This window comes from Lentzea sp. JNUCC 0626, assembly GCF_043632865.1.
GTDB lineage: Bacteria > Actinomycetota > Actinomycetes > Mycobacteriales > Pseudonocardiaceae > Lentzea.
In genome coordinates, this window is record NZ_CP171635.1 from 10532138 (window position 1) to 10588211 (window position 56074).

Below are 56074 nucleotides of genomic sequence, written 5' to 3' on the forward strand. Positions count from 1 at the left end.
GGACAAGCTGATCACCGACGCCACGCAGCACGCGAACCCGCTGGAGTCGGCCAACGCCGTCCAGCTGCCCCAGATCAAGGCCCCCGTCGGCGGCGACCTGCCGATCCCGGCCCTGCCGGGTGGCGCCGAGGAGCGCACCCTCCCGAACCCGGTCGCGGCCGAGCTCGGCACCCTCCCGTCGCTGCCGCACGCCCAGGACCTGACTGGCAACGCGCACGTCGGCGACCTGCAGGCTCCCGCGCTGTCCGACCTGCCGGCCAACAGCGTCGTGCCGAACCCGCACGTTCTCTCGGGCACCCTCCCGACGATCAACGGCTGAGTTCTCGCACGTCGAAAATGGGCCCGTGCGCGCTCACGGGCCCATTTCGTGCACCAGCAGCGCGACGTAGAGCGAGAGCACGGACTCCGGGTCCTCCAGCGAGACGCCGAGGACCTGTTCGATCCGTCCGAGCTGCTGGTAGTACGCGGTGCGGGAGAGGTGCGCGGCCGCCGCGGCCGCCGACTTGTTGCCGCCGTTCTCGCACAGGCACCGCAGCAGTTCGACCAGCCGGGACCCCTGCGCCGAATCGCGGCGCAGCAGCGGCCCCAGCTCGCGGTCCGCGAACGCCCGCACCCGTTCGTCCTCGCGCAGCAGGTGCAGCAGGCCGCGCAACCGCACGTCGTCGAGCCGGTGGTACAGCTGGGATCCCGGCGCCCGCAACGCCGCCCCGGCCACGTGCGCGGCCTCCCCGAGCGAGCGCCGAACGTCCGTTGTGGACGTCACGGTCGTGCCCACCGCGATCACCACGTCCGACGCCGCCGTGCGGTGGATCTCGCGGGCGACCTTGCGCAGGACCCCTTCCACCCCAACGGTCATCGGCACCGACAGCAGCGCGCGCACCGAGGTGTCGTCCACGACGCCGACCAGTGCCGCGACCGTGACGCGACGCGCGGCCAGTGCCGTCGCCTCGGCAAGATCACGCAGGACTTCCTGGGTGGCAAGCGTTTGCCCGTGCAGCACGGACACCGGGCGCACCGCGACGCCGATGAGCTGGCGTCGTTCGAGGGGCACACCGAGGGCCGCCGCCCGCGCGCCGAGGTCCGGTGACTGCGGCGACTGGCCGAGCAGCTGGGCGAGCAACGTCCGGTGCGTCTGGCGTTCCAACGACTCGCGGTCGCGGGCCACGAGCCGGTGCACGGCCAACGCCGAGGCGGCGCGTTCGGCGACCACGACGTGCCGGTGCGGCGGCGGCTCCGGCGAGACCATCACGAGCCGTCCCCAGTCGGCGCCGCGCGCCCCGACGATCGTGATCAGCCAGCCGGACGCGGTGTCGTAGGCGGTCCGTTCGGTGACGGTGACGGCCCGCGAGCGCGCGGCCCAGTCGTCCAGCAGCGTCACGGGGTCGTGCCCGGCGGCGTCGTAGGCGAGCACGTCGTGGCCGAGCGTCTCCAGCACGACCGCGAGCCCGGACGTCCGCGCGACCTCCCGCAGCACCTCGGAGGGTTCCGCGCCCGCGACCGTGAGCGCCGTGAACGTCTCGTGCACCTGCTCGGCGGCCCTCAGTTCGGCGAGCTGGGCGTCCACGATCAACCCGACGACGGCCTCGGTGACGGCGACGTACTTGGTCTCCTCGGTGAGCGTGACCAGCGGTAACCCGTGCCGTTCGGCCTCGGTGACCAGCGCGGCGGGCACGTCGTCGCGCCACCGGCGCCCGAGTTCGACGATCAATCCCGCGCAGCCGACCGCGGCCAGTTCCTCGACGTACCGCGCCAGCCCCGACTCGGGCAGCATCACGCCGGTCGTGAGCACGAGTTCGCCGCCGCGCAGCAGTGGCGCGATGTCTGCGATCTCCGCCACATGGACCCACCGGACCCGCCGGGCCAGGCCTGCCGATCCGGCGACCAGACGGGGCTTTCCCTGCCGGATCACCGGCAGAGCGACGACTTCGGCGACCGTCGGGTACATGGACACAACGTAATGCCAACCAGCCGATCCGGGTACACGTTGTGCATGGCGGCCCAGGTCGTCCGCCAGCAGACTTCGGACTCAGGCGGTTGACCCCCTGGAGGACGAGATGGCCCACAAGGAGTTGCTGGCCCGGCACCGCGCGGTGATGCCGAACTGGCTGGCCCTCTACTACGACGAGCCCATCGAGATCGCGAGCGCTTCCGGGCGCCGGGTGACCGATCGCGAGGGCACGACCTACCTGGACTTCTTCGCGGGCATCCTGACCAACGCCATCGGCTACGACGTCGCCGAGATCAGCGACGCGATCCGGTCGCAGCTCGACACCGGCGTCCTGCACAGCTCGACGCTGTACCTGATCCGCTCGCAGGTCGAACTGGCCGAGAAGATCGCGGAACTCTCCGGCATCCCGGACGCCAAGGTGTTCTTCACGAACTCCGGCACCGAGGCCAACGAGACCGCGCTCATGCTCGCCACCCAGGCCCGGCGCAGCGAACAGGTGCTGGCGCTGCGCAACAGCTACCACGGCCGTGCGTTCGCCACGATCGCCATCACGGGCAACCGCGGCTGGTCGGCCTCGGCCCTGTCCCCGATCAAGGTCAGCTGGGTGCACGGCGGCTACCGCTACCGCTCGCCGTTCAAGTCGTTCTCCGACGCCGACTACGTCAAGGCGTGCGTCGACGACCTGCGCGAGATCATCGAGACCACCACGTCCGGCGACGTGGCGTGCATGATCGCCGAGCCGATCCAGGGCGTCGGCGGCTTCACCTCCCCGCCCGACGGCCTGTTCCGCGCGTTCAAGGACGTGCTGGACGAGTACGGCATTCTCTTCATCTCCGACGAGGTGCAGACCGGCTGGGGCCGCACCGGCGAACACTTCTGGGGCATCCAGGCGCACGACGTGGTGCCGGACGCGATGACGTTCGCCAAGGGCCTCGGCAACGGTCTCGCGATCGGCGGCGTGGTCGCGCGCGGCGACCTGATGGACACGATCAACGCCAACTCGATCTCGACGTTCGGCGGCAACCCGGTGTCCACGGCCGGTGCCCTGGCCACCGTCAACTACCTGCTGGACCACGACCTCCAGGCCAACGCGGCGAAGCTCGGCTCCCGGCTGTTGGGCGGCCTGCGCTCGTTGGCCGAGAAGTACCCGGTGATCGGCGACGTGCGCGGCAAGGGCCTGATGGTCGGCGTCGAGTTCGTCGGCCCCGAGGGCGAACCGAACGCGGCTGCCGCCTCCGTCGTGCTGGCGGAGTCGAAGGCGCTCGGGCTGCTCGTCGGCAAGGGCGGCCTCTACGGCAACGTGATCCGGCTGGCCCCGCCGATGACGTTGACCGAGGACGAACTCGAAGAGGCGCTGGGGATCCTGGCTCAGGCGGTGGAGAAGGCGTGATCAAGCACTGGATCAACGGCAAGCCCTGGGATTCGGCTTCCTCGCGGGTCGGTGACGTCTACGACCCGACCACCGGCAAGGTTGCCTCGCAGGTCGCCTTCGCCTCGGTGTCCGAAGTGGACGCTGCCGTGTCGTCTGCTGCGGAAGCGTTTGCGTCGTGGCGCAACGCCTCTCTGGCTCAGCGCTCGACGGTGATGTTCAAGTTCCGCGAGCTCTTCAACGCCCGCAAGGACGAGCTGGCCCGACTGGTGTCGTCCGAGCACGGCAAGGTCGTCTCCGACGCGGCCGGCGAGATCCAACGCGCCCTCGAATCGGTCGAGTACGCCTGCGGCATCCCTTCGTTGCTGAAGGGCGGCTTCAGCGAGAACGCCTCGACCCGAGTCGACGTCTACTCCATCCAGCAACCGGTCGGCGTCGTAGGCGTGATCTCGCCGTTCAACTTCCCGGCCATGGTCCCGCTCTGGTTCGTGCCCACCGCAATCGCCTGCGGCAACACCGTGGTGCTCAAACCGTCCGAAAAGGACCCTTCCGCCTCGCTGTTCATCGCTTCGCTGTTCGCCGAGGCGGGCCTGCCCGACGGCGTCCTGAACGTCGTGCACGGCGACAAGGTGGCCGTCGACAGGTTGCTCGAACATCCTGTGGTGAAGGCGATCTCGTTCGTCGGCTCCACCCCGATCGCCCGCTACGTCTACGAAACCGGCACCGCTGCCGGCAAGCGCGTCCAGGCTCTCGGCGGAGCCAAGAACCACATGGTCGTTCTGCCCGACGCCGACCTGGACCTGGCGGCCGACGCCGCGGTCTCCGCGGGCTTCGGCTCCGCCGGCGAACGCTGCATGGCGATCTCGGTGGTCGTGGCCGTCGGCGAGGTCGGCGACTCGCTCGTGGAGAGGATCAAGTCGCGCATCGCCGACGTGAAGGTGGGGTCGGGCGCTGCCTGCGAGATGGGCCCGCTGGTCACCGGCGTGCACCGGGACAAGGTGACGTCCTATTTGGACGCCGGCGTGCAGGCCGGTGCCGTGCTCGCGGTCGACGGCCGCGACCACCCGATCGACGGCGAGTCCGGCGGGTTCTGGCTCGGGCCGACGCTGTTCGACCACGTCGGCACGGACATGACGATCTACACCGACGAGATCTTCGGCCCGGTGTTGTCGGTCGTCCGGTGCTCCTCCTACGAGGAGGCCGTCGAGATGGTGAACTCGAACCGGTACGGCAACGGCACCGCGATCTTCACCAACGACGGCGGCGCGGCGCGCAGGTTCCAGAACGAGATCGAGGTGGGCATGGTCGGCGTGAACGTGCCGATCCCCGTGCCCGTCGCCTACTACTCGTTCGGCGGGTGGAAGGAATCGTTGTTCGGCGACGCACACGCGTACGGCCCGCACGGCGTGCACTTCTTCACGCGTTCGAAGGTGGTGACGTCGCGCTGGCTGGACCCGTCGCACGGCGGCGTCAATCTCGGGTTCCCGCAGAACACCTAGACCGGCCCTCGCGCACGCTGACGCAGGGGTCCCCCTAACCGGGAACCCCTGCGTTTCAACGTACTCGCGGGGTCCGACAAGATCGCCGACAAACAGCTGGACCGCGCCTTGCTCGACGCGGTCGCGGACCTGGCCGACGGTCCCGTCCTGGACGTCGGCTGCGGTCCCGGCCACGTCTGCGGGACAGGCGAGGACGCGCACGCAGTGGTGAGACAGCGACGTCGACCTGACGTTCCACTCCTCGGCCCGGACGAGGAGACGCGCAGGCTCGCGGCAGCCGGGCTCGTCGTGACGGCCCGGCTCGACCGCGCGCCAGATCCGCGGGCCGCCCTCGCTCTACCTGGTGCGGGCCGCCAGCGCTTCCGGCAGCGGGTCGTAACGGGAGAACTGGCGGCTGAACGTGCCCGTCCCCGAAGTCAACGACCGCAATTCGATCGCATACCGCAACAACTCCGACGAAGGCACCTCCGCCCGGATCACCGTGCGCCCGCCCTCACCGGCCTCGGTCCCGAGCACCCGCCCACGCCGACCGGACAGATCACCCAGCACGGTGCCCAAGTGCTCGTCGGGCAACCGGATCAACACCTCGTCCATCGGCTCCAGCAACTGGGTCCGGGCAGCGGAAGCGGCTTCCTTCAACGCCATCGCCCCGGCCGTCTGGAAGGCCGCGTCGGACGAGTCGACCGAGTGCGCCTTGCCGTCGACCAGCGTCACGCGGACGTCGACCACCGGTGTGCCGTCGTGGAGGCCTCGTTCGAGTTGCGCCCGCACGCCCTTCTCCACCGACGGGATGAACTGGTGCGGGACCGAGCCGCCGACGATCTTGTCGACGAACTCGAAGCCGGAGCCGCGGGGGAGCGGTTCGACCACGATGTCGCACACGGCGTACTGGCCGTGACCTCCGGATTGCTTGACGTGTCGGCCGTGGCCTTTCGCGGACCCGGCAAAGGTTTCGCGGAACGGCACGCGCACCGGTTCGGTGTCGATCTCCGCGCCGCCCGCTCGCAGCCGCGCGAGCACCACGTCGGCGTGGGCCTCGCCCATGCACCACAGGACCATCTGGTGGGTTTCGGGGTTGCGGTCGAGGCGCAGGGTCGGGTCGCTCGCGACCAGGCGGTTGAGGTTGCGCGCCAGGTTGTCCTCGTCGCTGCGGGTGCGCGGGACGACGGCGATGGGCAGCAACGGTTCCGGCATGTTCCACGGCGCCATCAGGAGTGGCTGCTCGGGCGCGGACACGGTGTCGCCGGTCTCGGCTGTGGTGAGCTTGGTCAACGCACACAGGTCGCCCGCCACGCAGTACGGGACCTCGCGCAACGACGAACCCAGCGGCGAGTAGATGTGGGCGACGCGTTCGTCGGCGTCGTGGTCCTCGTGGCCTCGGTCGGCCATGCCGTGGCCGGAGACGTGCACCGGGCGTTCGGGGCGCAGGGTGCCGGAGAAGACGCGGACCAGCGACACGCGGCCGACGTAGGAGTCCACGGCGGTGCGGACCACTTCGGCGACGAGTGGCCCGTCCGGGTCGGCGGCCATGCGGGGCTGCGGGATGCCGTCCACTGACGTCACGGACGGGACTTCGTGTTCCAGCGGTGACGGGAACGCGCGCGCGATGCCGTCCAACAGTTCGACTAAGCCCATGCCCGTTGCGGCGCACACGGGCATCACGGGGTGGAACGAGCCGCGCGCCACGGCCGTTTCCAGGTCGCTGATGAGCGTGTCCTGGTCGATCTCCTCGCCCTCGAGGTAGCGGTCCATGAGGGACTCGTCCTCGCTCTCGGCGATGATGCCCTCGATCAGCGCCGCCCGTTCCTCGGGGTGGTTCTCACCCGACGTCAGCAGCCCGACCAGCGCGTCGCCCTCCTGCATGTAGAGCGGCACGACGCCGGCGCCGAACGCGGCCTGGCACTCGATGACCTCGTTGGCGAAGTTCGCGCGGTGGTGGTCCGTGCGTGTGATGACGACGGCACGCGGCATGCCGACGAGAGCGCACTCCTCCCACAACGCGATGGTGGCGGCGTCGACGCCCTCGAAGGCGTTGACAACAAAAAGGGCCGCGTCCGCGGCCCGCAGTCCTGCCCTGAGCTCACCCACGAAGTCGATGTAGCCGGGGGTGTCGATCAGGTTGATCTTGATGTCCCCGTGCTGGATCGGGGCCACGGCGAGGCCTACCGACCGTTGTTGTCGCACGGCCGCTGGATCGTGGTCGCAGACCGTGGTGCCCTCGGTGACCGAACCGGCGCGGTTCAGGACCCCGGTGGCGGCGAGCAGGGCCTCGGTGAGCGTCGTCTTGCCCGCGCCGGACGGGCCCACGAGCACGACGTTGCGGACCTTGGCCGGGTCGCTTACAGCGACCGCGCCTGCCGATGTGCCGTTGTCGGAGTTCTTGCTTCCCATGGCGACCTCCGTCAAGTCGTAGTGTTCGATCTCACACCCGTTCACCGGTGGTTACAACCCTGGAGGCCCGTCCGGGTGCGTCCTGGATCGTGGGAGAGAGGAACCGCGTGGTGCGAGGTCGCGCCGGTGGTCCGGTCAACCGCTCGTGCCGAATTCGGCGAAGCCCAATTCGGCACGAGCGATTCGGCCGGACGACCGGCTTCCCGGCGACCGAGCCGCCGTCTCCGAAGGAGCGGCCATCGAACGCAGTGAGCAGGGTCACGACCTGCGGTTGATCGGAAAGTGGCCTTCCGTTTTGCGGCTCCAGTGGCTTGGGCGAGATGGCCACGTCGGACGTACGGTGAGTTCACCAAGACTTCCCCTCGTGAAAGGTTGCCCAGGTGAGCACTGATCAGGTCACGGGTACCGCCCGCGTCAAGCGCGGCATGGCCGAGATGCTCAAGGGTGGCGTGATCATGGACGTGGTCGACGCCACCCAGGCGAAGATCGCGGAGGACGCGGGCGCCGTCGCCGTCATGGCACTGGAGCGCGTCCCGGCCGACATCCGCGCCCAGGGCGGCGTCGCGCGCATGAGCGACCCCGACCTGATCGACGGGATCATCAACGCCGTCTCCATCCCGGTCATGGCGAAGGCCCGCATCGGCCACTTCGTCGAGGCCCAGGTCCTGGCGTCGCTCGGCGTCGACTACATCGACGAGTCCGAGGTCCTCACCCCGGCCGACTACGCGAACCACATCGACAAGTGGGCCTTCACGGTTCCCTTCGTCTGCGGCGCGACCAACCTCGGCGAGGCCCTGCGCCGCATCACCGAGGGCGCGGCCATGATCCGCTCCAAGGGCGAGGCCGGCACCGGTGACGTCTCCAACGCCACCACGCACATGCGCAAGATCCGTCAGGAGATCCGCCGCCTGCAGAACCTCCCCGAGGACGAGCTGTACGTGGCCGCCAAGGAACTCCAGGCGCCGTACGAGCTCGTCAAGGAGATCGCGCAGAACGGCAAGCTCCCCGTCGTGCTGTTCACCGCCGGTGGCATCGCGACCCCGGCCGACGCCGCGATGATGATGCAGCTCGGCGCCGAGGGCGTGTTCGTCGGTTCGGGCATCTTCAAGTCCGGCAACCCGGCCCAGCGCGCCGAGGCCATCGTGAAGGCCACCACCTTCCACGACGACCCCGACGTCATCGCCAAGGTCTCGCGCGGCCTGGGCGAGGCCATGGTCGGCATCAACGTCGAGGACGTGCCGGAGCCGCACCGCCTGGCCGAGCGCGGCTGGTAACTCCTGCGGTTTCGCGATCCCCCTGCCGTGATCCACTTCATGGCAGGGGGATTTCGCGTTGTGGCGCTGGTGTTGTCGCTGCTGGTGGCGGGGTGCGGGCGCGGGGACGACGAGATCGCGGCGCTGCGGCAGTCCATCGAGGCCGAGATGGCCGCGGCGCCGTTGCCAGTCGGGGCGTCGCTGTCCGCGGCCGAGTTCGACAAGGGCTGCGTGGGGTTCGGCGGACGTGCGCACCCTCGCGCTGACGGCCTCGCAGGTCGCACACCTCCGCGAGACGCTTGACCGCCCGTTCGTGCTGCGCGCGGGCGCGTGGTGCAGTGCACCGGCGCCGCCACCGAGGCCGACGTCCACGGCAAGAGCACGCCGAAGCCGTTCGGCGCCTCGGTCGTGCGGTTTGTCAGCCGATCGTGAGGCAGTAGGTCGTCTTGATCTCGGGGTACGCCAGGGCGAGTGCGGGGTTGGGGCCGCACGCCGCCTTGTCGACGGTGTTCGCGAGGACCTTCGCCTTCGCGACCCCGAGGCCGCTGCACGGGCTCTTCGGGATCTCGGCCTGGAGCGCGGCGCGCGAGAAGTCGTAGCACTCGCCGTCCACGAACACCGGCACGAGGCACACGTTCATGCCGTATCCCTTGGTGTACTTGACGTACGCCTCTTCCTGCTCGCCGCACTTCTCGTTGGTCGGCATCGTCTTGACGACCGCGTAGTTGTGCTTGTTCTCGGCGCAGTCGGTCTTCGTGTATTGGACGTCGAACGTGGTGCCCTGCAACAGCGCGCAGTCGCCGACGAGCGCGAACGGCGGTGGCTTGCTCGTGGTGGTGGTCGGTGCCGCGGTGGTGGCGCCGCCGGTGCTGAACTTCATGTCGTCCTTGCCCACGAACCACAACAGCCCGGCACCGATCGCCACGACGAGCACGAGCAGCCCGAGCCCGATCAGCAGCCCGGCGCGTGCGGAGTGCTGGGGCGCCACGTCCAGCAACGGGCGCGGCACGTCCGGCGCCGACCGCTCGTGCTGCGGCGCGGAACCCGAGTACGCGCCGAACGGGTCCGGGTCGATCGGGCCGTACATGTCGTCGCGCTCGTCGGGACGTCTCTGCTCCGGGCCTTGCGGTGCGGCCCAAGGGTTTTCGGGATTCACGGGCTCACTCCGCCTGGGTGAAGCAGTAGGTGGTCTTGATCTCGGGGTAGGCCAGGGCGAGCGCGGGATTCGGGCCGCACGCCGCCTTGTCGACGGTGTTGGGCAGCACCTTGGCCCTCACCACCAGGAAGCTGCACTCCGACGTGAGGAACTCGGCGTTGAGACTGGCGGTGTCGAAGTTGTAGCACTGGCCGTCGACGAACACCGGGATCATGCACAGGTGCGACGACTTGCGGCCGTCCCATCCCTCGTACTTCACGTACGCGTCCGGGTCTTCGCCGCACTTCTCGCTGCGGGTGCTGAGCACCTTGCTGACCGTGTAGTTGTGCATGCCCGCATCGCAGGCCAGCTTCTCGTAGTCCAGGTTGAACGACGGACCGGACAGCTTCACGCAGTCGCCGATCTGGGCCGGTGGGGGCAGCGGGGTGGGGTTCGTGGTCGGTACCGCGTACGTCATCGGGTCGGTGGTCCTGGTGGGCGTCGCGATGTAGACGTTCCGGCTCACGACGGCGTAGAAGACCGAGGCCAGCGTCAGCAGCAGCAAGGAACCCACGACGAGTCCCACGATCAGCGGCGCGTTGGAGGTCCTTTGTGGAGGGACGGGCGGAGCGCTGTACGGGGAGGACTGGTAGCGGGTGGGGTCGGACGGTCCTGCCCACGGGTTGTGCGGCACGCTCGGGGCGGGCGGGGGAGGGCCGGTGTGACCGACGGAGTAGCCGGGGCCGGTCGGGTACGACGGGAGGGCCGCGATCGACTCGCTGGGCAGCACGGCAGGACCGCTCGCTGCCTCCGGCGCGATCGGCTCGACCGGCGCGTGCACAGGCTGGATCGGCTCCACCGGTGCGTGCGCGGGCGTAGCTGCCTCCACCGGCGGAACCGAGGCTCTGCTGGGCTCCTCGGGCGAGGCGGGCGGGATGGGCGGAGTCGTCATGGAATGCCCCCAATTCGGCACGGACGCGAATGTGTCGTCTGGCCGACGCGAGCAGTCCCCCCAGACTTCCGCCCATCCTAAGGCCTGGTCAGGCCTTCGTGTGACCCATTATTCGCTCATGTGCGCACGGTCTCAGCCAACCCGGACAAAGCGGCCGGCAGCGGCTCGTGGTGCAGCACGCCGAGGCGTTGCGTGGCACGGGTGAGCGCGACGTAGAGTTCCGCCGCGCCGCGCGGGCCGTCGGCCAGGATTCGCTCCGGCGCAACGACGAGCACCGAGTCGTACTCGAGGCCCTTGGTCTCCGCGGCGGTCACGGTGCCGGGCACGCCGGGCGGCCCGATCACCACGCTGGTGCCTTCCAGCGCGGCCTCGTCGGCCACGAACTCCGCGATGGCGTCGGGCAGTTCGGCGGCGGTCAACTGGCGCGACCACGGTTGCACACCGTTGGCGCGCACCGAATCCGGCGCCTGGACGTCCGGCGCGAACTCGGCGAGCACGCGGGCGGCCACGGCCATGATCTCGGCCGGGGTGCGGTAGTTGACGGTCAGCGAACGGTATTCCCAGCGGCCCGGCACGTACGGTTCGAGCATCTGGGCCCACGACGTGGCACCGGCCGGGGCGCGGCGCTGGGCGAGGTCGCCCACCACCGTGAAGGAACGGCCCGGGCAGCGGCGCATCAGGACGCGCCAGTCCATTTCGGACAGTTCCTGGGCCTCGTCCACGACTACGTGGCGGTAGGTCCAGGCGCGGTCGGCCATGGCCCGTTCGACCAGGGTGCGCTGGTCGTGGTCCTCGAAGCGCTCGGCCAGGTCCTCGGCGAACAGCATGTCCGACGCGAAGAGGTGGTCCTCGTCGTCCATGTGGTCGGTGCGGCCGATCATGCCGTCGAGCACCTCGGAGGCGTACCGGGCCTCCGCCGCGCGCTCGGCCGAAGCCGCCGCGTCGGCGGCCTGTTCGGTGCCGTCCTTGCCCAGCAGGTCGTGGAGTTCGTCCAAGAGCGGCACGTCCGAGACCGTCCATGCCGAGCCGTCCGCGCGGTACAACGACGGCGAAGCGCCCGCCGCGGCGAGTTCCTCCTCCGACGAGTACAACGACGACAAGAGCTCGAACGGCGTCATGATCGGCCACAGGACGTCGAGCGCCGCGATGAAGTTGTCGTCGTCGCCGAGGTCCTTCACCAGACCGGCGCGCATGTCCTCCCACGCCTGCTTGTCGGACCGCGACATCCAACCCTTGCCGATGCGCCCGATCGCGCGTTCGGTCAGCACGTACGTGACGATCTCGCGGAACACCGCGCGCGCCTCGTTGTGCGGCAGTCCGCTGTCCCGCGCCTCCTGCCGCGCCCACTCGGCCACGTCGGCGCCGATCTCCACGATCACGTCCTTCATCGTGATCGGGATCGGGTCGGTGGGAACCCGCTGCAACGACGCCACCGCCGCCTTCAGCACGTCCACCATCGTGCGCGCGCCCTTGATCCGTGCGACGTCCGGAACGTCCTCGGCCGTGACGGCAAGACCGGGCAGAAGACCACCAACGGTCGTGAAGACCACATCGGACTCACCGAGAGACGGCAGCACACGCCCGATGTGGTTGAGGAATGCCGGGTTCGGGCCGACGACGAGGACGCCGTGCCGTTCCATGCGCTCTCGTTGCGTGTACATCAGATAGGCGACGCGGTGCAGCGCCACGACCGTCTTACCGGTGCCGGGCCCGCCTTCGATCACCAGCACGCCGGGGTGGTCGAGCCGGATGATGGCGTCCTGCTCGGACTGGATGGTCGCCACGATGTCGCGCATGCCCTCGCCGCGAGGCGCGTTCAACGCCTCCAGCAGGGCCACGTCGCCCCGATCCTCACCGAGCTGACCGAACACCTCGTCGGTGAACCCGGCGACGGCACGGCGGCGCGTCAGGAACTGGCGGCGCCGCCGCATGCCCTCGGGCGTGGCACCGGTCGCGGTGTAGAACGGCCGCGCCGCCGGGGCCCGCCAGTCGAGCAGCAACGGCTCGAAGTCGTCGAACTCGTCGAACAGGCCGATCCTGCCGACGTAGGAGATCGCCCCGTCGACGCCGTCCAGCCTGCCGAAGCAGAGGCCGTAGTCGGCGACGTTGAGGCGCTTCATCTCGCGGTGCCGGGCGCGCACCTCGTTGTCACGGTCCATCGCGGTCTCGCCGGTGCCACCCAGCGCTGACTGGTACGCGGACTTCACGCGCGCACGTTCGCCATCAAGCCGTGCGTAGAGACCGGCCACGTACTCGCGCTCGGACTGCAGTTCTTCTTCGTAACCCACGTGCTCCCCACAGCGCCCTTGATCTGGCATAGGTCGATGAGTGTGAACGATGCCCGGGGCCTTGTGGCAAGGCCCCCCATCTGCTATACGGTTAAAGGGGCGGGGCGGATCAAATCCAGCCCATCGCGCTGTGGGGTCAACGCGACGGCGCACTGCCACATTCCCTCGAACGAGCACACCACATCTTCGGCCGGACATGCGACAGCGCCGGGCAGATGGCGGGTGCCACCTCCCGGCGCTTGTGCCGCCCCCTACGGGTGCGCGATCTTCCAGACCTTGTAGTAGGCCGACGACACGGCCTTGTCGGCGGGCTGCAACGCGGCCCAGCTCGCGTCCCAGTCGCCCGCGCGCAGCTCGGCGATGCCCGTGTCGATGCCGGCGATCGCGGAGTCGACCTCGGCCTTCACCACGCGGTCGAACCCGGCGCACGCCGGGCCCTGCAGCTTCGTCCGAGCCGCCGCCAACTCGGTGTAAATGAACCCGTGGTTCTCGAACGGTCCCTGTTCCACGCCGAATTGCACGGCGTAGGCGGTCTGGCTCAGAGTGACGCTCGCGCTGCTCAGCTGGGAGGCGCAGGCGCCGGCGGAGGTAGCCGCGCCGGCGGGTGCGGCGAAGGCAAAGGCGCTGGTAGCGGCCGCGATGGCGATCGCAGCGCTCAAGGTTTTCTGCATGATCGCATTGAAGCGATGAATGCGTTATCAGTGCAACAGAAACGTATTTTCCGGTCGCGAAGTTGGACTGTTTCGTGCAATTGGGTACCGGAATTGCGGGTCTGTTGAACCTTTTGAAACTCGTTGGCGTAGTAGTTCCCCCGCTTGCGAGCATGTCGGCGTGAACATGCCGTTGAGATGGGACCTGGTGACACCGGACCAGCTCGGGACCATGCTCGACGACGTCGAGACGCCCGAGATCTGGTACCTCGACGAGCTCGCGGAGTGCGCGGGCAAGGTGCTGGCGCGCAGCGGCAACGGCGACCTGGTGTTCGTGGGCCGCTCACTCGACTCGATGTACGACCTGCTCGGTGGCGCTCTGCAAGGTGCGGACCGGGTGCTGCAACGACTCCCGGTGTCGTTCGTGCGGGGGCGCGAGGCCGCTCCCGACGAGGTTCGGCGCGTTCGCGAGATGGCCGCGGAGATCGGCATCACGCCCCGCTCGCTGGCCCGGCGTGAACGGCCCGTGACGTTCGTCGACGTCGTGTGGGCGGGCGGCACGTTCGAGAAGCTCTTCACGGTGCTCGACGACTGGATCGACGAGGAGCGCGAGACCTGGCCCGCGATCCGCCGCAAGCTGCGGTTCGTCGGCGTCACGAGCCGCACCGGCACCAGCCCGAACGCCCGCCGCTGGCACGAGGGCGCGGACTGGATCCACCGGCTCCCGTCGTCGTCGGTGCTGAGCGTCTCGCTGGAGCCGTTCGTCTGGAACTACCTCGGCAACACCCAGACGAAGCTGACCTGGTCGTACCAGCTGCACCGCTGGCGCGAGTACCTGCGCGAGGCGAAACGCGACGAACACACCCGCATCGCGTTGGCCGAAGCTGTGCACCTAGTGGCACTGGGCCGCACCAAAGAGGTCCAACGCAAGATCGCGCGGGCGATGGATGGCGAGCCGGCACTCAGCGAACCCTGGCTGCGCACACTGCGCAGCCGTCTCACCTAGACCGTGTGCTCCATGACCATGACGGCCGTGGTCCCGGGTTCGAGCGCCTTGCACACGTGCGGCACGTCCCCGGGATAAACGATGTAGTCGCCGGGCCCGAGTTCGATCGGGTCGTCGGCGAGCCCGGCCAGGCACCGCCCGGTGGCCACGATCATGTGCTCGATGCTCCCCGGCACGTGCGGCAACGACTCACGCGCGCCGCCCGGTTCCAACGCCACCCAGTACAGGTCGTGCTTGGTCCCCGGCCGGCAAGCCGCCAGCAACGTCGCCGAGTAGTGCGCGCGCTCGGAGTGGATGACAGGCCCCTCACCGGCGCGGATCACCTGCACCCGCGGCACGGCGGGCTCCACCAGCTGGCTGAACGGGACGCCCAACGCCACCCCGAGTGCCCACAGCGTCTCGACGCTGGGGTTGCCCGCGCCGGATTCCAGCTGGGAGAGCGTCGACTTGGCGATGCCCGCCTTCTTGGCGACCTCGCTGAGCGACATGCCGGTCCGGTCGCGCTCACGCCTGAGGTTGGCGGCGATGAGGTCGAGTGGTGCGTTCGACACAGAAGTACATCCGTTCGTCTTGACGAACACCAAGAACAAGTGTTCATCTTAATGGGTGGTGCGTTCGATCTGGCGAACTCTTGACGCGGCCCTCCTCCGTGACGTCGCCGCGGTAGCCCTGGGCGCCGCGGTGACCGGCGCGAGCTTCGGGGCCATCTCGGTGGGCACCGGCATGCCCTGGTGGATGCCGGTGCTGATGTCGTTGCTGATCTTCGCGGGCGGCTCGCAGTTCATGGCGGTCGGCATCGTCGCCGCAGGTGGCAGCCCTGCCGCGGCCGTGGTGGCGGGCCTGGTGCTGAACGCGCGGCACCTGCCGTTCGGCCTGGCCGTCGGCGACGTCCTGGGCAAGAGTCCGCTGGCGCGCGTCGTCGGCAGTCACCTGCTGATCGACGAGTCGACGGCGTTCGCGATGGCGCAGAAAGATCCCACGAGAGCGCGTGCCGCCTACTGGGCGTGTGGCGTGGCGTTGTTCTTCAGCTGGAACACCGGCGTGCTGCTGGGCGCTCTCGCAGGTCAGGCCATCGGCGACCCGATGACGTTCGGTCTGGACGCGGCCTTCCCCGCGGCCATGCTCGCGCTGACGCTGCCCGCCCTGAAGGACGCGGCCACTCGCAACGCGGCCTTGACCGGCGCGGCGATAGCGCTTATCGCGACGCCGTTCCTGCCCGCCGGTGTACCGGTCCTGCTGGCCCTCGCAGGCCTGCTCGTGTTCAAGAAGAAGGAGGAGCCGTGCCCGTCACCGCAGTCCTGATCCTGGCGGCGGGCACCTTCGCCATCCGCATCGCGGGCCCGCTGCTGCGCGACCGCGTCACGCTGCCGGACAAGGTGCGCGACTTGATCTCGGCGAGCGCGACCGTGCTGCTGTTCGCGCTGGTAGCGGTGTCGGCGCTGACGAACGGCAAGTCGTTCGGCGGGTGGGCGCTGGCCGCCGGGGTGGCCGTGGGCGGGCTCGCGGCGTGGCGAAAACTGCCGTTCGTGGCGGTCATCGTGCTGGCTGCGGGGACTACTGCGGCCTTACGCCTGATAGGTCTGGCATAACGCCAATGTTTCGGCGATAGAGGCGAGATGGCGGACGGGCCTCAGATAGACCCATGGGCGCGAAAGCTGGACTTGTCGGGCGGGACCGGGAGACGACGCGGCTGGCGGCAGCGCTGGCCGAAGCCGCCACCGACAACGGTCACCTGATAGCCGCCACCGGAGGCCTGGGTTCGGGCAAGACCGCACTGCTCACCACCGCGCGGGAGCTGGCCGCGCGGCAGGGGTTCACGGTCCTGGCCGCACGGGGCAGCTTCCTGGAGCGGGAACTCCCGTTCGGCCTGATCAGCCGTCTCTTCGTGTGCGTCCCGCCGGGTGACGCCCAGAACCAGCCGCGCATCGCCGCGGCGCTGGGTCAGTCCGACGCGCTGGCCGAGCCGGGCCCGATCACGCTGCCGGAACTGCACGTCCTGCACCGCACGCTCGCCAAGATGGCCGCGGAACGCCCGGTCGCCATCGTCGTGGACGACGCGCAGTGGGCCGACCTGCCGTCGCTGCAGTGGCTGAGCACGCTCCCGCACCGCATCGAACACCTGCCGATCTTCGTGCTGGCCGGAGTGGGTGCCGGCGAGGTGTGCACGGGCCCGCAGACCCTCGAGGAGTTGCTGGCCGCCGCCACCAGCGAGATCCGGCTGGACGAGCTGTCGCCCGCCGCCACCCGCACCCTCCTGGAGAACGAACTCGGCCCGCTGACAGACGAGTTCGTGAACGCCTGCCGCAAGCAGGCCGGTGGCAACCCGTTGTTGTTGCTGAACCTCGCACGCGCGTACATCGATCACGTCGAGGGCCTCACGACACCGGCCTTGCTGCCCACCCTGAACGTAAGGCTGCGCAGGCTCGCCACGCACGCACCCGACGCCGTGCACGTGTTGGCGGTCCTGGGCGGTGAGGTGACGTTGCCGCGTGTGGCGGAACTGATCGGCATCGAGCCGTGCGAGCTGGCGGGCACCATCGCGTCGTTGCACCGCATGGGGTTGCTCTCGGTTGAAGGCGCACTTGTGCACCCGTTGGTGCGCAACACGCTCCGGGAAGAGCTGACCATCACCGAGCGCCAGGACCTGCACGCTGCGGCGGCCCGGCTGCTCACCGAGACCGGCGCATCGGCCGAGGCGGTCGCCGAGCACCTGGTCGAGACGCGGCCCCAGGACGAGGAGTGGGCCACCGAGGTGCTCACGACCGCCGCGTCCCGGGCCCGCACGCGCAACCGGGTGCAGGACGCCGTCCGGTACCTGCGGCGGGCGCTGGCCGAGCCGCAGACCGCCGGACTGCTGGCCGAACTCGGCGAGGTGGAGTCCTACGTGGACGTTCCCAGCGCCGTGGACCACCTGGCCGAGGCCGATCCCGCGCACCCCGCGCTGCCCGCGTTGCTCGCGCTGCTGGGGGAGGAGCCGGAGTTCGAGGCCGAGGCGATCGGGGATCCGGACGTGCTGCCGTCGCGGCCGTCGGAGTTCGAGCCGTACTTGAAGGCCATCGGGTTCGTGCGGATGCGTGGCGACCTCACGGCCGCATACGCGCGGGCGGACCGTGCGTTGACCGTCGCGCGTAGGTGGCAGCACAGGCCGTGCACGGCGGCGGCGCTCACGGCGCGTTCGGCGTGCCTGCGGGACCTGGGACGGCTCGGCGCGGCGGAGGCGGACGCGCGGGAAGCCCTGGCCGTGCTGGAGAGCTGTGGAGCGGCCAGGACGTCCACGCCGGTGTTCGCCACGTTGACCGAGCTTTCCTTGGCACTGCTGGAGATGGGCGACGTCGAGACGGCGTCGGCGGTGTTCGAGCTGGTGCCGGGCGAGGTGCCGGACCTGTTCGGGGCGCCCGCGTTGCTGGCCGCGCGCGGCCGGGTCAGGATCGCGGCCGAGCGGCGCAAGGACGGGATGCGCGACCTGCTCGACTGCGGCCAACGGCTGCACGTGCGCCAGAACGACGCCACGTCGTGGAGGCTGCACCTCGGAGGAGAGCACCTGCACGCCGAGGAACGGTTGGCGCGCTCGATCGGCGCGGTGCTGCCGCTGGCGGCGGCGTTGCGGGAGCAGGCACAACACCTCGGTGCGGAAGGCATCGAGCTGCTCCAGGAGTCGGTCGACCTGCTGGAGCCGACCGGGGCCCTGCTCGAACGGGCGCGCAGCCACTTCGCGCTCGGCCGGGCGTTGCACCTGGCCGGACGGGTCAAGCCGGCGCGCGCGGAGCTCAGGACCGCGGTCGACCTCGCGGACGACTGCGGCGTCGAGGAACTGGCGGAGCTGATCAGACAGGAACTGGCGGCGGGTCCGGCCGGGCTCACCGAGTCCGAACGACGGGTCGCGGCACTGGCGGCCGAGGGCAAGATGAACCGCGAGATCGCCGCCGTGTTGTTCGTGCAACTGCGCACGGTCGAGATCCACCTGACGAAGGTTTATCGCAAGCTCGGCATTGACGGGCGCGACCAGCTCGCCCCGGCATTGCGCCTTGCCGGTTAATGCTTCCTGACGTGCGAGAAAAGGAGGTTTGTATGAACCTCTGTAACCTCTCTCCGCGAGGTGAACTTGTCGAGCACGAGGCGTTGCAGATGACCGACGTCCGACACCGCGACGTGCACCAGGAAATCCTCGGGACCCGTCACGTGCGATAGTGCGAGCGTTTCGGGCAACGACAGCACGTACGCCATGAACGGGTCGACGATCTCCTTGGTGTGCGGCCGGATCTTGACCGCGAGCATCGCCTGGACGTGCTGGCCGATCGCGCTCGGATCGACCTCGGCGTGGTAGCCGGTGATCACGCCGCGCTCCCGCAACGCCCGGTGCCGCACGACCGCCGTGGACTGGGCGACGTTGACGCGTTCGGCCAGGTCCTTGTTCTGCAACCGCGCGTCCTTCCGCAGCTCCCGCACGATGGCCTCGTCGATCGAATCCAGCACGGCTCTTCTCCGTTCCGCCGAATCGGCTGCGGCAAGTCCACCGCCCGCCCGAGGAAGTCTCCACCATTCGGGCCATGACGCGCATCGAGACCATCGCAGTGCACGGCGGCCGCGACGACCTCGCGGAACTCGGCGTGCACGCCCCTCCCATCGACCTGTCCACCACCTACCCCGTGCCTGACCAGGCGCTCGGCGGGGAAGCGCTGGGGGAGTGGGCCACCGGAGCCGCACGGGCCACCTCGCCCGTCTACGCGCGGCTGCACAACCCGACGGTGGCCCGGTTCGAACAGGCGCTCGCGGCACTCGAGCACACCGAGACGTCCGTGGCGTTCGGCAGCGGCATGGCGGCGGTCACCGCCGTCGTCCAGGCCGCCTGCGTCATGGCAGGAAAACCGCACGTCGTAGCCGTGCGGCCGTTGTACGGCGGCACCGACCACCTGCTGTCGTCGGGTCTGCTGGGCGTCACCACCACGTACGTCGAAGCGGGCCTGGTGTCCTCCGCGATCCGGCCGGACACCGGGCTCGTCGTCGTCGAGACGCCGGCCAACCCCAACCTCGACCTCGTCGACATCGAGCACGTCGTCCGGCAGGCCGGGAGCGTGCCGGTCATGGTCGACAACACCTTCGCGACTCCGATCCTGCAGAACCCGGTCCTGCACGGCGCCGAGTACGTGCTGCACTCCGGCACCAAGTACCTGGGCGGGCACGGCGACGTCCTCGGCGGCGTGGTGGCCTGCTCTGAGGAGCGCGCGGCGGCGTTGCGGCAGGTCAGGATCATCACGGGCGCCGTGCTGCACCCCCTCGGCGGCTACCTGCTGCACCGCGGGCTGGCCACGCTGCCGTTGCGGGTCAACGCCGCGTCGGCGTCGGCCGCGACGCTGGCGATGCGGCTCGCCGAGCACGACGCCGTGGAGTTCGTGCGTTACCCCACGGCCTCACGACAGATGCGCGGTACAGGCGCGATGATCGCGTTCGGCGTGCACGGCGATCCGGTCGAAGTAGTGCGCCGGTTGAAGCTCATCACCCCGGCCGTCTCGCTGGGTTCGGTGGACACGTTGATCGAGCACCCGTCAGCTTTGACCCATCGCCTGGTACCTGGCGAAGAACTGCGTGCTTCTGGCGTTCCGGACAATTTGCTGCGCATTTCCGTGGGCCTCGAGCACGTCGAAGACATTTGGTCCGACCTAAACGCGGCACTGTGTGACGTCGCTTACGTTAAGCCTTCCCCAACCGATTACTTGGTGATGACTGCCACTCGCTAGGGTTCCCCGACATCGGCGCATCGGGGCGCGGGAGGTTCCGATGCGAGCAATTTTCCGTTTTCGGAAGGAACCTCCTCGTGAGTTCTGTGGAAACTGATGCGGACGGCTACACCAAGGCGCTGAGCAAGCGTCAGGTGCAGATGATCGCAATCGGTGGCGCGATCGGCGTCGGCCTCTTTCTCGGTGCGGGCGGACGCCTCGCCACAGCGGGGCCGTCGCTGATCCTGTCGTACGCCGTGTGCGGCCTCGCGGCCTTCTTCGTCATGCGCGCGCTGGGCGAGCTCGTGCTCCATCGCCCCGTGTCGGGCAGTTTTGTGGAGTACGCCCGCGAGTTCATCGGACCGTGGGCGGGCTTCACCTCGGGCTGGCTCTACTGGCTCAACTGGGCCATGACAGGCATCGCCGAGATCACCGCTGTCGCGATCTACATGCACAAGTGGTTCCCGGACATGCCGCAGTGGATCACCGCGCTGGTGGCTCTGGTCGTGTTGATCGCGATCAACATGCTGTCGGTCAAGCTCTTCGGCGAGCTGGAGTTCTGGTTCTCCGTCATCAAGGTGACCGCGATCGTGGTCTTCCTCGTCGTCGGCACCGGCCTGGTCATCGGCAACGCGGACATCGGCGGCACCACGGCGTCCGTCTCGAACACCTTCGGCCACGGCGGCCTGTTCCCGGCGGGCATCGGCATCGCGCTGATGACGTTGCAGGCAGTCATCTTCGCCTACTCGGCGATCGAACTCGTCGGCATCGCCGCCGGCGAGACCAAGGACCCCGAGAAGATCATGCCGCGCGCCATCAACGGCGTCGTGTACCGCATCGCCATCTTCTACGTCGGTTCCGTGCTGCTGCTGACGATGCTTCTGCCGTGGGACCACTTCACCGGCACGGAGTCACCGTTCGTCACGGTCTTCTCGGCGCTCGGCATCCCGGTCGTCGGCGACATCATGAACGCCGTGGTGCTCACCGCCGCGCTGTCGTCGTGCAACTCGGGCCTGTACTCCACCGGCCGCATCCTGCGGTCGTTGGCACAGAAGGGTGAGGCCCCGGCCATCACCGCCAAGATGAACTCCCGCCACGTGCCCTACGGCGGCATCCTGTTCACCGGTGTCGCGTACCTCTTCGGCGTGGTGCTCAACTACACCGTGCCCAAGGAGGCGTTCGACATCGCGATCGCCGTCGCGTCGTTGGGTGTCGTGTCGACGTGGGCGACACTCATCATCTGTCAGCTGCGATTGCGCAAGAAGGCGTTGGCGGGCGAACTCGAACGTCCGTCGTATCGCATGCCCGGCGCGCCTTACACCTCGTACGGAACGCTCGCGTTCCTGGCGTTGGTGATCGGGCAGATGGCCTTTGCGGGGACCGCCGAGAAGATCGCGTTCTGGTCGATCCCGGTGGTGGCGCTGGTGCTGTTCCTCGGATGGCGCTTCGTGAAGTCGCGCCAGCCGGTCGGACCGGAGCAGGAACAGCTCGTCAAGGTCGACTGAAGTTGACTGGAACGGCGGGCCGTCTCCTTTCCCGAGGGAGGCGGCCCACCGTTCGTTTTCAGCAGGTGGCGTCAGCCTGACGCCCCGGCTTGCGGACCGGCAGCGTGCCGTTCGTCAGGTACGCGGCGACGGCGTTGTCCACACACACGTTGCCCGCGAACGTGCTCTGGAACGAGATCCCGTTCTGCACGGCCAGCAGCGCCGAGTTCGGGAACCGCGACCGCGTCTCCAAGCTGCCCGCGAACGGCGTGACGGCGTTCAACGTGCCGTTGACGATCAACGCCGAACCGGTGCCACCGGGCTGCACGAGCGTGCCGGACTGGTGCTTCCAGTAAGCACACGGTCCGTTGAACCACGTGTTGCCCCACGTCGAGTTCGGCGCCTTCGCGTGCGTCGCCCACGTGTCCGCCGTCCACTTGTTCCAGTCAGACGGCCATGACGTGTCAGTGCAGATCTGCGCGAGAAGCGCGCTATAGCGGTTGGTTGCATCGCCGCCGTAGAACGCCGAGTACAGACCGAGGGTCATCGACAGGTCGTTGTTGTTGACGAGCGTCGACAACGCAGGGGCGAGCAACGGCCACGTCTGCTCGGAGTAGGCGGCGAACAGGAACACGTCGATGAACTCCGACGACCCGAACCCGTTGACGGGCTGCGCCTTCAGGTCGCGCGCCTTCCGATCGAACGCCGCCTGCACGGCCGCACGCGTCGTGCCCAGGTGGTAGGTGCCGTCCTGCGCGGCGATGCTGTCGAACCACCGGTGCTGGTTCTCCTCCAGCAGCACGTCCTGGTCGAAGTTGTTGGCGTTGTACCAAAGCCGCGCCGGGTCGAGGCTGCCGTCGTACACCGCGCGCGTGACGCGAGAGGGGTTGCGCGTCTGATAGACCTGCCCTACGTAGGTGCCGTACGTCTGCGCGTAGAGCGAGACAGACGGAACGCCCAGTGCGACGCGCACGCGTTCGAGGTCGGCCGCCTGGTCCGTGGTCTTCATGTGGTCGAGCAACGGATCGCCGGCGCAGTCCGCGGCGATCTGCTTGATCCGGTCCGTCCAGAACGGCTGGCTGACCGGCGTGGGCACGTAGTCGGGACGGCCGAGCGCCACCGGGTTCAGCGCGCAGGTGGTGGCCGGGACGCTGGGCGCGAGGCCGCGGCGGGCGATGCCGATCCAGTCGAACTGCTCGCCTCCCGCCATCCGCGCGCCGACCAGCGGCTGCTGGTAGCCGGTGCCGGTGAACGGGTCGGGCACGGTGAGCACGGTGCCTTTCGACGCCGCCGTTCTGTGCTGGACGCGGGAGATCGCCAGCGTGATCGTGGCGCCGTTCGGGGCGGCCGGGTCGAGCGGGACGGCCAGGGTGCCGCACTCGGCACCGCCGGCGGCGAGGGCCTGGTCGGCGCACGCGCCCCAGGTGATGGTCGGCGTGGCGTTTGCGGGGACGGCGAGCGTCACGAGCGCCAGCGAGGTTGCTAACAGGAGCTTCACGAACGCCAGCTGATCACCGGAAGTCCTGATGAGATGCCGCTTGGACGCGTTGGACCACAACCAGTGCCCGTAGGTGCACCACGGCGCAGTTCGGTCGCGGTACCGGGCGGCCTCGCGGGGTACCGGCAGGCGGCCCTGAACACCTCGAATATGCTGGTGAGCATGGTTGCTGCCCCACCCGTCATCGGCGTGCTCGCCCTTCAGGGCGACGTCCAGGAACACCTCATCTCGCTCGCGAAGTGCGACGTCACCGCACGGCCCATCCGCCGCGTCGAGGAGTTGGACGAGCTGGACGGCATCGTCATCCCCGGCGGCGAGTCGACGACCATGAGCAAGCTGCTGGTCAACTTCGAGCTGCTGGAGCCGCTCCGAGCCAAGATCAAGGCGGGCTTCCCGGCCTACGGCTCGTGCGCGGGCATGATCCTGCTGGCCGAGACGGTGCTGGACGGCCGGGACGACCAGGAGCAGCTCGGCGGCCTCGACGTCACGGTGCGCCGGAACGCGTTCGGCAGGCAGATCGACTCGTTCGAGACCGACCTCGACCTGGCGGGCGAGGTGGTTCACGCCGTGTTCATCCGGGCGCCTTGGGTGGAGGCGGTGAGCGGCGAGGTCGAGGTGCTCGCTACGGTGCCTGTTACGGCTGAGGCGGGAGACGCCGCCGGTAGGATCGTCGCGGTCAGGCAGGGCAACGTGCTGGCGACGGCGTTCCACCCGGAGCTCACGGGTGACGAACGTGTTCACCGCCTGTTCGTTGACATGGTTCGCGGTTCGACGGAGGAGAAATGAGCGGCCACTCCAAGTGGGCGACCACCAAGCACAAGAAGGCCGCTATTGACGCCAAGCGCGGCAAGCTCTTCGCGCGGCTGATCAAGAACATCGAGGTCGCGGCCCGCACGGGCGGTGGCGACCCCGACGGCAACCCGACGCTGTACGACGCGATCCAGAAGGCCCGCAAGAACTCGGTGCCGCTGGACAACATCGAACGCGCCCGCAAGCGCGGCGGTGGTGAAGAGGCCGGCGGCGCCGACTGGCAGACCATCATGTACGAGGGTTACGGGCCCAACGGTGTCGCGGTGCTCATCGAGTGCCTCACGGACAACCGCAACCGTGCCGCGTCCGAGGTGCGCACGGCGATGACGCGCAACGGCGGCTCGATGGCCGACCCGGGCTCGGTGTCGTACATGTTCAGCCGCAAGGGCGTCGTGATCGTGCCGAAGGCGGGCACGAGCGAGGACGACGTCATGATGTCGGTGCTCGAAGCCGGCGCCGAAGAGGTCAACGACCTGGGCGAGTCCTTCGAGGTCGTGTCCGAGGCGGGCGACCTGATCCCGGTGCGCAAGGCGCTGCAGGAGGCGGGCATCGACTACGACTCGGCGGACTCGAGCTTCCTGCCGTCGGTGTCGGTGCAGCTGGAGGCCGAGGGCGCGCGGAAGATCTTCAAGCTGATCGACGCGCTGGAGGACTGCGACGACGTGCAGAACGTCTTCGCGAACTTCGACGTGTCGGACGAGGTCATGGCCGAGGTCGACTGACCACGCACGCAGGAAACGCCGGTCACGCGCGAGCGTGGTCGGCGTTTTTCGTTTCAGGCGATTCCGCCTGTCGATTGCCATTCGATGCAGGTCGGCCGTGTGCCGGTCTGGCGGAACTCTTCCAGCGCCATCGTGATCGTGTTCAGGCTGATCGCCGATTTGGGCGGAAAGAGCGTTCGGTTCTGCTTGTCGATGTACAGGACAGGCGTGTCGGTGAATTCCTCGTTGGAGACCGACGCCCAAGACCAGAACCGCCCAGGCTCGTCGTACTCGTCAGGTCCGACGTAGTGCAGCGCGCCGATGGCCGACTCCGGGTCGAGGTCCAACTTGAACATCCGGTCAGGAAAGTTCAGGATTCCGAATGTCGGTAGGTCTGGAGATGCCACCTGGGTCGGGTGCGGCTGTGGGCCTTGCTCCAGCACGTCCGCGAGCACACGTTCGAGGGCTGCCTCTGGCTTGACCACGACCGGCTCGTCTGCGCGGTTCGAACCGGCGTAGTACCAGAACTCGAGGGTGAGGCTCACCGTGATTCCTTTCCACGTATCTCGAACGACCGTACCGGATCGTGAATGATGAGGGTCTGGCCCGGCAGAAGGATATGGGCAAGCAACTTCTTGCAGGAGAAGATTCCGTTGCACACCTCGAAGTTGATGACCAGTTCGACGCGGTCGACGCCGCCTTGCCGCATGCGCCACGCCACCTTCGTTTCGACGTGCTTCGGGGCTTCGATTCTTATCGGGGGAATGGCGCCTACCTCGATCAGGTGGGCGTTGATGCGTTCGTGCTCGCCGTCGGGCTCGCGTCCGCTCTGCACGAGTTCCATGTAGCCGTCGGGGTCGAGGTAGTAGCCACTGGTGATGTACGTGGGCAGGTGCGCGCGTTGCTGGTCCGCCCAGGTCGCTTCCGGGGAGGCGGCGCCCACCTCGAATCTGGACCGGATCTCTTCGACGCCGCGCAGCACGGCTGTCATCGCCTCGGACAAGTCGAGTGCGCCTGTGTGCACCGCGTGGAAGTTGGCGGTGACCTCGGCGGCCTCGGCCTCATGTGAGGTGCCCGCCATCGATTCTGTGATCAGTGTCGTGCTGTCGGCAGCGGTGTCGGAGGCTTGTCGCAGGGCTTGCAGCGCTTGGCCTGCCAGTTCGGCGACCTGGTTCAAACGGGCCGCGACGTCGGCGAACGACATGCGGCTCACCCCCAGGTATGGCGATCCCCCCGTGGGCAGTGTGCCGCTTGGATGACTTCTAGCGCGCCCGTTTCACTCCCACGGGAGTGTGCGCATGGTCAGGTCGACGATGCGGCGCAACTGCTCGCGGGACGCCCCGGTCGACGCCTGCACCGCGAACCCCTGCGACACCGACAGCACGTACACCGCCACGTCCCGAGGATCAGTCCCGGCGGGCAGGTCGCCCTCCTCCAACGCCTGCGCGAAGCGGGACGTGAGGATCTCCTCGGCAGCCCGCCACCGGTCGTTGAGCTCGGCTTTTGCCTCCAGTGCGGTGTCGCCGGGGGACAGGGCACTCTGCACCAGCAGACAGCCCGCCGGCGTGTCGGAACCGGTGGTGGCATCGACGGCACCCAAGAGAAAGAGCCTGGTCACCTCACGTGCGGTAGGCGCGGCGAGGGCGGCGGGGCCGTAGGCGAAGATCGTCGCGATGTAGCGGTCCACGGCCTGCTTGAAGAGGCCCGTCTTCGAGCCGAACGCCGCGTAGATGCTGCCCGGCTTGAGGTTCGTCGCGGTGGTGAGGTCGGACATGGTCGCGCCCTCGTAGCCCTTGGCCCAGAACACGCGCATCGCCGCGTCCAGCACGGCGTCCGTGTCGAACTCGCGCGGCCTGCCGATCGCCATCGTGGGCCTCCTCACTTTTTGAGTACCCGTTCAAGATAGCACTTGCGAAGTGAAACCCTGCGGTGACATCTTGAATGAGCACTCAACAACGAACGAGGGGTCGAGATGAGCACCGTGCTCGAAGGCAAGGTCGCGATCGTCACCGGTGGCTCGCGGGGGATCGGGGCAGGCATCGCGGAACGCCTCGCGCAGGCGGGGGCGACCGTCGCCATCACCTACTACGCGTCGCCTGACCAGGCCGAACTGGTCGTGAAGTTGATCGAGGACAAGGGCGGCGAGGCCGTCGCGATCAAAGTCGACGCAGGGGATCGGGACGCGGTCAGGGCCGGGGTGCGAGAGGTCGTGGAACGGTTCGGCAGGCTCGACGTGCTCGTCAACAACGCCGGCGTCATCGACGTCAAGCCCATCGCGGACGTCGGCGACGACGAGTACGACCGGACCGTCGCGGTCAACCAGACCAGCGTGTTCGTCGCCAGCCAGGAAGCGGTGAAGCACCTCCAAGAAGGCGGACGGATCATCACCGTCGGCAGCATCAACGCCGACCGGGTCACGTATCCGGGCGGCACGCTCTACGTGCTCACCAAGGCCGCGGTCGCCGGGTTCACCAAGGCGCTCGCCCGCGAGGTCGGCCCGAGGGGCATCACGGTCAACAACATCCAGCCGGGGCCGACCGACACCGACATGAACCCCGCCGACGGACCGCGCGCCGACGGCTCCCGCGCGCACATCGCCATCGGGCGGTACGGGACGGCCGACGAGGTCGCGAGCCTGGTCGCCTACCTGGCCGGACCGGACGCCGCCTACATCAGCGGCGCTTCGATCGACGTCGACGGCGGATACGCGGCTTGATCCCGATCATCATGCTCGCGGTGTTCGTCATCCCCATGGGCATCTCGGGCACGGCCATCGCACTGCCCCGCATCGCGCACGAACTCGGCAGCGACCCCACGCGACTCCAGTGGGTCGTGAACGGCTTCAACGTCACCTTCGCCGTGTTCGGACTCGTCTGGGGCGTCGCGTCCGACCGGATCGGCTACCGCCGGACGTTCCGGATCGGCGTCGGGCTGCTGCTGGTGGCCTCGGCCACCAGCGCGCTCGCGCCGAACCTCACCGTCCTCGACGCCGCGCGCCTGGTCGCCGGAGTGGGTGGCGCGGCGGTCGCGACGGGCGCGAGTTCGTTGCTGTCCAACGGTTTCGAAGGCGCCGAACGCAAGCGTGCGTTCGCCGTCTTCGGCACGGTCATCGGACTCGGGCTCGCGCTCAGCCCCACCATCTCAGGCGCGCTCATCGCCGCGTTCGACTGGCGCGGGGTGTTCGTGGCGCACGCGCTGCTGGCCGTGCCGGGGCTCGCGTTGAGCGGGCTGCTGCCGAACCCGCGCACGACCAACACCCGCAAGACCGACTTCTCCTTGCTGCGCAACAGGTACTTCCTCGGGCTGACGCTCGTGACGGTCGCGGGCGCGTTCGGCTTCGTCACGCTGCTGACGTACCTGCCGGTCGCGCTCAGCGGAGTCGCGGACCTGTCCGCGGGAACGGCGGGCCTGCTCATGCTGCCGATGACGATCCCGGTGCTGGTCGGGCCGGTCCTCGGCATGCGCGGCTCACCGAGGACCGTCATCGCCGTGTCGTTGGCGGCGTTGATCCTCGGCTCGCTCGGAATGTTGTTGCTGCAGCCGGGAATCTGGCTCGGCTGGCTCGTGATCCCAATGCTGCTGATCGGCTTCGGGTTCGGCCTGCCGTTGGGGCGGATCGACGCCGAGGCGCTCGCGACCGTGCCCGCGCACAGCACCGGAACGGCCTCAGGCGTGCTCAACCTCGTGCGGATCGGCAGCGAGGCCGTCGCGGTGGGCGCGTACGCGGTGACGATCACCTGGCTGATCGGGCGATCCTCGCCGAACAGCGACATCGCCCACGCCACCGCCGCCGGACACCCTGGTCAGGCGGCGGTCTACGCCGAGGCGTTCCACTGGATGATGCTCGGCCAGGCCGTCGTCGTGGCGGTGGTGGCCGTCGCGATCGCCCGGCTCGGGACCGCGAGGTCTCACGCCCTCAACTGACTGCTCAAGGCGACGGCTTTCGGGTCCTCGAACTCGGCGAGGATCGCGAGCGCCTCCTCCCCGCACAGCCGGGCGTCGGCCGCGGACTGCAGTTCGCGGCTGAGATGAGCGAGGTTCCTGGCGAGTTTCCACCGGTCGCCCAGCTGCCGGTGAGTGGCTCCGGCCTGACGGTGGAACTCGGCGGCCTGCTCGCCGCGGTCGAGGTCGTCGTACGCGCAGCCGGCGCCTTCGAGGGCCATCGCCTCGCGGCTGCGATCGCCGTTCTGCCGGCAGATGACCGCGGCGGCCTGGTAGGAGATCAGCGACTCGCCGGGCTCCCCGGCGGCTCGCTGGGCCTTGCCGAGGTACAGCAGCGCGGTGGCCTCCCACAGCCTGTTGGTCATCTCCCGGCTGAGGTCGACCGCTTCGCGTGCCAGCGCCAGTGACGCGCGGGCGTCGCCGCGGACCCGTGCCACGTAACTGATGGCGGTGAGCACCATCGACTCGTAGAGGCGGTCGCCCAGGTCGCGGAACATGCGCAGAGACCTCGCGAGGTGGTCGTCCGCCGCGTCCAGATCCCTGAGCTGGGCGCAGGTGTAGCCGGTGCTGTAGAGCAGAGTCGCGAACCACCTCGCGTCGTCCAGGTCCCGTGCCGCGGTCAGTGCTTCGGCGAACGCGGCCCTGGCTTCACTCAGGCGGTGCCGGAACAGGTGGACCCAGCCCAGGCCGTTCAGGCCCTTGACCACGTTGGCCGTGTCGCCCAGCGAACGGTAGGTCGCCACGGCGTCGACGTGGTGGGTGACGGCATCGGTGAGCCGCATCGTCATGCGCGACAACCTGCCCAGGCTGTCGTGCATCGCGGCTTCCTCCGCGCGCAGGCCCAGCTGCCGAGCGCAGTCCAGGCCGATCCGCGACGTCGACCGCCAGTCGTTGAAGTGGTTGTAGGTGGCGTAGATCCGCTCGAGCAGGGTGGCCAGCCGCCACGCCGTGTGCGGTTGACCGGTGCCGGCGGCCGCGCGCACCACGGCCTCCAGGTTGGACTTCTCCTCCGCGTACCACCGCGAGGCCTGACCGTGGTCGGCGAACTGAAGACTCGGGCCCTCGTCCAGGGAGAACAGCAAGGTCGTGTCGTGAGCCAGCACGAGCGCGCAGTTGTAGGTGGTGCGCAGGTACCAGTCGCAGACCCGGTGCACCGCGGCGAGGTGCTCGTCCTCGGAAAGCTTGGACTGCGCGCAATCCACCGCGTAGGCCCGGAGCAGGTCGTGGAAGCGGTAACGCATGAAACCCGTGGCTTCCAGCAGGCAGGCACCCGCGAGCTGGTCCAGCGCACCGCGCACCCGCCGCGGGTCGCCGCCCACCAGCGCCTCGGCGGCCGACTCGCTGAAGTCGGCTCCCGGATGCAGGCCGAGCAGGCAGAACACCAGCGCGGTCTCCTCCGGCAACGCCCGATAGGACCAGGCGAACACCGTGTGCACCGCCTCGGCCTCGTCGATGTCACCGGTCGACAGCGTGTTCCACAGTTCCGACTCGTCGCGCAGGTCGGCGATGAGCCTGCTCAACGGCATCGCGGGACGGCTCGCCGCCCGTTCCGCCGCGATCCGCAGCGCCAGCGGCAGATGTGCGCACAGGCGTGCCAGCTCGGCGACCTCCGCGGGGTCGTCTCCCTTGCGGTACTCCTGCACGGTCGTCGTCAGCAGCTGCACGGCCTCTGCCTCGGTCAGCGTGTCGAGCGTCCTGCGCCGGGCGCCGTGCCGGATCGCCAGGCCCTGCAGGTGGTTGCGGCTCGTGACGATGGCGAGGCTGCTGCCGGAGCCCGGGATGAGCGGACGGACCTGAGCGTTGCTCGCGGCGTTGTCCAGGATGATCAGCATCCGCCGGTCGGCCAGCTCCGACCGGTAGAGGCTCGACTGGGCCTCGACGTCGTCGGGGATGGACGCCGCGGGAACCCCAAGCGCCAGCAGGAACCGTTCCAGCGCTTGACTTGCCGACACGGGCAGGCCGGGGTCGTAGCCGCGGAGATCGATGTAGAGCTGGCCGTCGGGGAACTCGTCGCGCGTCCGGTGAGCCCAGTGCAGGGCGAGGGACGTCTTGCCCACGCCCGCGGTCCCGGAGATCACGTACACGACGAGGTTCTCGTCGTCGACCAGGAGCTCGTCGAGCGCGGCCAGCTCGGCGATCCTGTTCACGAACCCCCGCACCCCTCGGGGCGGTTGCAGGGGACGGTGACCGCGGCCGCCACTGCCCTGGTAGAGGTGGATTCCGCCCTCGACGTTGCGCACCTGCACGATCTCGCCGACGTTGCCGCCCACCTGCGACCGGTTGACGACACCGTCGAGCTCGTCGTCGGGATCATCGGGCATCAAGATCACCACGCAGCACAGAGTAGAGGTGTTGATCATGCCAACGGCCCTCGCGCCACTGCGCTCCTCGCAGCAGACCTTCCCTGGTGAAGCGCAGACCGCGGAGCATGCGTTGCGACGCATCGTTGTCCGTGTCCACCACGGCCTGAATCCTCCAGGCGAGCGTGTGGTCGAACAGGTAGCGGACCAGGAGCGTGACGGACTGCCCGCCGTAGCCCTTTCTCCGCTCAGCCCGGAAGACGTGAGCCGCGATCTCCCAGCACCAGGACGTGTCCTCCGGGCCCCAGGTTCGCCGGAACCAGAAGACACTGCCCACGACTTCTTCGCCTGCCACAACGGTGAGCCGCCCGCCATCGCGGTTGATGGCACCCAGTTCGGCCGGCGTGCGGCCCGGCGTGCTGTGCCCGAACCACTGGTGCTCACCGGCTTCTTCTCGCGAGGAATAGGCTTTCTCGAACTTGGCCAGATCGGCTTCGATCAGCGGTCGCAGTTCGCAGCGATGTCGTGCCATCGCGGTCACCAGTGGAACTCGCCGAGAAGTTCTCTCACTTCCGCGTCACCGGTGAGTGCCAGTGCGACCGTGAGCGGGTTCTCGACCGGGACGCCGTGCTCACCGATCTCGTTCCTGATCCACGACGGGACGTAGCCGAGCAGCAGCAGTGTGCGCCGCTTCGCCTCTGCGGTCGAAGGCGCGGTGCGATGCCAGAGGCTGCCGTGGATGACCACCGCGTCACCGGGCTCGAAGAACAGCTCGACCTGATCGGCGTGGGCACTGCGGTCGCCCAGCGGGAACTGCACGCCGGGTCGCAGGTGCGAGCCCGGCAGCAGCATCAGAGCGCCTTCGTCGGCCGACACGCGGTCCAGGTAGATCAGGCAGTGCAACTGGTGCGGGTAGCAGAAGAAGACGGGCCGCGGATCGGGAACGACCGGCAGGTGGTTGTGCCACGGCACGGAGATGCCGGCCGTGCCCGGATAGTGCATCCGGGCCTCCAGGTCGATCCACACCTGCGGGCCGAGCAGAGTGCGGGCGAGGGAGAGCACCGGTTCCAGACGGAGCAACCGGTGGAACTCCGCGTGTTTGTCGAGCAGCCGGCGCAGGTAGATGCTGTCGCCCGCGACCCACTCCGCGCCCGGCACGCCCTCCTCCGCCTGCGCGATCTCGTGCACGCGAGCGCGCAGACTTCCCGCCACGCCAGGGGAAAGCAGCTCGCGTCGCACGAGATAGCCCTCGCGCACCAAGTGGTCGATGTCGTCCGTGCCGACCCGCGCCGTGACGACGCGGGTCGGATAGCCCGCCGACTGGTCGTTGATCAGGAATTCCGTGCGCACTTGGTCCACGGTCGCTCTCGCTTTCGGCAGGCCGCTGTCGTGCGGTCAGCAGTGCGGCAGGGCGAGTTCGTTGCTCCGGATGCGGGCGAGCAGGCAGGAGAGCGGGAACGACCGGGAGTGGAACTCCTGCCACGCCGCCCGCGCCTGGACGAGACGCCCCGGATCGTCGTTCTGGTTGATGTAGAGCAGTTCGCCTTCCGCGGTGTAGCCGAGGTCGACGACCACGGCGTCGTCGAACAGCCACGTGTCGGTGAAGGTGAGGTCCGGCACGTCCTCCCGGTAGATGAACCGGATGTCCTCGCCTGCGGCGCCGTTGATCGCGTAGTACCAGTCGATCTCGAACTGGAGGTAAGGCGTGAGCACGTGGTCGATGATGTGCACCCGGCCCATGTACCGGCCGTCCGCCACGCACGCCCTGATGTTGTCCGCCCACGCCCCGTTGCGATCCGCCGGAAGCGGCTCGCCGGAGAGGTAGTGCTCGAACTGCTCGCGCTCCTCTTCGACCGAGTAGACCGGAAGCGTCTCGATCCGCGTCGCGGACTTCCGGAACTCGACGAAGAGCGTGCCGAACTGGTCCTTGTTCAGAATGATGGCGCTGGCTCCCGTTACTGGTTGAACACGCGTTCGAGGATGTAGCGCGGGATTTCGACCGCGCTTTCTCCTGGCGGCAGGTCGAGGCCGACCAGAGGGCCGTCCACGTTGAACCCCTGTACGACGATTGTTCCGTTCTCGGTCTCGTAAACCGCGGGACAAGGACCGTTCCCGCAGCCGGACCCGCCGATCTGCCTGAGCTTCACGGTGCTCCCCTCCGAGGTGAGCGGGCAAGGTAAGGGCCCAAAACTTTACCGGGAGGCAGCGCGCGCGAACAACGCGAGCCACTCACTTGTCGTAGGTTCGAGCGGGAGTGGCCAAATATTGGAAGGAATTCAATGTCAATTCATTGACAGTCGGTGAACGGTGTTCATCCGTTCGCGCGGAAATCGCCGCTCAAAGGGTGAATTTCGCCTGTCGACGAGGATTCGGCCCCTCAAGAGCATACGGCGACAACCAGTTCGATCTCCAGCAGCCCGTTCGCCGGCAGGCTCGCCACCCCGACCGCGGACCGCGCGTGCCGCCCCTGCTCGCCGAACGCCGTCCGCAGCACCGACGAGACGGTGTCCAGCACCCGGGAGTGCCGGCGATAACCGGGGACGGCGTGCACGAACCCGCGCAGGAACAGCACCCGCTCGACCAGGTCGAGCGAGCCGAGCTCCTGCTCCACCGCGCTCAGCGCACGCCCTGCGCACGCGAGCCCGGCCTGGGCGACCACCAGTTCCGGCGTGGTGTCGGAGACCGGACCTTCGACGACACCGCCCTCCCACCTCGACAGCTGTCCGGCCACGTGCAGGACGGAACCGTGGCGCACCACAGGCAGGTAGTCGCCGTTCGCCGAAGGCGGCTCCGGCAACACGACGCCCGCCTCAGAAAGCCGGGCACGAACGCTCATCGCACCTCACCCCCGAGCCAGAGCCCCAGGTCGGCGAACCGGAGCACGATCTCGGACGGCCGCCCCATGCTCCGCCCCTGGCGCACCCGGACGGACTCGGCGTCGCGCGTGATCAGACCGTCCGCGAGCAGCCCGTACACCAGGGCCGCGGCGGCGATCCCCGTCGCGGCGTCCTCCGGGTAGCCCGACGACCGGGGGAACTGGCGGGCGTCGAACACGTGACGCTCGGAGTCGGCCACCGCGTACGGGTAGAGGCCGGTGGAGCCGAGCCGCGCACAAACCTGTTCCACCCGGGAGAAGTCCGGCCGCAGACGGTCCAATGTGGCCAGATCGGCGACCGGGATCAACGTCTTCGTGCGGCTGGTGCGGGCGTTGCGGATCGGGCGGTCGGCGAGGTCGTCAGCCGTGATGCCGAGGACGTCCAGCAGTTCCGGGACGGCCGAGGCGTCCACCGGCGAGACGGTGCCCTCGGGCTGGGTGATCTCCACCAGCCCGTTGTCGACGCGGGCGTGCACCACGCCGCTGCGCGTGTCGATGCGCACCGAGGAGGACGGGAGCCTGCCGACCCGGTTCAGCAGCCACACCGCGCCGACGGTGACGTGGCCGCACATCGGCATCTCGTGGTTCGGCACCCAGTAGCGGAACGTGAAGTCGCAGTCGGAACCGGCGGGGGCGGGGAGCACGAACCCGGACTCGTGGCCGTGTTCGCGGGCGACGGCCTGCATGTCCGCCTCGGTCATGCCGCTGGCGTCGAGGACGATCGGGGCCGGGTTGCCGCCGCCGGGACCGGCGACGAAGACGTGGGTCAGGGCGATGTCACTCACGCAGGATTCTTTCGGGTCGAAGGGGTTCCGGCGACGACGGTCATCAGCACCCGCAGTTCGGTCAGCCGCGACGGGCTGACGGCCAGCGGGTCGCCGTCGAACACGGTGAGGTCCGCCAGGGCGCCCGGCCGGATGACGCCGTGTTCGGGCAGGCCGATGGACGCCCACACCTGCTGGGTGAACGCACGGAGGCTTTCGAAAGCCGTCAGGCACTGGGACTGCCCGACCGGGCGGGCCATGGCGGCGGCGAGGATCTCGCGCGGGTCGGACTCGACCACGGGCCAGTCGGACCCGAGCGCGACCACGGCCCCGCTGTCGATCAGGTCCTTCACCCGGTAGGCGTTGCGGGCGCGCGCGGGACCGAGCTTGCGGCTCCACGTGTCGGTCTGGTCGGGCCGGATGTCCAGCAGGTGCGTCGGCTGCATGCTCGCGGCGACGCCGAGTTCGGCGAACCGGGGCACCAGCGGGTCCGGGATCGTCTCGACGTGCTCGATCCGGTGCACCACAGGGGGAAAGTCAGCCGGGATCGACGCCACGGAGTCGAGCACGAACTCCACCGCACGGTCGCCGATCGCGTGCGTCGCGGTGGGAATCCCGTGTCGTGCCAAGGCGTGCAGCGTCTCGGTGTACCGGCTCGCAGGCATCCACAACGGCAGCGTGCACGAGCCGTCGGTCGCGGGTTCGCTCAGCCACGCGGACCCGTGCCCCACGGTGCCGTCGAGCATCAGTTTGATGCCCTCGACGACCCAACGCCGCCCGCCCACGCCCTGCAGCCCGAGGTACGAGCGGTAGCTCGACTCCCAGTCGTCGGTGGCCCGCCACAGCGGCGAGATCCGGATCCGCACCGGCAGATCGCCCTCCGCCTCCAACGCCTGAAGCAACTCCACGTCGCCGGGTTCGATGTTCAGCTGGTGCACGCCGGTGTACCCGGCCCGCGCGAAACCCTCCAAAGTGGACAGAACCGCCTGCTTCCTCTCCTCGAACGACAGCGCCGGCACGCAGGCGCTCACCTCGGTCATCGGGTCCTCGACCAGATACCCCGTGGGCGTCCCGTCCTCGACCACCACGCGCGAGTTGTTGCCGTAGTCGCGGGCACCGGTGATGCCCGCGATCTCCAGCGCACGCCGGTTCGCGACCATCGAGTGGGCGTCCCGGAACAGCAGGTACCCCGGCCGCCCGCCGAACGCGGACTCGAAGTGCGACGCGCGGATCTCCTGCCCGCCGAACGCGTCGAACGTCAGCGAGTGCCCGGTCACCCAGCTGTCGGGGCCCTTGGTCCGCGCGACCGCCTCGACCCGCGCGGCGATCTCCTCAACCGAGGTCGCGCCGGCGAGATCGACCGTCCCCCACCGCCTCGAAGCCCCCTTCAACGGGTGCGTGTGGGCGTCGACGAACCCCGGCACCACCGTGGCGGCACCGAGGTCGAGGACCTCCGCGGCCTGCCACCGCGCGGCCTCGGCACGGGTACCGACGGCGACGATCGTGTCCCCGTCCACCGCGATCGCCGACGCCGACGGACGCGATGGATCAACGGTGTGGATCGTGTCGGCGAGCACGACCAGTGACGGACGGATCATCGAGCGGTTTCCTCTCGTTCGAAGGCAGTCCGCCGCGCCCGTTGGACAGCAGGGTCAGGCGTCGGCACCGCGGCGATCAACTTCTGCGTGTACGGGTGCTCAGGAGATCGCAGCACGGAGGCGGTCGGCCCGGACTCGACCAGCTCACCGCGACTCAGCACCCCGACCCGGTCGGCGAGCATCTCGACGACCGCGAGGTCGTGGCTGATGAACAACGACCCGAACCGCAGTTCCCGCTGCAACTCCAGGAACAGGTCGAGCACTTTGGCCTGCACCGACACGTCCAGCGCGCTCGTCGGTTCGTCGGCGATCAGCAGCTCGGGGTTCAGCACCAGCGCGCGGGCCAGACCGACCCGCTGCCGTTGCCCGCCGGACAGCTCGTGCGGGTGCCGCTCCGCATAACCCGCCGGCAGTTGCACCGCGTCCAACAGCTCGCGCGCTCGTTCCAACCGGGACCGGCGATCACCGACGCGGTGGATCGACATCGGTTCGGTGATGCACTCGGCGACGGTCAGGAACGGGTTGAACGACGACGCCGGGTCCTGGAACACGAACCCGACCCGGCGGCGCAACGCCCGCAGCCGCGCTCCCCGGGCCGCGCCGAGGTCCTCGCCGCACACGGAGATCCGGCCCGAGCTGACCGGCGCCAGCCCGATGACCGACTTCCCGATGGTCGTCTTGCCGGACCCGGACTCCCCGACGAGCCCGTACACCTCGCCCGGCCGCACGGAGAAGCTCACCGACCGCACCGCGTGGAAGTCGTGCCTGCGGGTCCGCCCGCGATAGACGATGTCGAGGTCCTCTACGGAGAGCACCGGCTCTCCCGAGGCCGGAGGGCGTTCGCGCACCACGCTCACGCCGAGCTTCGGCACGGCCGCGAGCAACGCTTTCGTGTACTCCTCACGCGGCGCCGCGAACAGCTCCTCGACCGGCGCCTGCTCGACCAACGAACCGCGGTACATCACCGCGACCCGGTCCGCGAGGTCCGCGACGACACCCATGTTGTGCGTGATCAGCAGGATCGACGCCCCGAACTCGTCGCGGCACTTCCGCAGCAGGTCGAGGATCTCCGCCTGCACCGTGACGTCCAGGGCGGTGGTCGGCTCGTCGGCGATGATCAACGCAGGCCGAAGGGCCAACGCCATCGCGATGACGATCCGCTGCTTCTGCCCGCCGGAGAACTGGTGCGGGTAGTGGTCGATCCGCGTCTCCGGATCCGGAATCCCCACGGCGGCAAGGAGTTCGACGCACCGCGCCCGCCGTTCCGCAGCGTCGCCGACGCCGTGCACGCGCAGGCCCTCGGACATCTGCCAGCCCACCCGGAACACGGGGTTCAGCGCCGTCGACGGCTCCTGGAAGATCATCGCCGCGTCGGCTCCGCGCGCCTTCCGGAGTTGGGCCGCGTCCGCCTGGAGCACGTCGAAGCCCCGCAACAGCACCGCGCCGGACATCGTCGCGACCGACGGCAGCAGCCCCAGCACGGAACGAGCGGTGAGCGTCTTGCCCGAGCCGGACTCGCCCACCAGAGCGAGGATCTCGCGCTCGCGCACCTCCAGGTCCAGGCCGTGGACGACGTTCTCGTAGTGTCCGAAGTGGATGGTGAGGTCGGTGATGCCGAGCGGGATGGTCATGCCGCCCCCTTGGTCGCGAGCCTGGCCTGACGACGGGTCCGGGGATCGACGAGATCGCGCAGCCCGTCGCCCAGGAGGTTCAGCGCGAGCACGGTGACGACCAGCGCGAGGCTGGTGAACACGATCATGCTCGGCGCCCGCGAGACGACGGACTTCCCGTCGTAGAGGATGTTCCCCCAGCTCGCGGCCGGCGCGGGCACGCCGGCGCCGAGGAAGCTCAGCGCCGCCTCCACGATGATCGACTCCGCGAACGTGAACGTCGCCTGCACAGTGATCACCGACAACGTGTTCGGCAGCAGATGCCGGAACATCAGGTGCAACGGCCGTGCCCCGACCCCGACGCTCGCCTCCACGAACATCTCCGACTGCACGGCCAGAGCACGCGACCGCACCAGCCGGGCGAGACCGGGCGTGTAGACGATCGTGAGCGCCACGACCAACGTCGTCGTCGACGGCCCGAGCGCGGCGGCCAGCGCCACCGCCAGCAGAATCGACGGGATCGCCATCAGCCCGTCGCAGATCCGCATCAGCACCGAGTCCAAAGTGGACGAGAACACCGCGGCGATGCCGATGGCCGTCCCGAAGACGATGCCGAGCAACGCCACGCTCAGCCCCACGGTCAGCGACGCCTTCGCCCCGGCGAGGATGCGCGCGAGCAGGTCGCGCCCGTAGTTGTCGGTGCCGAGCAGGTGCTCACCGCTGGGCGGCTTGAGCCGGGAGGTCGCCTCGACGCTGAACGGATCGAGGTGCACGAAGAGAGGCAGCAGGAACGCGCAGAACGCGATGACGAGCAGAATCCCCAGCCCCACAACGATTCCGGGGGTGCGCAGGGCACGTCGCATGATCACTTCCCTCCTCGTGCGCTGACGCGGACACGCGGATCGATCGCGCCGTAGAGGATGTCGATCACCAGGTTGATCACGAGGTACACCAGCGTCACGAACAGCACGACCCCCTGGATCACGGCGTAGTCGCGCCGCGCGATCGCCTGCACGAGCAGCGCGCCCAGCCCGGGGATGTTGAAGATCGTCTCGGTGACCGCGGCCCCGGTGACGAGCGTGCCGAACGTCAACCCGATCAACGTCAGGATCGGCAGCCCGGCGTTCTTCAACGTGTGCGTGAAGAGCAACCTGGTCTCACCGACGCCCCGCGACCGCGCGGAGTCGATGTACTCGGCACCGAGCACGTCGAGCACGGACGCACGGGTCGTCCGCACCAGCTGCGCCGACACGATCGTGCCGAGCGCGACGGCGGGCAGCGCGAGACTCGTGAGCCCGCGCCCGAAGTCCTTCAACGGATCGAAGTACCCGGCGGCCGGAACTGCCCGCAACCACACCGCGAACACGATGACCAGCACGAGCCCGAGCACGAAGCTCGGCACGGACAACCCGATCAACGAGATCCCCGTGACGACCCGGTCGATCAACGAACCCCGGTGCCGCGCGGCCAGCGTGCCCAGCGGAATCGACAACCCGAGCGCGACGACCATCGCGAGCACGGCCAGCCAGAGCGTGGGCATGGCGTTGTCGGAGATGGCCTGCAGCACCGGTTTGCGCAGGAACAACGAGTCCCCGAAGTCACCCCGGAAGATCCCCGTGAACCAGTCCAGGAACTGCATCGGCAGCGGTGCGTTCAGGCCGAGGCGCTCCCGGAGGGCGTCGACCTGGTCCTGTGCGGCGTCGGGGCCCAGCATCGCCCGCGCCGGATCCCCCGGCGTCAGGTGGATGATCGAGAAGATCACCACCGAGACGACCAGGAGGACCGGCACGAGGCTGAGCAACCGGCGGCCAACGAAAGTCAGCATTCCGGCCCCTACTCGCCGAACTCGACGGCCCACCAGACCGCGGCGCCGTCGAACGTGGGCACGTCGCGGAGCCTGGTGGTGGCGGCGTACACCCCGTGGTTGTCACCAAGACGCGACAACGGACGGGTGTCCTCGATGTAGCGCTGCATCTCGTCGTACATCGCGGTGGCGTCCTTCAACGTCGGCGCGCTGCGGTACCGCGCGAGCAGGTCGTCGAGCCGCGGACTCGCCCAGTAACCGGGCCGCGACTTGCTGAACCCGACGGTCTGCGACGGGTCGAGCTGCAACACCTGCGGGAACACCGACATGTCCCACGTCGTCTGCTCGCTCAGGAACTGCTGGAAGTACGACGCCCACTCACGGGTCTGGAGCTCGACCTTGATGCCGACCTTCTGCAGCTGGGACTGCACCACGACGGCCGCGTTGTACGCCTCGGTGTAGTCGCGGGTCACCGTCAGCACGAGCGACTCGCCGTTGTACCCGGTCTCCTTCAGCAACGCGGAAACTTTGGCGGCATCCGGCTTGTTGAACGTCGACCGCCCGACCTCGGTGTTCCACATGGACTCCTGCGCCTTCGCCATGTTGTGCTGGCTCAGGTCGTAGAGCTCCTTGCGGCCCACGGCGGCGATCATGATCTCGTCGCGGTTCAGCGCGGTGTGGATCGCCTGGCGCATCGCGGCGTTCGCGGCCGGCGTGCCCTGCCGTCCGCTGAAGACGAGGTTCAACGGGCTGGAGTTGTACGAACCGACCTTCAGCGCCGGGTCGTCGTACAACTCGTCGAGGCTGTCGTACGGCGCGTCCATCGTGATGTCGTACTGCCCGGATTTCAGCCCGAGCGTGCGCGTGCTGGCGTCGGCGACGAACTGGAACACGATCTTGTCGAGCTTGCCCGTCTTGTTGCCCACCGAACCGCTGCGCTCACCGGGGAGCGCCTGGTAGCCGGACCACTTCTCGAGCGTGAGCTCCTGGTCGGCCTTCCACTCCACGAAGCGGTACGGCCCGGTCCCGACGATGTCCTTCACCGGGTCGTCGCCCGCCTTGTCGATGATCTCCTTCGGCATGATCGCGGGGTAGTTCGCGAACCGGCTCGACAGGTGCAGCAAGTGCAGGAAGCTCGCCTTCGGCACCTGCAGTGCGACGGTCAGCGGGTCGACCTTCGTCCAGGTCGAGTCCTTGAAGTCGTCCCTGACCGGGGGAGCGAGCCGACTCCACCGCTGCATCGACGCGACCACGTCGTCGGCGTCGAGGTCGGACCCGTCCTGGAACTTCAACCCCTTGCGCAGCTTGAAGGTGTACTTGAGCCCGTCCGGGCTGCGCTCGTAGCTCTCGGCGAGCATCGGCTGCGGTTTCCGGTCGGCGTCCATCGACAGCAACGTCTCGAACACGGGCCGGGAGAGTCCGGTGGTCGTGGACGACGCGGACAGGTGCGGGTCGAGGTTCGGCGGCTGGGCCGCGGACGCGACGGTGATCGTCTTCTGCGCACCGTCACCGGCATCGGCCGCCCCACATCCCGCCAGGAGCACGCCGAGGGTGACCACCGCCGCTAGGTTCCTCTTCATGACCTTCATTTACTTATGACTCCTTAGTATCGAAGTCGAGATGGCGGCCTAGGCGGCAGGGTGTGGAGGTGGGGACTGGCGAGTTTCACCAGGTGTGAGCGCCTTGGCGTCCGGGGAACATAACCCCGGGGTGGGTCGATTGCAACAGAATCCTAAGTAAATCTCTCGGTCGTTGCTGAACCGTGCGCTAGGCTGCCCGGGAACGTCGCGGCCGCCCGGCGACCGAAGCCTGGAGTGTGGAACGAATGCGGAGCGAGCGGACTGCCCTCGCGCTGGACCTGTTCATCACGGCGAGCCGTTTCTCCAGGTCAGCCGCCAAGGTCCCCGCGCCCCGGCATCCGGGGGTCATGTGGCGGGTGCTGTCGACGCTGTCCTACCAGGGGCCGATGCGCACCGGGCAGATCGCGGAGTCGGAGCGGGTCTCGCAGTCGTCGATGACGACGACGGTCGACCGGCTGGTCCGGCTCGGCCTGGTCGAGCGCGTCCAGGACCCGACGGACGGGCGCGCGATGATCGTCCACCTCACGGCGGACGGCGAGGCGGCGCTGCGCGAGCAGCGCGGGTTGATAGTCGCCCAGCTCGACTCGTACTTCGAGGAGCTCAGCGACATGGACGCGGCGGTGCTGAAGCGCAGCGTGGAGTTGATGCGGGAACTGGTCGACGTCGCCGAGCAGGCCTACGCCCGCTCGGAACCGACGTCGAAGGGCGCCTGACTAGCTCGCCTTGGTGCTGTTGAGGAACGCCGACCACGCGGCAGCCGAGAACGGGAGGTGCGTGGCGGGCGCCTTGCTGTCGCGGATGCCGACGCCCCGGCCAACCTCGACGCAGTTGTTGCTGTCGCCGCTGTAGCTGCTCTTGCGCCAGTTGGTCATTGGAGACCCTCCAAGATGCTGTTGATCACCGCCCTCGATTGTTCCTCATCCAGCGCGACGGTCGCGAGGTCTTTCAGGATGGCCTCGTAGGTGTCGACGGTCTCCTTGTCGTCGAAGAACAAACAGCACTTGACGCTGTCGACGTAGACGACCGGCGGGTACTTCGGGAACTTCATCAGCCGGAAGTCACCGGTGACACCTGCGTGCACCCCCGCTGATCGAGGGATGACCCGGATGCTGACGTACTTCCGTACCGACACCCTCAGCAGATGCGCGAGCTGTTCTCGCCACACCTCTTCGCCGCCGACCGGGAGCAGCAACGCCTGCTCATGCACGTAGAACGTGAACGAGCGGGTGTATTCGAGGATCTCCGCTCGTGCCACCCTCGCTGCGACGGTCTTCGCGAGGTTGTCCGCCGACACCGTCTGGGCCTTGGCCGTGACCGCCGCGATGTAGTCGTGGATCTGGAGCAGGCCCGGGACGAGGATCATCGACAGGTCAATGATCTCTGTGGCCTCCCGCTCCTGGTTGATCAGCGTCAGGACCTGGTCGGGCACGCCGTCTTCGGTGAACCGCACGTAGGCGTTTCCCTGTTCGCGGAACAGTTCGATCAGGCGTTCGCGCTCGGCGAGGGGTGTGCGGCAGTAGGCGAGCAGCTCGCGGACCTCGGTCTCGGTCACGCCGCCTTTTCCGGCGAGCATGTCCGACAGCTTGGCCTCCTGCCAGCCGAGCTCCACGGCGAGTTCGCGCTGGGTCATGCCGGTGGCATCGATGGCGGCGCGCATGCCGTTGCCGAACTCGCGGCCCACCACGCTGGACGATCTCTTGGGCATGGACGGAAGGTAGGGCCACCCACCGCGAAACCTCTATCGTTTCCGGCCAAATCTGCCTGAAGGTGGGAGCGTTGGAACAGCTCCAAGCTGGGATAAGGCGCCGGAACGGTGCCGTAGGGTGGGTGGCGTGCTTTCCGACGAAGACATCGAACTGAGGGCGCGGCTGCTGTCCGCGGCCGACCGGTTCGGGCACACCAACATCGTGGTGAACCCGGACGCCGAAGGGCCGGGCTACGTGTTCTCGGTGGGGGCGTGGCGCCGGTTCGGGGTCGCCGAGGCGGTGGTGATCGGGCTGCCGCAGGGCATGGGCGAGAACCTCGTCAACATGTACGTGAAGCGGGCCAGCGAGGGCGAGCGGTTCCAGCCGGGCAAGCTCTACGACGACTTCTTCGAGGGCGTGCCGATCACGTTCGAGCGGGTCTACAAGGGGTTCTACCCGGAGTTCTTCGGGAGTGCGTACCTGCTCTACGACGGGTCGGAGTTCGCCGCGCTGCAGATCATCGTGCCGACGCCGCAGGGGCAGTGGCCGTGGCAGCCGGACGCGCCGGAGGGTTTCCACGACCACCAGATGATCCTCACCGAGAGCGGCATCCCGGAGAGCTGGACGCCGGGGGTCACCGGGCCGTGACCGTCCACTTCGGACCGTTGACGCCCGCGCACGCCGGCGAGGTCATGACGATCCAGCGCGCGGCCTACCTGGCGGAGGCCCGCCGGTACGGGGCGTGGGACCTGCCGCCGCTGGTCGAGACGCTCGACGAGATCCAGAAACACCTCGCAGACGGAACGCCGTCGGTCGGCGCGTTCGACGGGGCGCGGCTGATCGGGTCGGTGCGCAGCCGGGTCGACGGCGACCGCATGGAGGTCGCGCGGCTGGCCGTCGCGCCGGACGTCCAGGGCGGTGGGATCGGCCGCAAGCTGCTCGCCGCGATCAGCGAAGGTGCACCCGATGAGGTGAAAGTCGTCTGGCTGTTCACCGGGGCCGAGAGCGAGTCGAACATCCTGTTCTACGAGAGCGCCGGATTCGTCCGGGTCAGCGAGCACCTCGACGCCGTCGGTATCAGGTGCGTCACTCTGGAACAGAAGGTCATCTGACGTTCAGGGGCCGGTCACGAGCGGCTGTCACGCTCGGAGCCGGTCCACCCACGACCAACCACCGGTGCGGACGTCGATCACACGTCGGCTGATCCGTCCGGCACCCGCTGCCCCCGGCGCATCCGGCGCCGGGGGCAGCGTTGTTTTCGCAGGCGGTGACCAAAACGTTGTCCGGCGGGCGTTGTCCGCTTTTGGTGCTTCGACACCGGACAACGATCTAGCTGTAGAAATGCGGTGCGTTCAACGGCAGGGGGAGCCGCTGGACGTGATCGGGGGGAGGAACGCCCCGTCTCGCAGGAGGCTAGGGGGATGCGGGGCGGGGCGTTTCGGAATTCCAACCGGGAAAACCTTCTAGTTCTGGCTCAGGAACTGCTGGGCGAGTGATTCGCCGAGCGAGGTGGCTTTCGCGTGGTCTTCGATCGGCGACACCTTGGAGTTCTTGAAGTAGAGGTAGTGCACCGGGCCGTCCGAACCGCCGTTCTCGGGGTCGGGGTTGATGCCCAGGTCCACGGCCGTCGCGTAGGACGCCTCACCGATGATCGCCGTCGGGCCCGTGTCACCGACCACGGCGTACTCGACGCGGTTGTTGTAGATGACGGCCACGACGCCACCGCCCTGGATGCCGAACTTGCGGTAGTCCCAGGTGCCGCTCGCCGACGGCACGACCACGTACGGGAGCTTGTCCGCGACCAGCGGCTTTCCCTTGGAGTCGTGGAACGCCGTGTCGGCCTGGAACCACGGATCGGTGTCCTCGTTGCACTTCGAGGTGCGCTGGCCGTCGCAGTCGACGTCCAGGTCGGCCTTGTACCAAACGGCGCCGTTCTTGCCGCAGACCGGGATGTTCGCGGCGGTTTCCTCGTCAGAGCGGTACTTGCCGGACGAGATCTGCTGGCACGAAGTCAGCTTGGCGAGCAGTTGCGACGCCGACGGTCCGGCGGCGTGCGCGGCAGGGGATGCGAACAGGGACGCGACGAGAGCGGACACGGCGAAAAGCCCTGGGGCGAGCTTGCGCATTGTTGCCTCTTTCGACAGGGAACTTTCCTGACTGAAAGCGGCGGCAGCAATAGAGTGCGCAACTCAGGCAATAGCCGTCAAGGGGCTAAGGCTTACGTCCCAGAAGTCCGATCAGGCGCGTTTGGTCGTCCGCGTCCGCCGACACCGGAACGGGCGAATCGAACATCGACGAACCACTCCAGTCGTCGATGTTGCGTTCCACATAACCCAGAACGGCCGACGCGAGTTCGGGATCAATTCGTTCGTCCGCACCGATCGAGCGGGCGAGATCCCAGGCGTGCACCGCGAGATCCGCGGTCATCTGCCAGCAGTACTCCTCGGCGTCGAGCTTGCCCGACGAGACGCTCACCGGTTTGGCCAGCGCGTGCGTGCCGAGCCAGGCCTCGCGGGCCGCCGCGGCCGCCACGACCCAGGACACGAGCGGGTCGTCGCCGAGGTTGTCGTGGTCGAAGCGGTCACCGACCTGCTCGACCGTGCAGCCCGCGATCAGCTCGGGGGCCCAGAGCTGTTCGTAGACCAGGTGACCGACCAGGTCCCTGACCGACCACTCCCGGCAGGGGGTGCCGAGCGACCACTGGTCCGGTGCGATCTCCCGCACCCTCCGGTCGAACTCCGTCATCGCCACGCCGTGCGCCTGGATCAACTCCATCCCAGCAGTGCATCAAATCTCGCCCAGGTGCGCACCCTGACGTGAGAGTTGGGCCACTCGGGCGCAACCCGATTTGCTAGCCGTACACGCGTTCGGCGTAATCTCACCCGATCCGCGCCGTGACATCGTTGACACGAAGGGACGATGACTGTGAGCGCTCCTAGCGCCAGCATCTCCGAACAGGACAAGGGCTTCTTCGGGCACCCCCGAGGCCTTTCGACGCTGTTCTTCACCGAACTCTGGGAACGGTTCTCGTTCTACGGGATGAAGGCCATCCTCGGTCTCTACCTGTGGACGGCCGTCTCCGACGGTGGCCTGGGCGTCGACAAGGCTCTGGCCCTGTCGATCGTCGCCATCTACGGCACGGCGGTCTACATGTCCGGCGTCGCGGGCGGCTGGCTCGCCGACCGCGTGTGGGGCGGCCAGCGCGCGACGTTCATCGGCGGCGTGCTGATCATGTGCGGGCACATCGCCCTGGCGTTGCCGATCGGCATCGCGGGCGTGTACCTCGGCCTGATCTTCATCGTGTTCGGCACGGGCCTGCTCAAGCCGAACATCTCGACCGTCGTCGGCGGCCTGTACTCGCGCGAGGACAAGCGTCGGGACGCCGGCTTCACCGTCTTCTACATGGCGATCAACATCGGTGGCTTCATCTCGCCGTTGATCACCGGCGCGCTCGCGGACGGCGTCGGCTTCCACGCCGGGTTCGCGGTCGCCGCGGTCGGCATGGCGGCGGGCCTCATCCAGTACCGGATGGGCCGCAAGTACCTGAAGGGCTCGGCCGCCGTGGCGCCGAACCCGTTGCCGCAGCAGGAGAAGGGCCGCGTCTACGGCCTCATCGCGGTGATCGCCGTCGTGATCGCCGGACTCGGTGCGCTGGCATACGTGCTCGACGGCGTCGACGGCGTGATCCTGCTGATCAGCATCATGTCGATCGTCCTGCCGATCACGTACTTCACCGTCATGTACCGCAGCAAGAAGACGCTGCCGGAGGAGAAGCCGCGCGTCCTCGCGTACATCCCGCTGTTCGTCGCGGCGGCGATGTTCTGGCTGATCTTCGAGCAGAGCGCGTCGGTCATCGCGGAGTTCGCGGACTCGCACGTCGACAACCACGTGTTCGGCTGGGAGTTTCCGGTCGCCTGGTTCCAGTCGATCAACCCGATCATGATCATCGCGCTGGCGCCGGTGTTCGCGTGGCTGTGGCTGAAGCTGCGCGACCGCGCGCCGTCCACGCCGCGCAAGTTCTCGGGTTCGCTGGTGCTCGTCGGCCTGTCGTTCGTGCTCATGTACTTCGCGAGCAACTCGGCGGCGGACGGCAAGGTGACGCCGCTGTGGCTCGTGGTGATGTTCCTGATCATGACCTGCGGTGAGCTCATGCTGTCGCCGGTGGGTCTGTCGGTGACCACCAAGCTGGCGCCCAAGGCGTTCGCCTCGCAGACGATGAGCCTGTGGTTCCTCGCGGTTTCCGCCGGTACCGGTGTGGCCGCTCAGCTCGTGAAGTTCTACACGACGAGCCCTTCCGCGTACTTCTTCACATTGGGTGGCGCGGCCGTTGTTCTCGGTGTCGCGCTTGCCGTTGCGGCACCGGCCATCAACAAACTGATGGCGGGCGTCGAATAGCGCGAACGGCAAGAAGTTTCGAAACAAGGTGAGAGGGAGGCCCGTCGCGGCGGCGGTGCGGCGGGTCTCCCTCTCGCTTCTAAGCATGCACTACGGAGATGTGTCATTGGGGCACGAACATTGCTCCACGCGGGTGAAGTCGAGCACTCGTCGCAACAAAATTCGCGCCAGGTCAGCATTAGTTCACTGCGAGTGACCGCTTGGTTTCGTTGGCGCGCACCGGAAGTCGCAACGCGCCGCGGATGAGCTTCGACTTCCGCCGCGTCACCGGGCCGTCCGCGGCGAGGTTCGGGAAGCGCTTGAAGAGCTCGTGCAGTGCGAGCTGGCCTTCGATCCGGCTGAGTCCCGCACCGATGCAGTAATGGATTCCCGCGCTGAACGCGAGGTGCTCGCGCGCGTTGGACCGCGTCGGGTCAAATTTGGCCGGGTCCCGGAAAACCTTCGGATCGCGGTTGGCCGCGGCCAGCATCAGCATGACCGGCATTCCCTTGGGCAGGCTCACGCCGGCGAGTTCCAGGCGTTCCTTGGGCCAGCGGATCGTGTACTGCACGGGCGGGTCGAGCCGCAGCACCTCCTCGACGAAACCCTCGGCGTACTCGGGGCTCTGCGAGAGCGGCGCGACGGTGTGCGGGTTCTCGAACGCCTTCAGCACGCCGTTGCTGATCAGGTTCACCGTCGTCTCGAAGCCCGCGAACAGCAGAAGCCCGGTCGTGGCAACGAGGTCCTCGCGGCTGAGGTCGTCGTGCTGGGTGACGAGGTGGCTGACGATGTCGTCCTGCGGGGCGCGGCGGCGTTCGGCGATCAGGCCGTCGATGAAGTCGTTGTACTCGATGATCGTGGCGTGCAGGTTCTTCAACTGCTGGTGCGACCACACGCCGTCGAGGGTCTCGGCCAGCGCCGAACCCCAGCGGGCGAAGACGTCCTTGTGGTCGTCCGGGACGCCGAGCAGGTCGGCGATGACCTGGATCGGGACCTGCGACGCGAACTCCGTGACGACGTCGAAGCGGTCGCCGAGCCGGTCGAGGTGGTCGGTGACGATCTTCTGGATGGACGTCGTGCGGTCTTTGAGTGCGCGCGGCGTGAAGAACGGCTGGACGAGCTTGCGCAGCCTGGTGTGGTCCGGCGGGTTCTTCATCAGGAACGAGTCCTGCACCGGGTTGACGATCTTCTCGCCGTCCTGGATCAGCGTGATCGGCACCATCGACGCCTCGTCGAACGTCGCGGTGATGAACCTGTTGTCCCGCAGGACCGAATCGCAGATCTCGCGGGACCCCGTGACGTAGGCGCCCATGCGGCTGCGCACCATGTCGCCCTTGGCGCGCACCTTCTCGTACATCGGGTACGGGTCGCGGTTCGGCGGCGAGGCGATGACACCGGCGTACGGGTCACCCAAGAGCGCGTAGCCGCGGACGAGCGTGCGCAGCGCGAAGAACTGAGCGGCGGTCTTCAGCTGGGACATGCGTCCACAGTGCGTGGTATTTACGGAACTCTCAAGAGCTACGGCGGTGTCGCCGCACGGTTTCCTCTACTAGATCGAGTACCGGCTCCATGTCGTCCGCCGGAAGGCCCATCGCGAGATGGGAGACGAGGCCTTCGAGAACGAGTTCGAGGAAGTTCGTCAGCACCGTGACGTCGACGTCGTCGCGCAGGTTTCCGGCTTCGCGCTGCCGGATGAGGCGTTGGCGCGTGGCGGCCGTGAGTTGTTCGCTGCGCTCGGCCCAGCGGGCGCGGAAATCCGGGTCGGTGCGGAGTCGCCGGGAGACTTCGAGGCGCGTGCCGAGCCAGTCGGCCGCGTGTTCCTCGTCCCTTTTCTCCGGTTCGTCGAGAAGGTCGCGCATCACCTGCACGAGGCCTTGTTCGGCGACCACGTCCGCCATTCTCAGGGCGTCGTCCTCGGCGAGTGCGAGGAAGAGCGACTCCTTGTCGCGGAAGTGGTGGAAGATGGCACCACGAGAGAGTCCCGTGGCCTCTTCGAGACGGCGTACCGTGGCACCCTCGTAGCCGTGGCGCGCGAAACAGGCACGCGCACCGTCGAGGATCTGACGGCGGCGGGCGTCGAGGTGGTCCTGGCTCACCCTGGGCACTGGTAGATGGTGGCAGGGCAGGGGTGGGAAATCCAATCCGTACGTACGGATTGGACGGGTCCGTTGGTGTGATCTTCGTGGCCGTGCCCGTTCGTGTGGATCTTCGGCCTGGGCTGTGCCGATCGGCGGCCCCGTGGCCATATCCTCTGCGGCCATGGACACGCAGGAGATCATCAAGCTGTCGACGCTCGCCGAGCGCCTCGGGTGGCAGCGGCGTGAGTCCACAGGCGTGCACGTGGTCGATCTGCTGTTGAGCCGGACGGTCTCGGATCTCATCGCCGCGCTGGCCGAGAACCGGGATAGGTAACGGGTTTCGGTAAGCGCTTTCCCGCAGTTCTGAGACGGGGTTGACTCGGGGTTCGCGCAGTGGTGTGATCTGCGCGACAGTCAGGAAAGTTTCTTGTCTAAAACTGAATCCGCCGCCGCTCTCGTGATCCCCCTACCCGTCTTGTGGGAGGCACAACAGTGGCACCGAGCAGAAGCCGGGCGTTCCGAACGCTCGGCACGATGGGTGTTGCCTGCACAACAGCCATCGCAGTGATGTCAGTTCCGGAGTCGGCCCTCGCGGCGCCGGTCCGGTACGAAGCGGAGAACGCGACGATCTCGCAGGGCGTGGTGGAGTCGAACCACGCCGGGTTCTCCGGGGCCGGGTTCGTGAACGTCGACAACGTGGTGGGCTCGTCCGTCGAGTTCACGGTCAACGCCGCGCGCGCGGGTCAGGCTCGGCTGGTGTTCCGCTACGCCAACGGAACCGCGGACAACCGGCCGGTCGACGTGTCGGTCAACGGCGCTGTGTCCGTCGACGAGCGGGCGTTCCCCGGCACCGGTGCGTGGACGACGTGGGTGTCGGCCGAGAACACCGTGTCGCTGGCGGCCGGGTCGAACAAGATCAAGGTGACGTCGACCGGGGCCACGGGTGGGCCGAACCTCGACTACCTGGAGGTCGAGGAGCTGTCCTCGGTGCCTGCTCTGGAGCAGGAGTCCGAGGACGCGACGATCTCGCAGGGCGTCGTGGAGTCGAACTGGACCGGGTTCTCCGGACGCGGCTTCGTCAACTACGACAACGTGATCGGGTCGTCGGTCGAGTACACGATCAACGCCGAGTCCGGTGGTGAGCACGAGCTGACGTTCCGGTACGCCAACGGGACGACGGCCGACCGCCCGGTGTCGGTGACCGTGGACGGGGCCGCCGCGCAGACCGTGTCGTTCCCCGGTACCGGCGCGTGGACGACCTGGCAGACGCGGACGTTGCGGGTGGTGCTGCACGCCGGTGCCAACAAGATCAAGGCGACCTCGACGACCGCCAACGGTGGTCCGAACGCCGACAAGCTCTCCGCCGTGCTGGTCGGGCCGCCGGACAACGAGGCGCCGACGCCGCCGCGGAACCTGCAGTTCGTGTCGTCGACGCACAACTCGGTGACGTTGCGCTGGGAAGCGGCGACGGACAACGTCGGGGTCACCGGCTACGACATCTACCAGCACGGCCAGCTCGTCACGAGCGTCGGCAACGTGCTGGAGGGCACCGCGACCGGGCTGCGTCCCGATGTGGAGTACGACTGGACCGTGTTCGCGAAGGACCGGGCGGGCAACGTCTCGCAGGCCTCGAACAACGTGCCCGGCCGCACGAAGCCCGCGCCGGTCGACAACCAGGCGCCGACGACTCCCGCTTCGTTGCGGTCGACCGGTGCCACGTCGACCAGCGTTTCGGTGGCGTGGAACGCGTCTTCGGACAACGTGGGCGTGACCGGCTACGAGATCCACTTCGACGGAGCGCTGAAGCAGACCGCCGACGGTTCGGCGTTGTCGGCGACGATCGCCGGTCTGGTGACCGGGCAGACCTACGCGGTGAAGGTGCGGGCTCGCGACGCCGCCGGGAACCTGTCCGGGTTCTCCAACGAGATCTCCGTTCGTCCGACTGCCGGTGGTGGCACGGGCGTGCCGAACCCCGGCGCCGTCACCCAGATCGCGGCGGGTGTCGACGTGGCGTGGGGGCTCGCGTTCCTGCCCGACGGTTCGGCGCTGGTGACCGAGCGCGAGACGTTCAACGTGTTGCGCGTGACCGAGGGCGGCTCCAAGACCGTCATCGGCAAGGTGCCGGGCGCGATGGGCACCAACGGTGAGGGCGGCGCGCTCGGCATCGAGGTCTCGCCGAACTTCGCCTCCGACCGGTTCGTGTACATCTACCACACGTACTCGGCCGGAAACCGCCTGGTCAGGGCGCAGTTCGACGGTGCTCAGCTCTCGGGCTGGACGACGTTGCTCGATGGCGTGCCGAAGAACCGGTACCACAACGGCGGGCGCCTGCGGTTCAGCCCGGACGGCCGGTACCTGTTCATCTCGACCGGTGACGCGCAGAACGGCAACAACGCGCAGAACCTCAACACCAACGCCGGCAAGATCCTGCGCATCAACCCGGACGGCTCCATCCCGTCCGACAACCCGTTCGCGGGCAAGGCGATCTGGTCCTACGGCCACCGCAACGTGCAGGGCCTCGACTTCGACTCGCAGGGCCGCCTGTGGGCGTCGGAGTTCGGCAACTCGCAGCAGGACGAGGTCAACCTGATCACCAAGGGCGGCAACTACGGCTGGGAACCGTGCGAGGGCACGATCGGCAACTGCGCCGGCACCATCCCGCCGAAGAAGACCTGGTCGACCTCGCAGGCGTCCCCGTCCGGCCTGACGATCATCAACGACTACGTCTTCGTCGCCACGACCGTCGGCCAGCGCATCTACCGGATGCGGATCGACGCGAACGGCAACCTGGTGGACCAGCAGATCTACTTCCAGGGCACCTACAACCGTCTGCGCACGGTCGAGGTGGACCGCGACGGCGACATCTGGCTGACTACGACCACGGACAAGGACGGCTCGGCCGGCAACGACCGCGTCCTGCACATCGACATCGTGTACGAAGGTGGCTCTGCTTTTAAGCTTTCGTCCACAGCCTTTGCAGACGACGCGATGATTCCGGCCAAGCACACCTGTGCCGGGGACGGCGTTCCCGGGCAGGACCCGTCGCCGCCGTTCGCGTGGGGTGAGCAGTCGGGTGCTGTCGCCTACGCGATCGTGTTCGCGGATCGGGTGAACAACGGCAACAAGCTGCACTGGGCGATCTGGGACATTCCGGGCTCCACCCGGTCGTTGCCGGAGAACCTCGGGTCCGGGTTCAACGTTCCTGGTCAGGGTGCGGCGAAGCAGAAGGCGATGGAGTCGGGGGCGAATTCCCTCAAGTACTTCGGGCCCTGCCCTGGCGGATCGACCAACCCGTACACGTTCACGTTGTACGCGTTGAACACCGCGACGGTGCCGGGCATCACGTCCGGTTCGTCGATGGCGCAGATCGAGACGGCCATCAAGAACGCGTCAACCGCCAACACGGTGCTGCGCGGTCGTTCCAATGCTCGGAGGTCATAGCCTCACGATGTGAGACGAATGCCCGTGTGCACGCGTGCACACGGGCACTTCACTTGTTTCGTAAGGATTTGAGGGCTGCGAGTGTCAGACCCCGCGTGTAGCGTCGAACGGGCCAGACGATCACGGGGAGTGTGGCAGCGTGACTGCGTTGCGTGACCAACCGGCGCCGGCGAGATTCGCCGACCGCGCCGAGGCCGAGGCATATGTCGCCTCGGTCTGTTTCAAGCACGGGCCTCCGAGGCTTTTCGGTGTGGAGCTGGAGTGGACCGTCCACCACGCCGAAGACCCTGCTCAGGTCCTCGATCGACACCGGCTCGCCACCGCACTCGGCGAGCACGCACCACCCACGCTAGTGCCCGACAGTCCCCAGCGGCCGCTTCCCAGCGGCACCCCGCTGACCGTCGAACCGGGCGGGCAGGTCGAGATCTCCACTCCTCCCTGCACCAGCCTCCCGGACCTCTTCCGGACGGTCTCCCAGGACATTTCACACCTCACCGAGATGCTCTCGGCGCATGGTCTCGTGCTCGGAGACAAGGGCGCTGACCAGCACAGACATCCCACGCGCATGTTGCAGGTGCCGCGGTACGCCGCGATGGAGCACGCGTTCGGCGCGCTCGGGCTCGACGGCATCTCGATGATGTGCAACACCGCCGGGTTGCAGGTCTGCCTCGACTTCGGTGAGGCGAAGTACGTGCAGGACCGGTGGGCGGCCGTGCACCAGCTCGGGCCGGTGATGATCGCGTTGTTCGCGAACTCGCCGAGCATCGGAGGGATGCACGAGGGCTGGGCCTCGGCCCGGATGAGAGCTTTGTACGGCTGCGATCCCGTGCGCACCAGACCTGCGGCTGTGTGCGCCGATCCGGCTCAGGCGTACGCGCGCCGAGTGCTGGACACGCCCGTGATCGTCGTGCGCGGGCCGGGTCCCAATTGGATTCCAGCGCGCCGCTTCACGTTTGCGGACTGGATAAACGGGGCACACGACCGTGCCCCTACCAGTGACGACCTCGACTACCACATGTCGTTGATGTTCCCGCCGGTTCGGCCGCGCGGGTACCTGGAGATCAGATATCTCGACACGCCCGCGCCTGGCGGGTGGGTCGCGCCGAGTGCGCTGCTCGTCGCGCTGTTCAGCGATCCGTCCGTTGTGGACGGTGTGCTGGCGGCGACGGAACGGGCCGCCGGGCGGTGGCTCGTGGCCGCACGGCACGGGATGGCGGACGAACGCATCGCGCGTGCCGCGAAGGACGTTGTGGCGCTGGGTGTCGAGGCGTTGCCTCGCACGGGTCTTTCTGCAGAGCAGATCAGCACCATCAGCCGTGAGCTTGAGGGGAAGCTGTGACTGAAGAACTCCGCGAGCAGGTGGCGGGGGAACTGTTGCGCTCGCGCGCGCGTTCCATCGCCTTGACCGACGCCGTCGACGAGCACGACCTCGTGCGGCAGCACTCGAAGTTGATGTCGCCGCTGGTCTGGGACCTGGCGCACATCGGCAACCAGGAAGAGCTGTGGCTCGTTCGCGACGTCGGCGGACGCGAACCGGTGCGCAGTGACATCGACGAGTACTACGACGCGTTCAAGTTTTCGAGAAGCGTGCGGCCCGAGCTGCCGTTGCTGAACCCGCGCGAGGCCCGGCAGTACGTCGGGGACGTGCGCGGCAAGGTGTTCGACGTGCTGGAGAAGGTGCCGTTGCAGGGGCGCCGGCTCGTCGAGAACGGGTTCGCGTTCGGCATGATCGTGCAGCACGAGCAGCAGCACGACGAGACGATGCTCGCGACGCACCAGCTGCGCAAGGGCGACCCGGTGCTGCACGCGCCGTCACCGCCCGCCGGAAGTCTCGTGCCCACAACGGAAGTGTTCATTCCGGGCGGACCGTTCGAGATGGGCACTTCGGACGAACCGTGGGCTTTGGACAACGAACGTCCGGCGCACGCCGTGCACGTCGACTCGTTCTTCATCGACACGACCCCGGTGACGAACGGCGAGTACGCCCAGTTCATCCTGGCCGGCGGGTACGACGACCGTCGACTGTGGACGGACGAGGGCTGGCAGCACCGCGTCGACGCGAAGCTGGTGGCGCCCCGGTTCTGGCAGCGCGAGGAGAACTCGTTCGTGCGCACGGCGTTCGGTGTGACCGAACCGATCGTGCCGGACGAACCCGTGGTGCACGTGAGCTTCCACGAGGCGCAGGCCTACGCGACGTGGGCGGGCAAGCGGCTGCCGACCGAGGCGGAGTGGGAGAAGGCGGCCCGCTTCGACACGGCCGCGGGCAAGACGCGCCGTTACCCGTGGGGCGACGAGGAACCGACCGAAGAGCACGCGAACCTGGGGCAACGGCACCTGCGTCCGGCTCCGGTCGGCGCGTACCCGGCCGGGGCCTCGCCTGCGGGCGTGCACCAGCTGATCGGTGACGTCTGGGAGTGGACCTCGAGCGACTTCGGGCCGTACCCGGGCTTCGAGGTGTTCCCGTACGAGGAGTACTCCCAGGTGTTCTTCGGGCCGGACTACAAGGTGCTGCGCGGAGGTTCGTTCGGCACCGACAAGTCGGCGATCCGCTCGACGTTCCGCAACTGGGACTACCCGATCAGAAGGCAGATCTTCGCCGGCTTCCGCTGCGCCAGGGACGCCTAGGCCGATGTGCCGCCATCTGGCTTACCTGGGCGCAGCCGTGCCCATCGGGGGCCCGCTCTTCGAGGCGCCGCACTCGCTGGAGCACCAGTCCTACGCGCCGCGCGACATGCGGGCCGGGGGAACCGTGAACGTCGACGGCTACGGCGTCGGCTGGTTCCCCGGCCCGGTGCGGTACCGGCGCGCGGGGACGTTGTGGAGCGATCCGAACCTGCGTCAGCTGGCTTCGGTTTCTTCCGGTGCGTTCGTGGCGGCGGTGCGGTCGGCCACGGTCGGGATGCCGGTGAGCGACGCGGCCTGCGCGCCGTTCACCGACGGCACCTGGCTGTTCAGCCACAACGGCCGCATCGACGGCTGGCCGCACACCGTGGCGGGGCTTGCGCGCGCGTTGGACGTGACGGACCTGCTGACGATGGACGCGCCGACCGACTCCGCTCTGTTGTGGACGGTCCTGAAGCGCCGTCTGGAGACCGGGAAGGATCCGGCTCACACGCTGGTTGAACTCGTGCGGGAGGTGGCGGACGCGGCACCGAAGTCGCGGCTGAACTTCTTGCTGACCAACGGAGAAGTGCTCGTGGGGACGACGTGGACACACGCCCTGTGGGTGCTGCAACGAGGTGAGGGCGTGACACTCGCGTCCGAACCGCTCGACGACGACCCGGGCTGGCGGGAGATCCCCGACCGGCACGTGGTCACCGCCGTT

General features: G+C 68.3%; 54 protein-coding genes (2 of these 54 cut by a window edge). 24 read left to right on the forward strand and 30 right to left on the reverse strand.

Features of this window, described 5'->3' with window-relative positions; translation table 11 throughout:
- Positions 1-319: the 3' portion of a hypothetical protein gene (locus tag JNUCC0626_RS49200; protein ID WP_394617479.1), read on the forward strand. 125 nt of this gene lie to the left of the window's left edge; the window shows 319 of its 444 coding nt (coding positions 126-444); its start codon lies off the left edge, out of view; the stop codon is at positions 317-319.
- A 33-nt stretch (positions 320-352) separates the two neighbouring features.
- Here the strand turns inward: JNUCC0626_RS49200 and JNUCC0626_RS49205 are convergent, their stop codons facing one another.
- On the reverse strand, positions 353-1945 hold the full coding sequence (locus JNUCC0626_RS49205; protein WP_394617480.1) for a PucR family transcriptional regulator: 1593 nt from the start codon (positions 1943-1945) through the stop codon (positions 353-355).
- 109 nt (positions 1946-2054) lie between these two features.
- On the opposite strand from JNUCC0626_RS49205, the gene JNUCC0626_RS49210 reads away from it, so the two are divergent.
- Positions 2055-3338 carry an aspartate aminotransferase family protein gene (locus tag JNUCC0626_RS49210; protein ID WP_394617481.1) on the forward strand — a complete coding sequence of 428 codons (1284 nt, stop codon included), beginning with the start codon at positions 2055-2057 and terminating at the stop codon, positions 3336-3338.
- A complete protein-coding gene (locus JNUCC0626_RS49215; RefSeq protein WP_394617482.1) occupies positions 3335-4816 on the forward strand; it encodes a CoA-acylating methylmalonate-semialdehyde dehydrogenase in 1482 nt (493 codons plus the stop codon). Before JNUCC0626_RS49210 ends, JNUCC0626_RS49215 begins: the two co-directional genes overlap by 4 nt.
- 336 nt (positions 4817-5152) lie before the next feature.
- On the opposite strand, the gene JNUCC0626_RS49220 is transcribed toward JNUCC0626_RS49215, so the two are convergent.
- Positions 5153-7207 (reverse strand): elongation factor G-like protein EF-G2, encoded by a 2055-nt coding sequence (locus JNUCC0626_RS49220; protein ID WP_394617483.1) that lies wholly within the window; start codon positions 7205-7207, stop codon positions 5153-5155.
- A gap of 380 nt (positions 7208-7587) precedes the next feature.
- On the opposite strand from JNUCC0626_RS49220, the gene pdxS reads away from it, so the two are divergent.
- Positions 7588-8481 carry a pyridoxal 5'-phosphate synthase lyase subunit PdxS gene (gene pdxS / locus JNUCC0626_RS49225; RefSeq protein WP_266041383.1) on the forward strand — a complete coding sequence of 298 codons (894 nt, stop codon included), beginning with the start codon at positions 7588-7590 and terminating at the stop codon, positions 8479-8481.
- Between the two features lie 39 nt (positions 8482-8520).
- The gene (locus JNUCC0626_RS49230; protein ID WP_394617484.1) at positions 8521-8763 is read left to right on the forward strand and encodes a hypothetical protein; all 243 of its coding nucleotides are present in this window, start codon (positions 8521-8523) and stop codon (positions 8761-8763) included.
- A 115-nt stretch (positions 8764-8878) separates the two neighbouring features.
- Here JNUCC0626_RS49230 and JNUCC0626_RS49235 read toward each other — a convergent pair whose 3' ends face one another.
- The 4 genes from JNUCC0626_RS49235 to JNUCC0626_RS49250 form a co-directional block, all read right to left on the reverse strand.
- A complete protein-coding gene (locus tag JNUCC0626_RS49235) occupies positions 8879-9616 on the reverse strand; it encodes an LppU/SCO3897 family protein (protein ID WP_394617485.1) in 738 nt (245 codons plus the stop codon).
- Between the two features lie 4 nt (positions 9617-9620).
- Entirely contained in the window at positions 9621-10547 is a 927-nt protein-coding gene (locus JNUCC0626_RS49240; RefSeq protein WP_394617486.1) for an LppU/SCO3897 family protein, read from the reverse strand.
- A 116-nt stretch (positions 10548-10663) separates the two neighbouring features.
- Complete coding sequence (helR, locus tag JNUCC0626_RS49245; protein WP_394617487.1) at positions 10664-12865, reverse strand: RNA polymerase recycling motor ATPase HelR; 2202 nt, start codon at positions 12863-12865, stop codon at positions 10664-10666.
- A gap of 221 nt (positions 12866-13086) precedes the next feature.
- Positions 13087-13506: a hypothetical protein gene (locus tag JNUCC0626_RS49250; RefSeq protein WP_394617488.1), complete on the reverse strand. Its 420-nt coding sequence runs from the start codon at positions 13504-13506 to the stop codon at positions 13087-13089.
- A 160-nt stretch (positions 13507-13666) separates the two neighbouring features.
- On the opposite strand from JNUCC0626_RS49250, the gene JNUCC0626_RS49255 reads away from it, so the two are divergent.
- On the forward strand, positions 13667-14491 hold the full coding sequence (locus JNUCC0626_RS49255) for a hypothetical protein (RefSeq protein WP_394617489.1): 825 nt from the start codon (positions 13667-13669) through the stop codon (positions 14489-14491).
- Here JNUCC0626_RS49255 and JNUCC0626_RS49260 read toward each other — a convergent pair.
- Complete coding sequence (locus JNUCC0626_RS49260; protein ID WP_394617490.1) at positions 14488-15042, reverse strand: helix-turn-helix domain-containing protein; 555 nt, start codon at positions 15040-15042, stop codon at positions 14488-14490. The two genes, JNUCC0626_RS49255 and JNUCC0626_RS49260, sit on opposite strands and share 4 nt — an antisense overlap.
- A 58-nt stretch (positions 15043-15100) precedes the next feature.
- On the opposite strand from JNUCC0626_RS49260, the gene JNUCC0626_RS49265 reads away from it, so the two are divergent.
- From JNUCC0626_RS49265 to JNUCC0626_RS49275, 3 genes are read left to right on the forward strand one after another with little or no spacing between them, the layout of a single operon-like run.
- Entirely contained in the window at positions 15101-15793 is a 693-nt protein-coding gene (locus JNUCC0626_RS49265) for an AzlC family ABC transporter permease (protein WP_394617491.1), read from the forward strand.
- A complete protein-coding gene (locus JNUCC0626_RS49270) occupies positions 15772-16080 on the forward strand; it encodes an AzlD domain-containing protein (protein ID WP_394617492.1) in 309 nt (102 codons plus the stop codon). The genes JNUCC0626_RS49265 and JNUCC0626_RS49270 overlap by 22 nt, the downstream gene beginning before the upstream one ends.
- Before the next feature lie 53 nt (positions 16081-16133).
- Complete coding sequence (locus JNUCC0626_RS49275; protein WP_394617493.1) at positions 16134-18527, forward strand: BREX system ATP-binding domain-containing protein; 2394 nt, start codon at positions 16134-16136, stop codon at positions 18525-18527.
- Here JNUCC0626_RS49275 and JNUCC0626_RS49280 read toward each other — a convergent pair.
- Positions 18524-18964, reverse strand: a complete 441-nt coding sequence (locus JNUCC0626_RS49280) for an Lrp/AsnC family transcriptional regulator (RefSeq protein ID WP_394617494.1) — start codon at positions 18962-18964, stop codon at positions 18524-18526. The two genes, JNUCC0626_RS49275 and JNUCC0626_RS49280, sit on opposite strands and share 4 nt — an antisense overlap.
- Before the next feature lie 74 nt (positions 18965-19038).
- Here JNUCC0626_RS49280 and JNUCC0626_RS49285 point away from each other — a divergent pair, with 74 nt between their 5' ends.
- Positions 19039-20226, forward strand: a complete 1188-nt coding sequence (locus tag JNUCC0626_RS49285) for a trans-sulfuration enzyme family protein (protein WP_394617495.1) — start codon at positions 19039-19041, stop codon at positions 20224-20226.
- 140 nt (positions 20227-20366) lie between these two features.
- Positions 20367-21710 carry an amino acid permease gene (locus tag JNUCC0626_RS49290; RefSeq protein ID WP_394622268.1) on the forward strand — a complete coding sequence of 448 codons (1344 nt, stop codon included), beginning with the start codon at positions 20367-20369 and terminating at the stop codon, positions 21708-21710.
- Between the two features lie 58 nt (positions 21711-21768).
- On the opposite strand, the gene JNUCC0626_RS49295 is transcribed toward JNUCC0626_RS49290, so the two are convergent.
- Positions 21769-23187 carry an alpha/beta hydrolase gene (locus tag JNUCC0626_RS49295; protein ID WP_394617496.1) on the reverse strand — a complete coding sequence of 473 codons (1419 nt, stop codon included), beginning with the start codon at positions 23185-23187 and terminating at the stop codon, positions 21769-21771.
- Positions 23188-23349: 162 nt separating this feature from the next.
- Between JNUCC0626_RS49295 and pdxT the strand changes: the two genes are divergently transcribed.
- Positions 23350-23973, forward strand: coding sequence for a pyridoxal 5'-phosphate synthase glutaminase subunit PdxT (pdxT, locus tag JNUCC0626_RS49300; RefSeq protein ID WP_394617497.1), 624 nt, complete (start codon positions 23350-23352; stop codon positions 23971-23973).
- On the forward strand, positions 23970-24719 hold the full coding sequence (locus JNUCC0626_RS49305) for a YebC/PmpR family DNA-binding transcriptional regulator (protein WP_394617498.1): 750 nt from the start codon (positions 23970-23972) through the stop codon (positions 24717-24719). Before pdxT ends, JNUCC0626_RS49305 begins: the two co-directional genes overlap by 4 nt.
- A 53-nt stretch (positions 24720-24772) precedes the next feature.
- Here JNUCC0626_RS49305 and JNUCC0626_RS49310 read toward each other — a convergent pair whose 3' ends face one another.
- The 3 genes from JNUCC0626_RS49310 to JNUCC0626_RS49320 form a co-directional block, all read right to left on the reverse strand.
- Complete coding sequence (locus JNUCC0626_RS49310; RefSeq protein WP_394617499.1) at positions 24773-25243, reverse strand: Imm1 family immunity protein; 471 nt, start codon at positions 25241-25243, stop codon at positions 24773-24775.
- Positions 25240-25902 carry a DddA-like double-stranded DNA deaminase toxin gene (locus tag JNUCC0626_RS49315; protein ID WP_394617500.1) on the reverse strand — a complete coding sequence of 221 codons (663 nt, stop codon included), beginning with the start codon at positions 25900-25902 and terminating at the stop codon, positions 25240-25242. Before JNUCC0626_RS49315 ends, JNUCC0626_RS49310 begins: the two co-directional genes overlap by 4 nt.
- Positions 25903-25974: 72 nt before the next feature.
- Entirely contained in the window at positions 25975-26565 is a 591-nt protein-coding gene (locus tag JNUCC0626_RS49320; RefSeq protein WP_394617501.1) for a TetR/AcrR family transcriptional regulator, read from the reverse strand.
- A 105-nt stretch (positions 26566-26670) separates the two neighbouring features.
- Here JNUCC0626_RS49320 and JNUCC0626_RS49325 point away from each other — a divergent pair, with 105 nt between their 5' ends.
- Entirely contained in the window at positions 26671-27414 is a 744-nt protein-coding gene (locus JNUCC0626_RS49325; protein WP_394617502.1) for a 3-oxoacyl-ACP reductase family protein, read from the forward strand.
- The gene (locus JNUCC0626_RS49330; protein WP_394617503.1) at positions 27411-28622 is read left to right on the forward strand and encodes an MFS transporter; all 1212 of its coding nucleotides are present in this window, start codon (positions 27411-27413) and stop codon (positions 28620-28622) included. Before JNUCC0626_RS49325 ends, JNUCC0626_RS49330 begins: the two co-directional genes overlap by 4 nt.
- On the opposite strand, the gene JNUCC0626_RS49335 is transcribed toward JNUCC0626_RS49330, so the two are convergent.
- The 12 genes from JNUCC0626_RS49335 to JNUCC0626_RS49390 form a co-directional block, all read right to left on the reverse strand.
- Positions 28607-30973 carry an ATP-binding protein gene (locus tag JNUCC0626_RS49335; RefSeq protein ID WP_394617504.1) on the reverse strand — a complete coding sequence of 789 codons (2367 nt, stop codon included), beginning with the start codon at positions 30971-30973 and terminating at the stop codon, positions 28607-28609. The two genes, JNUCC0626_RS49330 and JNUCC0626_RS49335, sit on opposite strands and share 16 nt — an antisense overlap.
- Positions 30951-31472, reverse strand: a complete 522-nt coding sequence (locus JNUCC0626_RS49340; protein WP_394622269.1) for a GNAT family N-acetyltransferase — start codon at positions 31470-31472, stop codon at positions 30951-30953. Before JNUCC0626_RS49340 ends, JNUCC0626_RS49335 begins: the two co-directional genes overlap by 23 nt.
- A gap of 5 nt (positions 31473-31477) precedes the next feature.
- Positions 31478-32290, reverse strand: a complete 813-nt coding sequence (locus JNUCC0626_RS49345) for a phytanoyl-CoA dioxygenase family protein (protein ID WP_394617505.1) — start codon at positions 32288-32290, stop codon at positions 31478-31480.
- 45 nt (positions 32291-32335) lie between these two features.
- Positions 32336-32881, reverse strand: coding sequence for a DUF6879 family protein (locus JNUCC0626_RS49350; RefSeq protein ID WP_394622270.1), 546 nt, complete (start codon positions 32879-32881; stop codon positions 32336-32338).
- A gap of 14 nt (positions 32882-32895) precedes the next feature.
- A complete protein-coding gene (locus JNUCC0626_RS49355) occupies positions 32896-33087 on the reverse strand; it encodes a hypothetical protein (protein WP_394622286.1) in 192 nt (63 codons plus the stop codon).
- Between the two features lie 230 nt (positions 33088-33317).
- Complete coding sequence (locus JNUCC0626_RS49360; protein WP_394617506.1) at positions 33318-33776, reverse strand: RidA family protein; 459 nt, start codon at positions 33774-33776, stop codon at positions 33318-33320.
- Positions 33773-34600, reverse strand: a complete 828-nt coding sequence (locus JNUCC0626_RS49365; protein ID WP_394617507.1) for a PhzF family phenazine biosynthesis protein — start codon at positions 34598-34600, stop codon at positions 33773-33775. The genes JNUCC0626_RS49360 and JNUCC0626_RS49365 overlap by 4 nt, the downstream gene beginning before the upstream one ends.
- A complete protein-coding gene (locus JNUCC0626_RS49370) occupies positions 34597-36177 on the reverse strand; it encodes an amidohydrolase (RefSeq protein WP_394617508.1) in 1581 nt (526 codons plus the stop codon). Before JNUCC0626_RS49370 ends, JNUCC0626_RS49365 begins: the two co-directional genes overlap by 4 nt.
- Entirely contained in the window at positions 36174-37808 is a 1635-nt protein-coding gene (locus tag JNUCC0626_RS49375; protein ID WP_394617509.1) for a dipeptide ABC transporter ATP-binding protein, read from the reverse strand. Before JNUCC0626_RS49375 ends, JNUCC0626_RS49370 begins: the two co-directional genes overlap by 4 nt.
- A complete protein-coding gene (locus JNUCC0626_RS49380; RefSeq protein ID WP_394617510.1) occupies positions 37805-38650 on the reverse strand; it encodes an ABC transporter permease in 846 nt (281 codons plus the stop codon). The genes JNUCC0626_RS49375 and JNUCC0626_RS49380 overlap by 4 nt, the downstream gene beginning before the upstream one ends.
- A gap of 2 nt (positions 38651-38652) precedes the next feature.
- Entirely contained in the window at positions 38653-39612 is a 960-nt protein-coding gene (locus JNUCC0626_RS49385; RefSeq protein WP_394617511.1) for an ABC transporter permease, read from the reverse strand.
- Between the two features lie 8 nt (positions 39613-39620).
- Positions 39621-41171: an ABC transporter substrate-binding protein gene (locus JNUCC0626_RS49390; protein WP_394617512.1), complete on the reverse strand. Its 1551-nt coding sequence runs from the start codon at positions 41169-41171 to the stop codon at positions 39621-39623.
- Between the two features lie 245 nt (positions 41172-41416).
- On the opposite strand from JNUCC0626_RS49390, the gene JNUCC0626_RS49395 reads away from it, so the two are divergent.
- A complete protein-coding gene (locus JNUCC0626_RS49395) occupies positions 41417-41884 on the forward strand; it encodes a MarR family winged helix-turn-helix transcriptional regulator (RefSeq protein WP_394617513.1) in 468 nt (155 codons plus the stop codon).
- Here the strand turns inward: JNUCC0626_RS49395 and JNUCC0626_RS49400 are convergent, their stop codons facing one another.
- Positions 41885-42043 carry a DUF397 domain-containing protein gene (locus JNUCC0626_RS49400; protein ID WP_394617514.1) on the reverse strand — a complete coding sequence of 53 codons (159 nt, stop codon included), beginning with the start codon at positions 42041-42043 and terminating at the stop codon, positions 41885-41887. It lies immediately after the preceding gene.
- On the reverse strand, positions 42040-42876 hold the full coding sequence (locus JNUCC0626_RS49405) for a helix-turn-helix domain-containing protein (RefSeq protein ID WP_394617515.1): 837 nt from the start codon (positions 42874-42876) through the stop codon (positions 42040-42042). Before JNUCC0626_RS49405 ends, JNUCC0626_RS49400 begins: the two co-directional genes overlap by 4 nt.
- A 127-nt stretch (positions 42877-43003) precedes the next feature.
- Here JNUCC0626_RS49405 and JNUCC0626_RS49410 point away from each other — a divergent pair, with 127 nt between their 5' ends.
- Positions 43004-43504, forward strand: a complete 501-nt coding sequence (locus JNUCC0626_RS49410) for a DUF4262 domain-containing protein (RefSeq protein WP_382442907.1) — start codon at positions 43004-43006, stop codon at positions 43502-43504.
- Entirely contained in the window at positions 43501-43968 is a 468-nt protein-coding gene (locus JNUCC0626_RS49415) for a GNAT family N-acetyltransferase (RefSeq protein ID WP_394617516.1), read from the forward strand. The genes JNUCC0626_RS49410 and JNUCC0626_RS49415 overlap by 4 nt, the downstream gene beginning before the upstream one ends.
- 351 nt (positions 43969-44319) lie before the next feature.
- On the opposite strand, the gene JNUCC0626_RS49420 is transcribed toward JNUCC0626_RS49415, so the two are convergent.
- Positions 44320-44982 carry a glycoside hydrolase family 75 protein gene (locus tag JNUCC0626_RS49420; RefSeq protein WP_394617517.1) on the reverse strand — a complete coding sequence of 221 codons (663 nt, stop codon included), beginning with the start codon at positions 44980-44982 and terminating at the stop codon, positions 44320-44322.
- Positions 44983-45067: 85 nt separating this feature from the next.
- The gene (locus JNUCC0626_RS49425) at positions 45068-45631 is read right to left on the reverse strand and encodes a TIGR03086 family metal-binding protein (protein ID WP_394617518.1); all 564 of its coding nucleotides are present in this window, start codon (positions 45629-45631) and stop codon (positions 45068-45070) included.
- A gap of 144 nt (positions 45632-45775) precedes the next feature.
- On the opposite strand from JNUCC0626_RS49425, the gene JNUCC0626_RS49430 reads away from it, so the two are divergent.
- A complete protein-coding gene (locus tag JNUCC0626_RS49430) occupies positions 45776-47251 on the forward strand; it encodes a peptide MFS transporter (RefSeq protein ID WP_394617519.1) in 1476 nt (491 codons plus the stop codon).
- A 178-nt stretch (positions 47252-47429) separates the two neighbouring features.
- On the opposite strand, the gene JNUCC0626_RS49435 is transcribed toward JNUCC0626_RS49430, so the two are convergent.
- Positions 47430-48710 (reverse strand): cytochrome P450, encoded by a 1281-nt coding sequence (locus tag JNUCC0626_RS49435; protein ID WP_394617520.1) that lies wholly within the window; start codon positions 48708-48710, stop codon positions 47430-47432.
- Between the two features lie 31 nt (positions 48711-48741).
- A complete protein-coding gene (locus JNUCC0626_RS49440; RefSeq protein WP_285641206.1) occupies positions 48742-49335 on the reverse strand; it encodes a TetR/AcrR family transcriptional regulator in 594 nt (197 codons plus the stop codon).
- A gap of 154 nt (positions 49336-49489) precedes the next feature.
- On the opposite strand from JNUCC0626_RS49440, the gene JNUCC0626_RS49445 reads away from it, so the two are divergent.
- The 5 genes from JNUCC0626_RS49445 to egtC form a co-directional block, all read left to right on the forward strand.
- Positions 49490-49642 (forward strand): hypothetical protein, encoded by a 153-nt coding sequence (locus JNUCC0626_RS49445; RefSeq protein WP_319971078.1) that lies wholly within the window; start codon positions 49490-49492, stop codon positions 49640-49642.
- A 233-nt stretch (positions 49643-49875) separates the two neighbouring features.
- A complete protein-coding gene (locus tag JNUCC0626_RS49450; protein WP_394617521.1) occupies positions 49876-52749 on the forward strand; it encodes a PQQ-dependent sugar dehydrogenase in 2874 nt (957 codons plus the stop codon).
- 139 nt (positions 52750-52888) lie between these two features.
- The gene (locus JNUCC0626_RS49455) at positions 52889-54088 is read left to right on the forward strand and encodes a glutamate-cysteine ligase family protein (RefSeq protein WP_394617522.1); all 1200 of its coding nucleotides are present in this window, start codon (positions 52889-52891) and stop codon (positions 54086-54088) included.
- Complete coding sequence (egtB, locus tag JNUCC0626_RS49460) at positions 54085-55374, forward strand: ergothioneine biosynthesis protein EgtB (RefSeq protein ID WP_394617523.1); 1290 nt, start codon at positions 54085-54087, stop codon at positions 55372-55374. The genes JNUCC0626_RS49455 and egtB overlap by 4 nt, the downstream gene beginning before the upstream one ends.
- Before the next feature lie 4 nt (positions 55375-55378).
- Positions 55379-56074 carry the 5' portion of an ergothioneine biosynthesis protein EgtC gene (gene egtC, locus JNUCC0626_RS49465; RefSeq protein ID WP_394617524.1) on the forward strand. It continues 30 nt past the right edge of the window, so only the first 696 of its 726 coding nucleotides appear in the window; the start codon lies at positions 55379-55381; the stop codon falls past the right edge of the window.

Excerpts from the sequence above, each read along its gene's own strand:
- JNUCC0626_RS49220 (WP_394617483.1), bottom strand. The coding sequence starts at position 7,207 with ATGGGAAGCAAGAACTCCGACAACGGCACATCGGCAGGCGCGGTCGCT.
- JNUCC0626_RS49250 (WP_394617488.1), bottom strand. The coding sequence starts at position 13,506 with ATGCAGAAAACCTTGAGCGCTGCGATCGCCATCGCGGCCGCTACCAGC.
- JNUCC0626_RS49370 (WP_394617508.1), bottom strand. The coding sequence starts at position 36,177 with ATGATCCGTCCGTCACTGGTCGTGCTCGCCGACACGATCCACACCGTT.
- JNUCC0626_RS49205 (WP_394617480.1), bottom strand. The coding sequence starts at position 1,945 with ATGTACCCGACGGTCGCCGAAGTCGTCGCTCTGCCGGTGATCCGGCAG.
- JNUCC0626_RS49445 (WP_319971078.1), top strand. The coding sequence starts at position 49,490 with ATGGACACGCAGGAGATCATCAAGCTGTCGACGCTCGCCGAGCGCCTC.
- JNUCC0626_RS49240 (WP_394617486.1), bottom strand. The coding sequence starts at position 10,547 with ATGACGACTCCGCCCATCCCGCCCGCCTCGCCCGAGGAGCCCAGCAGA.
- JNUCC0626_RS49210 (WP_394617481.1), top strand. The coding sequence starts at position 2,055 with ATGGCCCACAAGGAGTTGCTGGCCCGGCACCGCGCGGTGATGCCGAAC.
- JNUCC0626_RS49395 (WP_394617513.1), top strand. The coding sequence starts at position 41,417 with ATGCGGAGCGAGCGGACTGCCCTCGCGCTGGACCTGTTCATCACGGCG.
- JNUCC0626_RS49360 (WP_394617506.1), bottom strand. The coding sequence starts at position 33,776 with ATGAGCGTTCGTGCCCGGCTTTCTGAGGCGGGCGTCGTGTTGCCGGAG.
- JNUCC0626_RS49340 (WP_394622269.1), bottom strand. The coding sequence starts at position 31,472 with ATGGCACGACATCGCTGCGAACTGCGACCGCTGATCGAAGCCGATCTG.
- JNUCC0626_RS49285 (WP_394617495.1), top strand. The coding sequence starts at position 19,039 with ATGACGCGCATCGAGACCATCGCAGTGCACGGCGGCCGCGACGACCTC.
- JNUCC0626_RS49405 (WP_394617515.1), bottom strand. The coding sequence starts at position 42,876 with ATGCCCAAGAGATCGTCCAGCGTGGTGGGCCGCGAGTTCGGCAACGGC.
- JNUCC0626_RS49435 (WP_394617520.1), bottom strand. The coding sequence starts at position 48,710 with ATGTCCCAGCTGAAGACCGCCGCTCAGTTCTTCGCGCTGCGCACGCTC.
- JNUCC0626_RS49325 (WP_394617502.1), top strand. The coding sequence starts at position 26,671 with ATGAGCACCGTGCTCGAAGGCAAGGTCGCGATCGTCACCGGTGGCTCG.
- JNUCC0626_RS49315 (WP_394617500.1), bottom strand. The coding sequence starts at position 25,902 with ATGTCGTTCGCCGACGTCGCGGCCCGTTTGAACCAGGTCGCCGAACTG.
- JNUCC0626_RS49425 (WP_394617518.1), bottom strand. The coding sequence starts at position 45,631 with ATGGAGTTGATCCAGGCGCACGGCGTGGCGATGACGGAGTTCGACCGG.
- JNUCC0626_RS49385 (WP_394617511.1), bottom strand. The coding sequence starts at position 39,612 with ATGCTGACTTTCGTTGGCCGCCGGTTGCTCAGCCTCGTGCCGGTCCTC.
- JNUCC0626_RS49305 (WP_394617498.1), top strand. The coding sequence starts at position 23,970 with ATGAGCGGCCACTCCAAGTGGGCGACCACCAAGCACAAGAAGGCCGCT.
- JNUCC0626_RS49390 (WP_394617512.1), bottom strand. The coding sequence starts at position 41,171 with ATGAAGAGGAACCTAGCGGCGGTGGTCACCCTCGGCGTGCTCCTGGCG.
- pdxT (WP_394617497.1), top strand. The coding sequence starts at position 23,350 with ATGGTTGCTGCCCCACCCGTCATCGGCGTGCTCGCCCTTCAGGGCGAC.
- JNUCC0626_RS49230 (WP_394617484.1), top strand. The coding sequence starts at position 8,521 with ATGGCAGGGGGATTTCGCGTTGTGGCGCTGGTGTTGTCGCTGCTGGTG.
- helR (WP_394617487.1), bottom strand. The coding sequence starts at position 12,865 with ATGCCAGATCAAGGGCGCTGTGGGGAGCACGTGGGTTACGAAGAAGAA.
- JNUCC0626_RS49420 (WP_394617517.1), bottom strand. The coding sequence starts at position 44,982 with ATGCGCAAGCTCGCCCCAGGGCTTTTCGCCGTGTCCGCTCTCGTCGCG.
- JNUCC0626_RS49320 (WP_394617501.1), bottom strand. The coding sequence starts at position 26,565 with ATGGCGATCGGCAGGCCGCGCGAGTTCGACACGGACGCCGTGCTGGAC.
- JNUCC0626_RS49375 (WP_394617509.1), bottom strand. The coding sequence starts at position 37,808 with ATGACCATCCCGCTCGGCATCACCGACCTCACCATCCACTTCGGACAC.
- JNUCC0626_RS49400 (WP_394617514.1), bottom strand. The coding sequence starts at position 42,043 with ATGACCAACTGGCGCAAGAGCAGCTACAGCGGCGACAGCAACAACTGC.
- JNUCC0626_RS49450 (WP_394617521.1), top strand. The coding sequence starts at position 49,876 with ATGTCAGTTCCGGAGTCGGCCCTCGCGGCGCCGGTCCGGTACGAAGCG.
- JNUCC0626_RS49430 (WP_394617519.1), top strand. The coding sequence starts at position 45,776 with ATGACTGTGAGCGCTCCTAGCGCCAGCATCTCCGAACAGGACAAGGGC.
- JNUCC0626_RS49290 (WP_394622268.1), top strand. The coding sequence starts at position 20,367 with ATGATCGCAATCGGTGGCGCGATCGGCGTCGGCCTCTTTCTCGGTGCG.
- JNUCC0626_RS49380 (WP_394617510.1), bottom strand. The coding sequence starts at position 38,650 with ATGCGACGTGCCCTGCGCACCCCCGGAATCGTTGTGGGGCTGGGGATT.
- JNUCC0626_RS49275 (WP_394617493.1), top strand. The coding sequence starts at position 16,134 with ATGGGCGCGAAAGCTGGACTTGTCGGGCGGGACCGGGAGACGACGCGG.